The organism is Helicobacter trogontum (genome assembly GCF_000765905.2).
GTDB classification, from domain to species: Bacteria; Campylobacterota; Campylobacteria; order Campylobacterales; family Helicobacteraceae; genus Helicobacter_A; species Helicobacter_A trogontum.
The window spans coordinates 1-50,644 of the sequence record NZ_JRPL02000013.1 but is presented as its reverse complement, the minus strand read 5'-3'; the positions used below and the strand labels follow the sequence as shown (position 1 = coordinate 50,644).

The following is a 50,644-nucleotide window of genomic DNA, read 5'->3' as shown; positions in this document are numbered from 1 at the left end:
TTTTAGATTCTAAATAATTAGATTTTAGTGTGCTAGATTCTAGCTTTGTAGATTCTATGTTTATAGAAGTTTGTTTTATAGAATCTCGCTTTATAGATTCTGTGGGTTTTGTCTCATTGTTAGATTCTAGCATTGTGGGATTTATATTTTCTTGGTTGTTAGATTGTAACTTTATAGTTTCTCTATCATTGCTTATATGTTCCATTTAAGTTTCCTTATCATCTATTTCATAATTAACTACACTACCTGCCATTCTTAAATCTCACCTTTGAATTGGAATTTTCCAAATTCAGGCGAACAAATACACAGAGTTTTATACATTGAGATATCGCATTGTTTAGGTTTAGTCACTTTTATTCCTTTTTCGTAGAAAATCTATTTTATCAAAATCTATTTTTGCAGTATATCCCTTATCCATATCGTTTTTAATGTTGGGTATAAATATGGTGGCATAATCTTTTTCATCTAAAGACATTAAGTAAGATTCTGTTTGTTGCTTTAAATTTTTTTCTAAAATATTAAAATTATCTTTTACAATAGATAATTCGCAGTAATATTTCCTTTTGTTATTTATAAATAATATAATACTTAATCTTGTAATAAAAGCTAGTGTCTGAAAGCTATAATCCCCTAGCTTAAGTGTAATATAAAAGTTTCCCAGTGGCAAGGATATAGATTCTCCAAAATACTTTTCAATATAAAAATTATTTTTTGTGGCATACATACCTTTGAGATTAAGTGTAGTATATGATGTGATGACTACATACAAAATAACGCTCAATAATGCCAATAATATAACAAAGCCACTCCATTTGACAAGATGTAGATATGTAAAAATAAAATATATACAAAAAGCCATAGCACCAAGTTTAGCAATCCAAGACCAAAGCAAAAAGAACACATTTTTGCGTGTTTCCAACTCCCACACAATTTCTTCCCCATTAGAATCTAGCTTTCTATTTTCTTGAGTTATAGATTCTACTTTTTTAGATTCTGTGTTATTGTTGTTTGCTGTATTATTGCTTACTGCATTGTTATGAGATTCTGTATTTCTATGAATTTCACTCATTTCAATTTTTCCTTACTCACTTTATTCTCAATATTTATCAAGTTTATAACTTGTATAACTTTCTCCTATTGCTACTCCATAGGTCGCTGTAACTCCAGCCATTCCTAACTCTCTCCTAGTTAATAGGAATTTTTTCAAAGTGATTACAACTACACTCTAAACCTTTATAAATATTTTTATTTTTACTCATTGTTTATCCTTTAAGTAAGTGTCTATTTCTGCTTTGTAGGGACTAAAATCTATTGTAAAAATATTATGATTTCTTTCTTCATCAAAAATACATTCTATGTTTGATTGATAGAGTTTGTAGAGATTGACTTTGTCTTGAAGATTCAGAGATTCTAGAGCTTGGTTTGTGTGTTTTGTGTATAATGCTTTAAATTCTTGGTTGTTTTTAAAGCTACCAAGAGAGTCATAACCATAAGGGAAAAGAAACTCCATCTTGCTGTGATTTGTGTTATCTACGGAAACTCTTTCAAAATATTTTATTCCAATAGCCAAAGAAGAACCAGCAGTAAAATATCCATAAGGGTAGAAAACATCTCCATTAAATAGTGTTTTGAGTAATAACCCATTTTGTGTTAACAACACTGCTTTAAGGTTAAGTGCTTTATATACTTCATAAAGAGAGAAAAGCGTAAGTGGTATCGCTATTAATATATACCAAAATGATTTCTGCAATAAACCAGTCCAAAAAAAACAGGAAATGAAAATGCCAAAAATTAAATAAATAAGGTAGAATAAAGTAGTAATCAAATAAAACTTTCTTTTACCTTTCCAAATAATACTACTACTTTCAGAATCTAACACATTAAATTTATTTTGCAACATTAGCTCTTTCCTTTTCGCATTTTGTCTATTTCATCAAAATTGTGGTATGTTTTCATTAAATTTATATTGACAGATATTTAAAGAAGCATAGATGTTTTTTTCACAACTCATTAACTATCCTTTTTGATATTGTTTTGATAGTATTGCTTCATCTCGTCCATATATGGACTAAAATCAATTGTAAAAATATTATGATTTTTTTCTTCGTTAGATATGATTTCTATATGTTCATAATATTTTAAAAATAGATCAACTCGAGATTTTGTATCCATATCGTTAATAGCTATTTTGGTTTGTTGTTTGCAAATTTTGCTAAAAGTAGCAATATCCCCCAAAATACTTCCGGATAATCCATTTGAGCGTGGCATAATAAAATATTTTTTGTTTTTTTTTAGATTCTACAGCTATGATTTCTTGCGGAATCCTAAAATGATTCTCTTCATACATTATGAATTGACCATATTCATATAAAATATCTCCGCTAAAACGAGTTTGTAATATTAAACCATTTTTAGTTAGAAATATCTTTTTAAAATCTAGCGTAGAGTATATAAATACTCCTAAAAAAATATATATAAAGCTTGTTGATAAAGTAATTATTCCTAGTATGTATTCGTAAATTATATTAGATTGAAAAAGTATAAAGCCAACACCAAATATCCAATAAAATATATATAAAATAGCAAACTTAACAAGAATAAAGAAAAATACACGAATCTTAGAGGTGGAATCAAGATTTATTTTGCTTTCCCATAAAATTTGAGAATAGTCTATTTGAATTTTGTTTTTCCGTTTAAATGTAAAAATATCCTTTAAATATGGATACATTAGATAGCATGTATAAATATTAACTACAACAATAGCAAAGTGACTCATAAGCATATCTCATTTTATATTTGTATCTTGTATGGTGTTTGTTTCTGCTCTTTCATTACTTTTTCCCTCCACTTTTTTATAAAGCAAATTTAACACCCCAAAGTTAGCCATCACTAATTTTTTAGGCAGTATTTTATTTGTAGATTTCATATCATCTAAATGTTTTTCTACTTTATGAACAGTATAGGTTTCGCCTATAGTTAGAGTATTGGATATAATTGCCCCAGTAATTCCAAAATCTTTTCTATCAATATACTTTTTAGGCTCAAGAGAATAGATGCATAAATTTTTATAAATATTATTGCATTGTTTAGGTTTTGTATCATTTGGCATCATTATTCCTTTGTTTATCTATCATATTAAAATCTAAATAATTTAACCTCATAAAGCGTCTGTCTAAGTTTTTAAAATGATTATAACTTGCTTCATCTAAAGTAAGTAAAGTATTTTCTATATATGGCTTTAAAATATCAGCTATCTCACGAATATTTGTATTATGAAAATCTAAATACCAATAATAAGGCAAAATCTTTTTGTTGATAATTGGACGAAAAGTAATAATGCTTTGAAATCCTCTGATTTCAGGTTCATCATCGCAATATATTTCAGTTAGCAAAAGATTTAAGTCACTTCCTATGTATTTTTTGATGATAAGTTTATTGTTTGTAATGATGATTGTCTTGCAATTAAAATATAAATATAAAGAGCTCAAAAAATAAGTTAAAACAAGTAATATTACTAATATTGCTAACATCTTTCCCATGGAGTCTATCTCGTGTATTTTATATATTATAAATACACAAAAGGTTATCATAACAATTCTTTGAGATATTAAAAATAAAAATGTCCCAGATTTTAAAGAGTGTCGTAACCGTTTCAACTCCCAAACAATCTCATCACCATTAGAATCTAACTTTATGCTATCTTTGTTTTTAGTGTCGTTTGGTCTTTTAGATTCTAAATAATTAGATTTTAGTGTGCTAGATTCTAGCTTTGTAGATTCTATGTTTATAGAAGTTTGTTTTATAGAATCTCGCTTTATAGATTCTGTGGTTTTTGTCTCATTGTTAGATTCTAGCATTGTAGGATTTATATGTTTTTGGTTGTTAGATTGTAACTTTGTAGATTTTCTATCATTGCTTATATTTTTCATTTAAGTTTCCTTATCATCTATTTCATAATTAGCTACACTCTGCTACTCCCAAACCCAGCCTTTAAATTAGAATCTTTTCAAACTCATTACAATGACATTCTAAACCCTTCTATGAAGTTTTTTATGTTCAAAATAAGCTCATTGCTTCAAAATTTAGTTTTTAGAAGTTGCATTCATTATATTTTTAGATTCTATCTAAATGCAAAAGTGTGGATTATTCTAAAATCTTGCATATTAATTTTTAACTTTATTTTTCTAGGATTAATGTTAGACTGAAAGTTCTTAATACCTAAAATTTGGCTTGACTTCATTTTTCTTTGTATTAAATTGTAAATCTTATTCATTTTCACCTCTTAATGATTAATCTATGAGAATTTATTGCATAATGTATTATAGCACCCACTTTTTAGTGTTACATTGATATAGGTTGGAGTATAGGCTAAGTGTTTTTCATGTGGGGGAGGGGGGGGGGTTGCTCCTAAAAGTTTAACTTTTGTTTTTTGTAAAAGCCATTTTTAATGCAGCATGATATTATGCTGCAAAGTGACTATTCATTGGAATCTTGAGATTTTGCTTGTTTTTTGGGTGCTACATCCCATAGCTTTAGTTTCATGTTTATACTATTAAATGCGCGTTGGATTCTACCTTCTGCTTCATAATCAATACTAAATCCCACCTTAACATCAACTTGCCCCTCTTTATCTACCTTTAGTATATGGATTCCACTAGTGCCAATTGTTAGCATATTGACATTTGTGATAGTTGTGCCCGCAGGGATTATAAGTGGCTTTTGATTGCCTCCTATAAACTCCCCGTTAAGATATGCAATCGTGTTGCGAATAATTAATGGTTCATTGGTTAGATTTCTAATATTAAATACAACATTGCTTTGAGTAATCTTAAATGCACTTGCACTGATTGCAAGATTAGAATCTTCAATAATAATTGGCGGGATTATAATCCCTGTCATTGCAATTTGTGTTGGGGTTGTGCCTTGAAAGTTTGAGATATTCATATCCCCTTGCATATTCGCAAGTATATTAAGCATTTGTCGATCATTATTTAATGCTGCATAATGCAAAGCCGTGTTGCCATTGTTTTCATCTTGTGTATTTACTTTTGCTCCAGCTGCTATTAATAGTTGCACCATATAGTTATTTTTATTGCGTACAGCTTCATGTAAAGCGGTTACGCCATTATTTAGTGCATTTACATCTGCTCCACTCATGATGAGCAAATACGCACTTTCTAAAAAATTATTTTTTACCGCAGTATATAATGGGGTATTTCCTCGCCACCTAGCATTCACATCAGCTTTTAGATTGAGACCACTTTGCACATCGCTTAAAACATTGCTAAAAAGTAAATAATCATATTGATTTGCCTTTAAGATTCCAAGTGCAATACATAAGCAAATATAAATTTTTCTCATATTCTATTCCTTATAAATCATATAAGTGTTTTTTTGCAAGGCATGAAATTTTATCATAAATAGAATCAAAATCAACACCATACACACGACTATTTGCAATCGTTGTAATAAAGTTTGTGTCACCTTCATAACGAGGTACAAAATGCAAGTGTAAATGCTCTGGAATACCTGCTCCCGCTGCTTTTTTGATATTGATTCCCATATTTATACCACTAGCTCCGTATTCTTCTAGCATTGCAATGGATTTTTGCGATAAAATATGCAAATGTTGCCACTCCTCCTGTGATAAGAGTGTCGGAGTGTCTATGTGTTTATGTGGGATAAGCATAAAATGTCCAGGTATATATGGATACAAATTCATAACCCCAAAACATATAGAATCCCTATAAAACACACGATTTTTGACATCATCGTGTGGATTATTTGCTATCTCACAAAATACACATACATCATTAGAATCTGTTGTAAAATATCCACTTCGCCACGGAGAGTAAATATGTGAAAGCACATGAGCCCCTTTAAACTAACGCTATAATGTTGTGCATATTTGAGCAAATGCTATTCCACAAAGATATACCCCAAGCATTGTAATTTTATTATATCATGGAATAATAATTGCTTTAAGCTTTGCTGATGCTCTAAGTGTGGAGATAAATACATATAGTAAGGTTGCAACAATGAGAGTAACTTTTGGGACAAAGTATAATCAAATGCTAAACAACAATGGTAATATTACCTCAAACCTTAATGATTTGAATACAAAGATTGCAAGTGGCAAAAAGATTCAATATGGTTGGCAAGATGCAAGCGTATCTAATCAGAATCTAAAGCTAGAATACGATGAAACGACTTTGCAACAAGGCATAGAGGTAGCACGTACAGCAGAGACACAAACATTGAACACAGATAAAGCCTTGCAAGAGATTTCACTTGCGATGGTGCAATTTAAAACAAAACTTCTACATGCTGCAAATGACTTGCATACTCCAACCTCAAGAGAAGCATTAGCAAGAGACTTAGAAGCAACAAAGGCACATATTATTAGCATTGCCAATACTTCAGTAGGTGGGAAATTTATCTTTGCAGGTAGCAAAGTGGATGTGCAACCATTTGATTCTGTGGGAAACTACTATGGTAATGATGAAGAGTTAAATGCACTTGTAAGTTCTAAAAATCTAGTCCCATTTAATATTACAGGTGAGGAGCTTTTTTATGGTTTTGATAATGATAAACATCGCCTTATTACAACGAATGGACGTATGCTGAATCAAACGCGACTTCACCCAGCGATCATGGATAATTCTGAAAAGCATAGTGAGCCAACAGAAGTATATATCAAAGAAGATGATACATTGCGTGATTTAATAGGTGATAATGATAATAATCCACGCAATAATGGAAAAGAATATTTTTATCTACAAGGTGTTAATAGTCGTGGTCAAAGCTTTAAAGAAAAATTTGCATTAGATGTAGGTTACACAAATCCAAAAAATGCTACGACGGTAAGAGATTTACTTGATAGAATTGGAAAAGCATTTGGCAATACACATGCGACAAAAGTTGTTGATGTGCACTTGAATAATTGGGGGCAAATTGAGATTAAAGACTTAAGACCTGGTAGTTCTAGCATTGATTTTCATATGATTTCAAGTGAGGCTGATGTAGAGAATCTTGCAGATCTTGAAAAGCTTGGTGCTAGAGTGCAAACCTATAGTAGTCAAAATCTTACTTCAGAATTTAGTGCAAGTAATCTTAAGGGTGTAAATGATTTATATGATAATCGTCTTACACATATCCCAACGACACTTATTCGCAAAGATAATGTGATGACAGAAGTGGATACAAAGCTAGAAGACATTCTCTCTGTCCCAACACGATATATTAAAATCACAGGCACACCGCCAAATGAAAAAGATGGCACTATTAGTAAAAGGGAACTTGGTGAACCTTTGTTGTTTGATGTAAAGGGTCAGGAAGTAAGGGATCTATTTGATGCGATTAAGGAGTATTTTGGCGGAAATATTGATGTAGAGCTAGATCATGGGCAGATTAATATTTATGATAGAAATGTTCGAAATAAAAGCACAGACACGTTAAAACCGCCATTTGATGGTGAAAGGGGCTTTTCCATCCGTCTTGAAACGCTTGATGAGAATGGGGGAGAAGTCAATGGTTTTACTTCAAGTCTTGGCGTGAGTTATACAAAGACTGGGTTTCAACAATTAGGCTCAAAACTTCGAGGTAATATATCACAATCTTTGTCAGGTACTTCCGTGCTTGCAAACGATCATACAAAGCTTATTGAAGTAACGGACGGATCACTAAATGGTAAAACTTATGGTTTTAAGCTCCATGATCATAATGGAATAGAGCTTGAGGCAAGCATCACTTTTACAAAGCAAGGAAGCTTTTTAGAATTACCAGCACAACACTCAGATAAGACCATAAAGATTCCATTATTTGATCCTTATGATGAGCCACCAGCAGTAACTATTAGCGGTGGAGATTCTGTGACTTATAGGCAACTTATGGACGCAATGTCGATAGCCCTAAATTATAGTAATGAAGATGATGAGTCACTAGGTGCCACACAAGTAAGGGATGGCAAACCAACACAAGTACAAAAGGATGCTTATGAAGAGTTATTGAGTAGAGCAAAGACAAATATTACCATTGATTTTGATAGTGAAGGAAAGATTGAGATCCAAGATAACCTGCGTGCAATTACGCGTATGACCATGATGTTTTATGATAAAGCACAAGATGATTTTAGTCCAGAAGCTATCCGTTATTCAAATGCAAATGTAAGATTAAATGCAAACGGATCTCTTGTGGTCGATGATCCAAAGATTCACTTTTTTAGAGGTTTAGATGATGCTATCCAATCTGTTAGAGATGGAATCTATCGTGCTGGAGCTTTGCATGGGCAAAGATATGATGATACAATGAAAAGTCTTGGTATCCAAAATTGTATTGAGTTAATCGATCATTTAAGTGATCATATAGAAAAAGTTATATCGAAAAATGGAGCACATACTCGTACATTCCAGAATGCTGTGGCAAGAAATGAGATTATTAAAACACAAGTAAGTGGTATCAAAGGTGATACGATTGGGGCAGATTTAGCAGAGACGTATAACAAATTTACAAATCTAAGCAATAATTATCAGGCTGTGCTGTCATCAACAAATCGAATCAACAATCTTTCACTTGTGAATTATCTTAATTAATAGAGTTTAATTGTGGTTGCCAGCCATTATAAATCATAAGGATTTTTATGTATAAAGCCATATTATTAAGTATAGGGAGTCCAACTATACTTGGTATCTATTATGAAGCAATGGACAAGAAAGCCCCCAAACTTATTTTTATTCTACGTGTAGATGGTAAAACAAGTGATGTTTTGCCATTACTTTTTGTGGCACATAATAGAGATGGGGTAAATATACATGAGCAATTAGAATCTCTGCTTACGCCAGAGGTGTTATCTCAATGTCGTTTATGTGAATGTTTGATTGATATAAATTTTTTAGAAGAGAGTAAAGAATTACAATATATTCTAAAAAAGCTTGATATCAACTATTCATCAGTCTCAAAACAAGATATTATGCAATCAGATGTAGATTCTAAGATTACAGAAGTCAATCAAAAGAATCTGGGATTAAACAGATCAATAGATTCTAAAGCAGATTTATTATTACAAGAACATATGAAAACTTGCCATATGCAACATGTAAAAGAAAGTTTGTCTATACAAAATAAAATTTATATGAATGATGCAATGGATTGTATAACACAAATAAATTTTATAGAACTAGAATGCAATCTAGCTAAAGCCTTGTATCTACTCTCGCAATTTATGCCATTAGATTCAATTTATTATTCTCGTGGAGTTGGGAGTTTGAGTGCTATAAAACTCACACATATATTTTTACATACTCTTTCATTAAGCAGTAATGTTTGTATATATGCTACAAATAGTTTCTATTTTAGCCAAACAAACGAGATAAAAGCATTTGCAAACATGTCGTTTTATCTTGATACAACAAGGACAGATTCTACACATCCAATTATCACAGATTCTAATGCAAAAGATTATATTTATATTGCCCCAAGTAGTATGCATATAACAAACACTACAGATACTTTAGGATTACTTTTACCATATCGACTCATACATAATGACTTTTTAGAGTCTTGCACACCTCTTTATGTAACACCAGCAGTCTAAAATGACATAAGAGATTTAGCCATATGAGTAATAATATAAACTCACAAAAACATGATAGAATCATAACAACTTTATAGAATTATGAGGCAGAATCATGCAAAGCGCAATTACACAACAATCGCAAAATATACAGAAAATAGATACTCTTAATCTTTCTGCTAAGACAATCTTAGTCACAGGAGCGGCAGGTTTTATAGGTAGTAACCTTGTAGAATATTTTGCTCTACATCATAGAGACTGCAGGATTCTAGCTCTTGATTATTTTAGAGATTCCCTTACATTTCCTAATGGAAATCCTACAACATTAGGGCATTTCAAAAATCTTGTGCTTTATCCAAATGTCGAGGTGTTATCTCTTGATATTGCAAATGATAAAGAGATGAGGGCATTGCAAAAAAATTATGGCAAAATAGATTATATCTTACATGAAGCTGCAGTCTCAGATACCACCTGTATGGATATGCGTCATGTTATGCAGGTAAATTTTAATGCGTTTAAGGCACTTATAAAACTTGCACTCAAACATGAAGCACATATTATATATGCAAGTTCAGCAGCAGTTTATGGTAATACTGAAATTCCAAATAGTGTTGGTATAAATGAGATTCCAGAAAATATTTATGGTTTTTCAAAGCTCTGCATGGATCAGGAAAACAAGAGGCTGCAAAAAACATTACAAGAAAAAGGCATAGGACTTATAGGTTTGCGTTACTTCAATGTATATGGTAGATATGAGTTTTATAAACATAAGACTTCTTCTATGATTCTACAGCTTTCTTTACAAGCTTTACGTGATAGAGTGGTGAGGCTATTTGAGTTTGGTGAGCAACAAAGAGATTTTGTGTATGTTCATGATGTTGTGCAGGCTAATATAAGGGCTATGGAGCTCCTCATGCTAACTTATGGTTTAAGAGATAGAAGTAAGCAGACACAAGAATGGTATAGAATCCATAAGACTTTCAATGATGTAAATATGCAACAAGAGCCACAAGCAGAAGAGATCGCATTGCAAAAAATGTTTGGACATGACTTTGCAACCAAATCACAAAGCATTATGCAAACATGGCTAGAGCGTGGTGCAGTTTATAATGTTGGAAGCGGAGTGTCACGTAGCTATAATGATATTATTGCTATTTTGAAGGAGAATTTGAAAGTAAATTTTGAAGTGCAATACATTAAAAATCCATATCCATTTTTTCAAAATCACACTCTTGCAAATAAGGCTGATTTTTTACCAAATTATATACCGCAATATACACTTGAAGCAGGAGTAAAAGATTATGTTCCGCATATAGAATCTGTTTTCAAGGAGATAAAAGAAGGAAAAAAGACATGGCAGTAGAACAAATAAAAGTCCTTGTTGTTGGGGATTTAATGCTTGATAAATATATATGGGGGAGTGCAAATCGTCTCTCACCTGAGGCACCCGTGCCAGTTGTAAAAATCGAAGAGGAGAGTTTTAGCCTTGGTGGGGCATGTAATGTAGCTAATAATTTGATAGCCATGGAAGCCTTTGTATCTATTTATGGTGTTGTGGGTGATGATGCAGAGGGAGAGGTGTTGCATGATTTTCTTGTTAGTAAGGGAATAGATTCTCATTGTTATAAGTCAAATCGTCCTACCACAACAAAGATGCGTATAATGGCCGCAAAACATCAGATGTTAAGGCTTGATAAAGAAAGTAGTTTGCCTTTAGAACCTCAAATTTATGAAACAATGTTAAATGATATACAGATAAACATTGCAACATATCATTGTATGATCTTAAGTGATTATTTAAAGGGTGTGCTAAGTCCTGATTTCACACAAAAGTTAATTAAACTTGCAAATAACTTTGATATTCCTGTATTATGTGATCCTAAGGGCAGCGACTATACAAAATATAAATATGCTACACTGCTAACTCCAAATAAAAAGGAAGCAATGGAGGCAACACATATACATATTCATGATGATAAAACGTTGCTTGAAGCATTGCTAAAGATGCGTCAAACCTGCAACCTCACATATCCGTTAATTACTCTCAGCGAAGAGGGCATAGCCTATCTTGATGGTAATTCAAATTTATATAAAAAACCCACAATCGCAAAAGAGGTTTATGATGTAAGTGGTGCTGGTGATACCGTCATTGCTGCTCTTGCATTGCAACTTGCAAAAGGTGAAAGCATAGAAGAAGCTACAAAATTTGCAAATGCTGCTGCTGCTGTTGTTATTGGAAAGATAGGTTCTGCAACTGCTACTCTTCAAGAAATACGAGATTATTTGGCGCCAAAAAGAATTGTGCGAGATGCTAGAGCAAAAATTATTACAAATTTTTCAGAAATAAAAGAGAATATTGGCGATAAAAAGGTAGTCTTTACAAATGGTTGCTTTGATATTTTGCATTATGGACATGTGAGTTATTTGGAAAAGGCTAGAAAGCTTGGTGATGTGTTGATTGTTGGCTTAAATAGTGATGATTCTATAAGGCGTTTGAAGGGCAAAGATAGACCTATTAACACACAAGAGGATAGGGCATTTATCTTGGCAAGTCTTGCATGTGTGAGCTATGTGATTATTTTTGATGAAGATACGCCAAAGAATCTTATTATGCAAATTAGACCACATGTATTAGTAAAGGGTGCAGATTATAAGGATAAGGTTGTAGTTGGTGCAGAATATGCAAACTCATTGCAACTCATTGATTTTATTGATAATAAAAGCACAACAAAAATTATAGATAAGATACAACAGCAGATAAAAGATAAATAACGACTCATATAATATTTAACAATACAGCGTTTTTGTAGTAAATCTTGCTTCAAGCATACCAGCAACGTTTTGAAGTCGCTCTATCATCGGTATATTATGAGGAGATAGGGTGGGTGCATGGTTGTGTAATGTCAAAATGAATATTAATCAATGGGTTTCAAAAGGCAAGAATCTTAAGGTGAGATGTTTGTCAGAGAGTCTCATGAATGTGAAGAATTAAAAATGTAGAAGATGTCTTAAGAGTCAAATCCCAATATGGCACAAATTCTACATATATAAGGATTTTATGCCTGACTTGGACTTAAAATAAGATCACCATTCTCTCTTAAACATTTATATAATTATCTATTTTACGTAACTATCAAATTTATTTATAGTGTTTTCTAAATATTGTATAAAATCTTGCTCTTTTGGCATGTCGTTATGGGCTTTTATTGTAGATAGTTTAATACACAGTGAAGCACTTGTATCTTTTGCTTGTCTTATTTTTGTCATAAATCCATTACTTTTTTCTAAAATTTCCTTTTGAGCCTGTGGTTGTAACCCTACAAAGAGCTCCAAAAATGGCTGCACAAAGTTATTCAATGCTTGCATGCTTGTTTGCATATGTGTATTAAGCGTTTCAATAATATTAATCATCATGCTATATGAACGTTCGCCTCTAGTAAAACACTCGTGAGTGAGTCTTGTGCAATCATCTATAAGCTTTTTTATTTCAACACAAATTGCTTCTGCATCAATTAACATTTTTTCCAAGACATTTGGATGTGCTCTACTAGTTTGTAAAAAGCTTTTCTGATAAGCACTACTTGTATTAATATTTATCGTTGTACTTTCTCGCCTTTTATAGAGTTTTTTGCGTTCTTCTCTATTCATATTGCTAATACGCATGTTGCCATTATAAAATGTAATGCCATGTTGTTTCAATAGTGGCAAAGCATGGTTTGGTAATGGAATGTTGTTTAAGTGGTTATAATAAGCACTACGGATCACTTCTTTTTGATAAGCACTGATTGTAAGTGCATTAATTTTTGCGATATTTTCCTCAATTTGTTTTGTATGCTTCATAATCTCTCTTTATATTCAATCCAACATCACTCAAGTGGTTTCAGATATAATTCCAAAAGTTCATTTAGGTACTCATATAGTTTATTATACCCTGTTGTTTGCAATTGTTCTAAATCTTTTTGCAATAATTCTGCATATTCTTTTAGAGCACCTTTTGCTCCATCAAGACCCATGAGATTTACATAACTATTTTTATTTGCATCATTATTTGCAGTTTTTCCAGATATGCTTTCATCCTGTATGGAATCGATAATATCATCTCGGATTTGAAAATAAAGCCCTAAAGTCAGTCCAAAATTATAGAGAAATTTCTGCATATCAAGTGATAAATTTGCAATAATTGCTCCCATTTTTAGGCTCGTTGCAATGAGTTTTGCAGTTTTATGCGTGTGTATAAATTGTAATTTATCAAGCGCTAATGTTGTGTTTTCAAAATGACAATCAAGGGCTTGACCCAGCACCATGCCACCAATGCCACCATTTTCACTCAAACACGAAATAAGCTCTACAATAGTGCTTGGAGCAAAATGTGAATTTGCAAGTAAATAAAAGCTATAAGTATTTAATGCATCACCCACAAGGATAGCACTCGCTTCATCATATTTGCAATGCAATGTTTGGTGGTTTCGTCGCAAAGCTGCATTATCCATAGCAGGTAAATCATCATGTATGAGGGAGTAGGTATGCAAGCATTCAATACTAAGGCACACATCAAAAGCATTTCTTACTTGCTCCTTTGCTTTCGCACATACAACACTAAGCAATAAGTTAGGACGAAATCTTTTACCTCCATTTAATACCATTTCCCAAAATGCCTTTTCAAAGTATGGATGAAAGCTTGATATGATTGGTTTATTGTTATGTAAATAAGTTTCAAACTCTATGCAGGCTTGTTTAAAAAATGACATATCAACACCTTTATTTTTTTTATAATTCTAACACGAAAAATATGTTTTCAATATCTGTTCTTATGATATCTTATATCAAATAATATTTAAAAACTCTTGATTTAACTATACTTAATAGATTTTAACATAGCTCAATTCCATATAGGTAAAGATTTTGCTATGTTTTATACAACACACTGTTGTTTTTATAGTTAAAATAATTAGATTGTATTTTTTAAGGTCATCTTTAATATCTTGATTTAACCTTGTAGAGAACAAAGTGTAACACACTAGACACACTTCATCATGCAAAGATAAGTGCAGATTTTGCAGAATAAGAGTATATATGAAATTGATTAAACAAAGCGTGATTTAGAGAAATGAGAATTAAAGTGGAATTTAAGCATGGTGGCGAATATAAATAATCTTATATTATTTATTCTTTCTATCTGCATTAAGATGTCATGGATTGAATAGAGGTGTGAAGCAAAACTTAAAAAAGCCACAGCATGCTGACAATATGTTATCAATGTGATACAACATTGCTTGTTAAAAAATTTGTAACTTCATGTAAAAAATTAAATAGCATTGCCTTATCTTGCTCTTTTGTAGTGCCTAATGTTGGGTTAAATTCACTAAGCTCAAACGCAACAATTTTATGCTGAAATGTTTCTGTGATATCTTTAATGAGCGATGTGAGCTCTCTCATATAAAGCCCATTTGGTTCATTGCAACCAGTACTTTGAAATTCATTGCAATCAAGCACATCTATATCTACACTCACATAAATTTTCGTGCTTTGAGATAAACATGTCTTCATTTGCTCTAAGCAATATGCTCTGTTGTTTTGTAAAGATTCTATATCTAATACACACATATTATGGGAATCTATAACATCTTGTTCAGCCTTTTCAAGGCTACGAATACCACAATAAACAACATTTTGTGGTTTTATAGAAACCTTTGAAATGTTCATTAGTTTTTCCCAAGATTCTAATTGTGATTGTGCAATCTTGTTTTTATTTGCTGCTTTATGTCCTATAAGTGCGGCTAAAGGCATACCATGTAAATTACCACTAAAGGTGCTTAGAGGTGTATGAATATCTGCATGTGCATCAATCCATATTACCCCTATCGTATCATTTGGTAATGCATTTTGAATACCCTGTACTACTGCCAACGCACTTGAATGATCCCCGCTAATGATAAATGGAAACTTATTCTCATAAATGATTGCTTGAGCTCTCTGTGCTACATTGTCTTTAAAAAAATCATAAAGCAAAGCAATATGCTTTGCACAATCATTTTTGTCTGCCAATGGGATTTTATCACTATCTAAAAAAAGATAATTTCTATCTTGCAACACAGCAAGATTTTTTACTCTCATATACTCACACAGCAAGGCAACACCCTTTGCTGAACCAAGCTTTCCTCCTGCGATATCAGAAGCTATCCCCAGAATTTCTAAAGCCATATTTATATCCTCTCTAATACGTGTCTTTTGTATGGAGCAGCTTACGCTTCATGAAAGCCAAAGCAACCAGGGCAAAGACTAATAGTAATGAAACATAAATAGATACATTTACACTATTGCCCTCACCTCGAGCATATGCATGCATACCCGTGCCAAGATAGAAATTCACACCAAAATATGTCATTAAGATACTAGAAAAGGCAAGTACTGCAAGCACATTGTAAATATAAGGCAGATACAATGGTTTGAGTAATCTTACATGTAGAACACACGCATATACGCCAACAGACACAAGAGACCAAGTTTCTTTAGAATCCCATCCCCAGTATCTGCCCCAAGATTCATTTGCCCACACACCACCTAGGAATGTACCAACAATAAGCATTAAAATCCCAATGATCATACTCATCTCGCTAATGGCACTAAGCACAAGAATTGTGGAATCAACTTGAGGTCTTTTTTGTTGATTACGAAAAATAAAAAGTATGAGATTTGTAATACCAAGCATAAAAGAAAGTCCCAAAAATCCATAGCTCGCAACAATTACTGCAACATGGATATTAAGCCAATATGATTGAAGAACTGGATGTAAATTACCAATTTGTGGATCCATAAAGCCCCAATGTGCTACCGTTAAAGCCATACCTGCTAAAAAACTAGCTCCACACATAGCAAAATAAGATTTACGCAAAATAATAACACCTGATAATGCACTAGCCCATGCAATATAAAGCATAGATTCATAGGCATTACTCCATGGTGCGTGTCCACCGACATACCAACGCAAAATAAGTCCTAGAGTATGTGCCACAAACACACAAAAAAGTATAATATAACAGCTCTTTCCAAGCCATTTTGGAATCTGCTTATTGCTCAAAATCGCAATAAAAGCTATAAAAAATAACAACATACCAAGCACTAGATAAAAATACTGCGACACTGGAAAAATATCTGTTTTATTTAGGAATAATTCAGATTCTACAAGTGTAGGATTAAGATATAAGCTACCACCAACAAGGGCTTGATAAGAATTGTAAAAAAGCAATGCCTCATCTAATTTATCCCACTCATTTAAGGCAATACCTACACGTGCTTGCAAACAAAAATCCTCTAAAAAATAAATCAGCAAAGTGAGTTCTAACCTATCCTTAAACTCATTTTGCTCTATTTGTGCTATATTGAGTAAATTTGGATTACCAAATGGTATCCAGGAGTGATCGTGTGATGGAATCATGCGTAGATAATGCCATATTGAAAATGGTAGAAGTATATCCATCTTTTCATGCAGTCTTAAGATTTGTTTATCAAACTCATTACGTTCTGAATCTCTTTTTTTCAATGCGGTATTTACGAAATGATAAAGCTTGTATGCCTTTTGAAATTTCTCCAATCTATCTGCATCAGGAAACATGCTAGCGGCATATACATCTTCTAGTCCATTTTTATGAAACAGATCTTCAAAAGACACATAGTTTTCTCTAACACCTAAAATATCAAGTATCTCTTTATTCGTTACTTTGATTAATCTTAACTTTGTCATAGTCTCTGGCATAACCATAAGACCCAATAGAAATTGATTATGTTCTAAACCTTTAAACTCTTTTTTACCTGTAATTTTACGCATAATCTCATCACTATAGGTATCAAGCAATTTAATGCGACCATCAACACCCTGGATTTGTATTTTGGCAAAACGCTTTAATGTCTTATAGGGCATCTTTTTTAGCCCTTCCAACCTATTTCTTATAGCTTCGTCACTCATATCGGTAAAAAGCGGAGCTATCTTGTCAGCACTTTCTTTATTTGTCTCCATATGTGCCATCAACGTCTTGTTGGCTTGTATGTATTTTTCTCTTAACTGCATATCCATGTGTGTGTTTTTTTCGTTATTATCATCGAGCGATGTTTCTTGAGGTAATTCGTGAGCAAACTCTTTAGCATCAGATTCCATACCAGTATCAGCATACAGCGGTGTATTTGCATGAAACACAGCTAATCCAAAGAAAAATAGAGCAATGCTTAATATCTTTTGTGATTTGATATAATTGCTTAATTTTCTAAAGCGAGAATCACTATCAAATAAAAGCCATAATGCACCAAGCACCAAAAGTGTATACCCTATGTATGTTGGAATTTTTCCAGGATCGTTATTAACTGACAAAATAGTAGCTGCATAAAGTGGGTTTCCTCTCTCATCATGCAATTCATTACCCTCCTCATCACGCTTCACGCGATATTCACTTTGGAAGAATCTATATCCTTTATAGTCAAGCACATTGTTCATAAATATCTTAAATGGATATTCATCGCGTTCTCCATCAATCACACGCACATAAGAAGCAAAGCTTGATGGCATCTGTGAGCCTGGATAATTTAGCACTTCAAATTTATCAAGCTTTAATTCAAATGGAAGTTGTATAAACTTTGGTCCCCAAGACAATGTAATAAAGCGATTACCAAAACGTGCTATTGCCCTCTCACCGCGATTGGATACAAGCATGGTGTGTGTTATACTATCATAAGTCACTTCAAATTGTGCTACATAATGATTCTCTCGTTTCTTCACTTCAAATTCTTGAGGTTTTATTGCTCTGTTCTCATTTTGCGCTTGCTCAAAAAGGGAGTTTAAGGAGTAGTTAATAATAGAAAGTGATTTAATACTTAGAGGTTTATCAAAAGCTTCTTTTGTGTCCAAGTTAAATTTTGAGAATCTTACATATGGACTTAAGGAAATCTTATACCCCTTTTTAAAACTATCAAGTGGTAAAATATCGTTTTGTGTCCCATTTTCTCCGATATCATTACTAACAAGCACATTTAAGAAATGATCTCTAGATTCAATAAAACTGCTACTTTCACCATCTTCTAATACCATGTTCCCCTCAAAACCATAGTAACGTGTAATACCTGCCCCAATAATAATTACAATCAATGCAAAATGAAAAGTATGTACACTGACTTTAAAGCCATAATATTTTATACTTTTTAACATACAACCAAATAAACTTAAAGCAAGCCATAAATTTAATATTTCAAACCACCATGATGCATAAATTACATCATATGCAACGATAGAGCCATACTCCTTTTCTACAAAAGTAGCCCACCCAATTGAAGCAGCATAAAGAGCCATAAGAAAAATACTAAGAGGCATAGATGCAAAAAGATTATTCAAAAGTGCCTTAAACATTATAGAAAGTTTTGTCATAATATCTCCCACCCACATTTCATTGTAGAAATAACGATTAAAAGTTTAACTTACCTTGTGTATATTGCTCTATAAACATAGCCGTACGCTTTTCGCTATTTTTTTCATCGCCATAACCTTTATTTTTTACAAATAGTAACATAGCACTAAAATAGTTGCCATTATATCCATCTAATTGCATAATCTTTGTCCCATCACTCTCTAACCATACAATAAGCGGCGTTTTAACCACACCATAATATCTTGCCAAATCATCAGTTTGCAAACTCTTTTGCATATAGGCTATTTCGTGTGTTTTACTGTAACTTGTATTGATGTAATACGTTGCGAAATTATCTTTTATAAAATCATGCAATTTCTTATTTTCACGCATATCTTGCTTGAGAATCTCACAATATTTACAATTATTCACACCAAAAATAAGCATAATAGGCTTTGAATCTGATTGTATATGCACATTATTGCTAATAACATCTTCCAATCCTTTGTATTCCGCCACATCAATATTTTCTAGTTTTGCGTTTAACTCGCTTGTATTTTGTTCTCCATCACTAATTGATATATCACCATCCTTACAACCAAGTACTGCACAGCATATACACGCACTACACAATACATTTAATAGCCCTTGACATATTCTATTCATAATATTCCTTTTATTGATTCTTTTAATAATGAAGCATTTATCCTGCTTCATCGCTATTTATCTTGTTTGGTTAAATCTTCTTCGTATTCTAAGAATCCAGCTACACGGTCTTTTGGTGTCTTATAATTTTTCCAAACATCATTGTAGATAAATTCTAATAAATGGATTATCCTTTTCTCTCCTGGGAATCCAGCCACACGCATAATCTCTTTGCCATCTGTATCGACAAATACAATTAAAGGTAAGGATTCTAGCTTATATAGCCTTGCTGTATCAAGGGAACTTAAACCAGAGAGATTCAGATAAGGTATGGCATGTCTTTTTTTATCACTTAAGTTAATATAGTAAGGTAAGAAATTTAGAGCAACATAGCCTTGTATCACATCATTGCCAATCAAGCTCGCACTTAAAATACTGCAGTGATAACAATCGTCTTTGCCAAAGACAATCATTGCTGGTTTATCTCCAAGTTGAATGCTTTTGCTATCAAGAAAGATGGAATCTAAGTTGTCATCTATATTTACATTTGCGACCTTTTGCTTTACCATGGCGGTCTCGCCATTATTTGCATATAAGCTTCCAAGCACACCAAAACATAGTAAACATATATAAAAGATTGCGTACGCTCTATAGCCCATTACTTTTTCTTGCTGCATGATATCCCCTTACTCACAAGACATGGAGGGATTTTACAACTTTAAAGGAAATAAAACTTTAATAAAGTTACTTAGAATCTAAAAGTTAGACACCTTATCACTCATCTTTTTGTATGATGTTGATTTGACACTACGTTACATGCTGTTTTAGAGATTCTTGGTTGTCGCAAGTTAGCATATTCTTTGTATATTCTGCCACATGATACTTTACAATAAAAATCTATAATTTTGCTTATCTAGAATCATATATATCATAGAGTTTAGCTGAACATTATAAGACACCCTTCAAGATAATTATATGTGAATGTATAGTTGATTTGTGCTGTTCTCTACTCACTTTTTTAGCTACAAGCCTATTAGAATCTAGACTACTTCCATACTAGATGCGTTTTATAACAGAATCTCATTGAGCTATGATTTAGGTATCATCTACTTCTACTTGATGAAGGATTTGCTTTTATGTTTGATTATATATATCACTCCTTAAATAGCTTAAAGCTAAAGAACCTCTATATCAAAATACATATACAAGCTGCAACAACCAATAAACTTAACCTATAGATAATTATCATTGCAATGATATATTTCATCTGATATGAAAAAGATTGTGCAATATATTCTCAAAATATTGCGTAACCTTGCGATATCTGCATTTTTTTGCTAACATAGAGAGGTTTTAAACTTTTTGGGTTAATTAAAGTAATAAAAGAGCAAGTAAGGGTTATTTTATTGCTATTGTTTTTTAATTTATGTGTGTTTTGAACTGATAACAAGTTTGCATGATATTTTCTAGATACATGTAGTTATCAATCAAGGATTTAAATGCTTTTTTCATCATATATTTTTATTTTTGCCTTTTTGCCTGTAGTATTTTTGGTATATTTTGCATTAAATCACAAAGGGTTTTATCGAGCCTCCATTGTGTGGCTCACATTTGCTAGTTTGTTCTTTTATTCATATTGGAATGTCATTTATCTTCCATTATTACTCTTTTCGATTAGCTTTAATTATATTGTATCTGGTTTTATGCTTAAGGCTCAAAAGTTAAAAACGGGGGGGGGGGGGTAAAACCCTTTTTTAGCAGTAAAAAACTGCTGTATATCGCTCTTGTTTTTAATATCTCATTGCTTTGCTTTTTTAAATATATGGATTTTTTCATAGAAAGCATTAATCTTGTTTTTCATAGTCATATCGATTTATTACGCATTGCTTTACCTTTAGGTATTAGCTTTTTCACTATTACACAAATTGCTTTTTTGGTGGATTGCTATCATGGTATAGTAAAAGAGAGAAATCCTATCAATTACGCACTTTTTGTTACATTTTTTCCACATCTTATTGCAGGTCCTATTTTGCATCATAAGGAAATGATGCCACAATTTGCAGATACACATAATAAAATCTTAAATTATAAGAATCTTGCAACAGGGTTATTTCTCTTTGCTATTGGCTTATTCAAAAAAGTCGTTATTGCTGATAGTTTTGCTAAATGGGCAAATGCTGGATTTAGCGTCGTGGAAAACAATCAGTTTTTAAACATTTTTGAGTCATGGGTTACAAGTCTTAGCTATACCTTTCAACTTTACTTTGATTTTAGTGGATATTGTGATATGGCGGTAGGACTTGGGCTTATGTTTAATATTAAGTTACCAATTAATTTTAATTCACCATATAAATCATTAAACATTACTGATTTCTGGAGAAGATGGCATATAACGCTTGGAAGATTCTTAAAAGCATACCTATATATCCCACTTGGTGGCAATCAAAATAACGCTTATAAACAAAGTAAGATCTATGATATGTTAAATAAGATTCTCACATTAAGAAATCTTTTTATTGTAGCATTTATTAGTGGAGTGTGGCATGGTGCTGGATTTGGATTTATTATCTGGGGGACGTTGCATGGTTTGGCTATGCTTATACATAGAATTTATATGTATATTTTAGAATCTTTTGATCTCAAAGATATACAGAAAGAAAAATCTTCTCCTGAAACTTTATCCAATGCAAGATTTAAGATGTATTTTCTAGAATCTAAGTTTTATAAAATTGCATGTTGGTTTATTACCTTTAATTTTATCAACATTACTTGGGTATTCTTCCGTGCTGAGAATGTGCAAGGTGCCTTAAATTTACTAAAAGGTATGTTTGGTATTGTGTGGGTAGAGTTACCATCTAAGTGGTATATGGCCTCGTTTGTTTTGCAAAATATTCAAGGGCATGATAAAACATTACTTTTTTTGTCGTTAAGTTTTTTCATATGCTTATATTGTCGGAATAGCATGCAAGTGTTAGAGAGCTTTAAAAGGAGATTGTCTTTATTTGCTTTTTTTGCAAGCCTCATGTTTGCTTACTCAATGTTTTATCTGCTCGTCGCGGAAAGTTTGCCAGAATTCATCTATTTTAATTTTTAGGAAGCCCTATGCAATATAAAAGAGCAGTGATTATCATGATTGTTTTGCAACCAATTTATCTTGTGTGTATATATTGCCTTGTATTTTTTGGACAAATTTTTTATATGTATATCGAATACCCACAATACATTCACCAAAAACAAAAGACCAAACAAACACAAAACGCTGATATCGTTATAATTGGTAATTCCCGTGCAAAATCTGGTTTTATTCCAAATGAAATTAAAAAAATGAGTTCGATTAATCTTGGGGTCGGTGGTTCTAGCCCTATTATCGGATTTTATACTTTAAAAAGGTATCTTAAAAATAGTAGACCTCCAAAGGTCGTGGTCTTGTCGTATTCAGCAGATTACCTTATAAGTCCTGCAGATTTTTTCTGGCAGGGTGGTGTAAAGACTGGATTCCTAGAGTTTAATGAAATCTTTAGCGTCTTAGAAAAAGCTAGGGAATTAAAAGATTGTGTGCCATTTGAAAATGCAGGTGGTGGTTGTAATAAGATGGATGTTTATAAGTATTTTTTAGATTTACGAAACTTTGGCAAAGAATTAGTGACTATCAATATAACACTAAAACGTTACAGGATGAATAAACACATCTTTAAAGAGTTGGATGAATCGAACGGGCATTTCTATTATGGTCGATCAAAAGCTGCTAACGGGAATTTTAGCGAAGTGGATATTAAAGACTTTTCTGTTAGTCCTTTGGTAAACTATTATCTTCATGAAATTGCTGCTCTTGCAAGACAACATGGCGTTATTGTAGCCATGTATGTAATGCCTATCAACATACATTCATTTCAACAATTAAATCCAACATTTTTGCAAAACTACAACAAATTTTATGATACGTTAGAGGAACGATATGGAATCATATCATTAAATAAGCTTTATGCAATGCCTAGTGAAGCATTTGGGGATCATTCTCATCTTTATGCCGGAGCAAAGGAAGTAACATGGGATATTTATAATAAACTTCTTGCAAAAAATCTCCTCGAATAACCGAGTGAATATAGAAGTGTCGTCATTTTATTTCCAATACCGAACTCCTATATAAAACTCAATATAAAATTGCAATGAAAATCTTGCATAAAAACAAAAAATATGTAAAAATACTTTAATCTAAAAACAGAAAGGATAAAAAATGTGGGAAAATCCACTTGATAACATGGAAGTCTTTGAGGGCAATCCAATAGATAAATGGAAAGAGGTAATATTTAATGCAAGTCGCACTCTTGCTCATAAGGAAATAGAGCGATTGCTAGAGGAGTTGGCTCTTTATGAAATGGCATTTGAGGCTGAAGAAAAACCAGTGAATCTGCGTGAATTCTTTTATAATATTCATCATGATGCGGAATTTAAGCAGCAATTTTTAGAGAAAAAAAATAGCTTAGCTATTGAATCTATGGCAAAGATTCTAAGTGAAAATGAATAAAAATTGCAGGAGCTATGAGATATTATTGCATATGATGCTTAGTTGCAGTAAGTATAAAAAAAGTCTTATAGCTTCATTTGTGATTATATTGTGTGTATATGTGGATTGCTATGCAAAGGGTATTGCACCCACAATAGAGCTTAATTTTGATTTAAAAAAAGATGAAGTTGTATATGCAACAATCAGTGCATCAAAAGATTCTCAAAGTGTTATGGGTGTGCCAAAAAACTTCACCTTGCGTTGGACTTTATATCGTAATGAAGGGCTTGTAATCCTTATGCGCTACGATCACTACCCTTATCAATTTATACTTTACAAGGATTACAGATTAAATAGCTTTACGCTTAATCTACTTGATCCACAAGGTGTAAATAGAAGCCCAAATCAACCGCAGTTGCGTATAACATTTGTTGGTATTGATGATCCATTTAATGATGAGAAAACTATTGCTCATTTGCGAATTACTGGCTTTGGAGACATGGATTTTACGCAGCAATAATTTCTATCTTATATCACCATTTGATGATTAATTGGAAAAATTCAGTTATAGATAGAAAATCTTTTGAACATAAGCATTGTGTGTAATTTTTAAGCATGAAAATTTGATTTTTTGTTATTTTTTTTACAATAGACATTCAAACATTTTTATCTACACACACATTTGTTATAATTATTTTATTTTTGCAAGGATAATTATGAAAATCATTCAAATTGAAAATGGACAAACAGAAACATATATACTCGATAAATATGCAACACTCGCGGATAGATCTGTTATGCAAAAGGTTGGTGGCAGCGTATTATTATGTAGTATCTGCATAGATTATGAGAATCCAAGCAGTGAGGATTTTTTACCACTTAGTGTTCAGTATGTTGAAAAAATGTATGCGATTGGCAAAATACCACAAGGTTTTCTCAAAAAAGAAGGCAAACCAAGTGACAATGAGATTCTCATTTCACGTTTAATTGATAGGAGCTTGCGACCACTATTTCCAAAAGACTATCCTTACCCTGTGCAGATTACAATACTTGTAATGAGTTATGATGGTAAGATAGATATATGTAAAAATGTTGTGAATTTAGCAAGTATTTGTCTTTATTTATCAAGTATTCCTTTGACGCAAAAGCAGATTCTAAATGGCATAAGAGTTGTGCGACATGATGAAAGTTTTAGTCTTTGTAATGATTTAGATGAGTTATCAGATTCTAAGCTTGATTTATTTGTGAGTGGGCTTGGAGATCGTGTAAGCATGATAGAAATGCAAGCATTAAAAACCACTATACAAACTAGGGATTCTGCAGTGGAGAATGCTAACCTTATACCCAAAAGCGATTTATTAGATGCAATTGGCATGGCAAGGAAGCATATAGAAAATATGTCTGTAGTTTATACACAGCAATTTGAACCTTTTGTCTTGCCAAAGAGGGCATATGAAAGCAGGAATAAGTTGGATTTATCATTGAAAGATCAGTTGCAATTGCAATATGGGGATTCCATAAAACAATGTTTGTTTAGTATGTCAAAGACGGAGCGACACACACAGCTTACATCTCTTATTAAAGAAATTTCGGAAGTGCAGAATCTTGGATATGATGATGTGGCAAAACACATATTTGCTATTAAAAAAGAGATTATGCGTAATTTGATCTTAAATGAGGGAAAAAGAGCTGATGGCAGAGCATTAAATGAGATTCGAGATATTGATATAGAATCTAATCTATTGCCAAAAGTTCATGGCAGTGCATGTTTTACACGAGGGCAAACACAGGCTCTTGTTACGTGCACATTAGGGAGTCAAAATGATGCACAGATACAAGAGGGAATCTTATCACAAGGTAAAAGTAAGATTATATTCCATTACAATTTTCCACCTTTTAGTGTCGGTGAAGCCTATCCTATTGGTGCAAGTTCAAGGCGTGAGCTAGGGCATGGTAATCTTGCATTAAAAGCAATAGAATCTAGTGTGCCTAACATACCCTATACAATTCGCCTTGTATCAGAGATTTTGCAATCCAATGGTTCAAGCTCCATGGCAAGCGTATGTGGAGCAACTCTTGCTATGCTTGGTGCAGATATAAAACTACATGATATGATAGCAGGTATAGCAATGGGGCTAATTTATGAAAACGAAGAGCAGTTTGCAATATTAAGCGATATTATGGGATTAGAAGACTTTGATGGTGATATGGATTTTAAGATTGCAGGTAATGAAAAAGGTTTTAGTGCATTGCAGCTTGATATTAAGATTGATGGGCTTAGTGAATCTATTTTAAATCAAAGCCTAGATCAAGCAACAGAAGGGATTTTACATATTTTGTCTCTTATGCGTAATGTTGATATTGTTCCAAATTATGATCTATTACCACAAAAAGAGAGCTTTCATGTGCCACCTACAAACATAGGAGATATAATAGGGCAGGGTGGTCGCACGATACGCGACATTATTTCCCGTTTTCAAGTTAATATTAATATCGATAAAGATGAGAGCGTAGTGCACATTACTGCTAATAATAGAGGTTCTATACAGAATGCAAAAAACCATATAATTGAACTTTTGCGGAAAAAAGAGAAAAAGGATTTGCCTTATAAATTAGGGGAATATTTGGAAGGTATAGTGAGTAAACAAATAGATGCAGGCTTTTTGATAGATTTGCCACAAGGTGGAAATGGTATTTTACGTTCCCCTATAAATGAAGAATTGCAAATAGGGCAATGTCTATTGGTTAAGATTCTAAGTTGCAGTCATGGCAAGGTGGAGTTAGAGATTGCAGAAAATAGGGAAGAGAGTGATGCAGGATAAGGCATTATTTGTATTGAAGGTTTAATATGGGATCAGTAAATTTAGAGCAATTTGAGAATCTACTCTATGAAACTCTTTGTATAGCTATTGGAGCGGGAAAGATAATTATGAGATTCCATGGTGATACAACGCATGTAGAAAAGAAAGATAAAAGCCCACTTACACAAGCTGATTTAGAATCTAATGCCTACATTATTAGGCAATTACAAAAAATAAGTCCCTATAAGGTGTGCTCTGAAGAAGCTGTTTTGGCTTATCATGAGCGTAAAGATCTCGAATATTTATGGCTTGTTGATCCGCTTGATGGTACAAAGGATTTCTTAAGTGGTAATGGTAACTTTACAATCAATATTGCCTTATTGCATAAAAACGAGGTTATACTTGGCGTTGTGTATGCACCATGTCTTTATGAAGCCTACATTGGTTTGCAAAGCTTTGGTAGTTTTTCTTATAATGTATGTGATTTTAGGGAGTTTACCTGTGTAGAGAATTCAAAAATGGCACAGATAAAATGGCTTAAAACACATAAGATCTTATTGGCAAAAGAGTATGCAAAAAAGATTTATGGAGATAGGCTAGAGTTCCTGTTTGGTGTCGATTCTTATGTGAGGGAGGAGATTTTAAGAAATCTTGAAAGGCATATAGAGTTTAAATCTATTTCTACTCAAAAGCAACTCATTGCTTGCGATTCTATCCATCATAGCACAAAGGAAACAGAGGAATTTTTGCAAAAGTATAATGCTCTTGTATTAAAGAGAGGATCATCGTTAAAAATTTGTGCGTTAGCAAGTGGTATTGCGGATATTTATCCGCGTATGAATGGAACAAGTGAGTGGGATACCGCAGCAGGTGAAATTATTTTATTAGAATCAGGTGGCATTACGCTTGATTTGCAGACAAAAAAACCCTTGCGTTACAATAAAGAAAGTATTCGCAATAATCACTTTGTAGGCTTTGCAAAATCATGTAAAAATAGCAGTATTTATAAAGATCTCATGCAATCTTAACGCTTGCTTAATAATTAAGCATATTTTCAACCTCTAAAAAATCTTAAAGTTTGCTACAAAGAGATGATAAAGTTTCTTGTTGAAGTATGGGTAGATACAATAATAATGTAATGATAAAAAGTGTTGCAACACCAAGAAATAGTTGTGTCTTTTAGCTTATATATTGTAGTTAGTATTAAAAAATTTAAGACATATCTATAAGTTAAAACCTGATAGATATCGCTTAAGTGTTGCATATATTAAAATAAGACTTTTGCTTTAATAAAGCTAAAGAGATCTGTGTTGTAAGTATTGAATATGATTATGCTTAAAAAACAATTAATATTTTCATTGTGTTGAATTATATTCATTGTTTGATATATGGATATATTTTAGTTCTTGAGAGATGAAGCAGATATATAATAGATTATTTTAATCTTTGCATTTACATAGCTTATTGAATCTGAAAGGAGTATAAAAGGCGGTGTGCAATTAACTCTCTGCTTTTTATTTAAAGATTTAAGTGTTATTTTGCAAATAGGGTAATAAAGAAAAGGGAAAGCTATTTTATAGGTTTGCTAGGTTAATGCAATACAAATGAATTAATATGAGAACCTAGATTCTAAAGCTTACTCTATTAAGCAATATGGGGGGGGGGGGGCTTTTAACTTTTAATATATTATCACATGGATATTTAGCGATGTTGTTTATAAAAAAGTTGCTCATATTTACATAGTAATAATTAGCGAATTTTTTTTATTTTGTTGTGCCCTATTTTCAGTATCATACTGCTTTTTGCTGCAAAAATTCCTCGTTTATCAAGCACGATAATATCACTCACACTCCGTGCAAACTCCATTGAAAAATCACCTTTTGTCGGATTTGCTGATGATGAATATAGCCATGAAAAACCTTTTAAAAAGTCATTGTGGAGGACATCTTTTATCACCCTAAAACTTTTTCCATTTGGTAGTATAAATGAAGTTTTCTTTGCCCTTCGTATTATGTTTCGCATAGAAGTGGGCGTGCGGTGTGGGATAACACTTAAATTTGCTACTTCTTTTAAAAGTGGCTTTTTTAAGCTCGCACCTTTCTTTTGGTTTATGGCCGTAGAATATTTTGATAAAAGCCCTATTGTTGTGTCTGTTTGGGCTAGTATAACTTCACCATATAAAGAATCTAGTGTTATAGGCATAAGAATTATGGGGCATGTGGTTTTAGACATGAGTATGAGTTTTGTGTATCGTAGTAAAGCGTGAGAGGAGTTCTATAAAGTTTGGAAAAGAAGTGTGGATACATTCGCTATCAAGTATTGTTCCACCACACACACATGCGGCAATGGCAAAACTCATAGCAATGCGATGATCACCTTTAGAATTTACCACACCTTTTTGCAGTGAACCACCAATAATATCAAAACCATCGCTATATTCAATTGTTTGTATCCCAAAGTTTTTTAGGCCATGGAGGACAACAGAGATTCGATCGCTCTCTTTCACTCGCAATTCAGCTGCATTTCGTATTTTTGATGTTCCTTTCGCGACACTACAAGCAATGCTTAGTGCTGGTATCTCATCAATTAACCATGCTATATTTTCTTCGATAGTGATTGCTTGTAGCTCTGCACTTGAGATTGTGATATCTGCTGTCTTTTCATAATCATTTGATATATTTTCATACCATATTTTTGCTCCCATTTTTTCTAGGATTCTAAACGCTTCAATACGTGTTTTGTTTATCATTACACGCCTTAAGGTGATTGATGTGTTTGGCAGGATACTTGCAAGGACGGCAAAGAAAAATGCAGAAGAAGGATCATTTGGGATTGAGACATCAAAGGCTTTAAGTGGTGCATTTTGCATACCAAATGTAGAAAAAGGCGTGATATATAACTTATCATCTTTATTTTGCAGATATGGTTTTTTCTGTAAGGCATACAACATATTCTCTGTATGATCTCTGCTTAGTTCACACTCGCTAAAAACTGATTCTTCATTACCTTGCAATGCTGCTAGAATGAGTGCACTCTTAACTTGAGCTGATGCGATTTGTGAATGATATGTAAAGCCCTTAAGGCTCTGTGTGCTTGGGATCACACAGAGTGGAGCTACTTCTTTTGTGCTATCTTGGGATTGAATTGTTCGCGAAGCAATATTGGCTCCTATCGTACGTAGTGGTTTAAGGATCCTCCCCATTGGACGAACATGTAAATATACATCACCACATAGCACAGCATAGAGGTTTGCTCCTGCTAATAATCCTGTGAAGAGTCGCATGGATGTGCCAGAATTACCACAATACAAAATGTCACTTGGTGTTTGTAGACCCTTTTTTGGTGGTGTAAGTAATAAGTCCCCATTCTCTTCACTTACATGAAGCCCCAAGCTTTGTGCAATGGTAAGGCTCCTTTGTGTATCTTCCGCACGTAAAAAATGCTTTATTCTACACGTAGAATCTGCAAAAAGACTAAACATGCAAACACGATGCGACAAGGATTTATCACTTGCTAAAATATCTAAATCTGCATGTATGTTCTGCTGTACTGGCAAAATTTCTAGATTCATAATATTCCTTAGTTCATGTCTCTTTGGATTTATTATTTTTTAATTTGCATAATCGCTTCGATAATCGACATGAGATTCTGATTATATTTCCTTAATGTGCTGCCTTATGGACAAGATCACAATATATGTTATTAATCACATGCCTTTAATATTTAATAATATTTAAGTGCAGCTATACAAGGTGAATGAGTGTGATTACACACTCGTTTGTAACCCTAAAAATCCATATGTTATATAATAAAGATAGTTATAGAATTACCAGTTTGCATTTGTGCAAGCTTCTTTATCACCCAAGTCACATGCTTTTTTGTAATATTCCTGCGATAAAGTTGCATTCTCACTGACACCCTTTGCATTGCGATACATGTAACCCAAGCTTGAGCATGCTTTTGCCTCTTTTTCATCACATAGTTTTTTATATGATTCTAATGCTTTTGTATAGTCACCATCATTATAAGCTTTATTTGCTTCATCAATAGTTGCAGCAAACATAAAAGATCCACACAAACCTAGCATTGTCATAACACAGATAATCTTACGCATACCAATCCTTTAAAATAAAATAACTATGAATTGTAGTGTAAAATTCTGCATTTTTTGACTTTTTTGTATGTTTTGTATTGTATTTTAGCAATATTTTTACTTTGGTTTTATAAGAGAAAGTATTGACATGATATATAATAGCACTGCGACATATAAAAATAAATCTACAACGCCATGATTTTGAACTATAGGTTGAGAAAAAAATGGTGATACAAATTGCCCAAAACATGCGGTTGCACTCAAGATTCCAAGAGCTTTGCCAATATGTTCTTTTGGGACTATGGATAAGAGAAATGAAGAATTATTAACAATGATTGCACCACCGCCAATACCAACTAAAAGTAACCCTAGCACAACTGCATAAATATTATGCAAAAGATAAATAAGTAAAAATCCACTCCCCATACATGAGAACCCAACGATATAGATACCTTTAACAGATAAAAAATTACGTATGCGTGGATAAAAGAGCGATGAAGTACCATAGGCAAATGCAGATGCTGAAATGCAGAATCCAGCAAGCATTTCGCTATGTTCTAACTTCTGTGTAATGAGGTAGGGAATTTGTGTTGGAGAAGTATAGTAGGCAATCATAATAACAAAGGCAAAGAAATAGCAAGGTAGTATTGATGTAATCTTAAATTGTTTAATGGGTATTTCCATGTGTGCTATTTTTTTGAGAGGACGAGGTTCAAAAAGTGTTGTGGCAACAAAAAGTGTTAAAAAGATTCCAAGTCCATACACATAGAATGGATAATGCCAATCAAAATGTGCTAAAATCCCTCCAAGAGACATAAAAAGTGCACTACCACATGCAGTAGCAAAGCCTTGCAATCCAAGTGCCTTCTGTCGTTCCTCACCTACATAGTAGTCTGCTACTAAAGCACTTGCAGCTGTCATAACAAATGCAGTTGAGATTCCAAAAAGTGCCCTTGTAAATAAAATCCAATAGATATTATCCCAAAATGCACCAATAGTGCCGCTTATACTCCACGAAAGCATAGAACCAATAAGAAATTTCAAGCGACCAAATTTATCAATTAAGATTCCACTTAGAGGAGAAAAAAGCATAATAAACAAAGCGGGTAGGGTAAGCACAAGTTTTGCTAGTGTTGCAATATGCGGAATATGTGCAAAATGGTTTTCAATTGCTGGTATCGAGGTGGCAATAATTGTCCCACCAAGCACAGTCATAGAAGTGCTTGAAAAGAGTGCAAACATAAACATTGGACGATGTGTAATGGTGTATAGTTTTTGTTCAAGTCTATTTTGTAGAATATCTGACATATAAACTCCAAAATCTCCAATCTTTAAAATTTATTGAGATAATTGCTATAGCTATTTAATAGCAATATGAGTTATGTATTATGTGGTTTTACACTATCTGTAAATTGCTGTTCTTGCTTCAACACTAAACGCTTAATATTTTCCCAATGTGTGTTTATTATGATAACACCAATTAATACAACTGGGACATGTGTGCCAATTTGCGCGTTGATATTAATAGATTCTGGCAGGTTAAAAATACTTGGTATAACAAAAGTTAAAATAATACCACTTAAAACTCCAAGCAATGATGAAAGCGATGAGATTTTAAATACTTTACCAACAACCCCCCACACAATAAGTCCACAAATACCTTCAACAGGAATTAGCAGTAAAACACTACCAATTGCTGTGGCAACACCTTTTCCGCCATTAAACCCCAAGAATGGACTATAACAATGACCAAGTATTGCTAAGATAGCAATGGCATATTGTGTTTCAAAGCTCAACCCTATAAGTTTTGCAATAAGCACGATAAATAATCCCTTAAACGCATCAAGCAATAATGTAAGGAGGGAGAAAAACTTTGCCTTCTGTGGAGAAATGGCAGCAAAAGCACGATATACATTGGTAGCACCCGTACTTTTTGAACCAATTTCTAAAATATTTTGCTTGGCAAAAATCTTTACTAGTAATGCGCCAAAGGGAATGCTGCCAATCAAATATGCACATATATACAATAAAATATTGGGATTTATATCCATAGAATACCTTTATATAGAATCTCATCAAGGATTATAACCTATTTTTGTAGATTTCATTGCTTTGTTTGCTATGAATCAAGTTTTACAGGGATAATACCTCTAATCGAGTTTACACAATAAATAGCATCAGCTCTATATAGATCTTGCGTATATAGAGTTTTTTCGATACATATACCCTGCTTTATAAGAGTATTGCGTAGCGTACCTGCAAGCAATCCTAGGCTTCTTTTGGGTGTGTAATGCTTACCATTTTGAGTTATTACAACATTGCTTCTTGAGCCTTCAAGGATTTCATTATCTTTATTTGTGTAGATATAATCAAAACATTCATTTCTCGCAATGCTTGTTGTGGCTTTATCAAAATGTAGCCTCATTGTCGTTTTATGATAACTTAGCTGTGTTGTGGTTTTTAGCATGGCTAATTTTATTGCAGTATTAGTGATAGGTTGTAATGGCTGAATGCTATATGTAAGTGTGCCATCTTTTGCTAAAAGCAGACGACAGAGTGAGAAATCATTAGTGGAAGCTAAATTGATAGAATTGGGGTTTATTGTATTATCTGATTGGTTACTCTCTTTTGTATTGTTATGCGATGTGTTATTATATCTTGTGTTGTTTGAGGCATACTGATTATGGTTTTGAATGCTATCAATATTGCTTGTAGCAGAGTGATTGCTTGTTGTATTGATTGTGTTGTTTGTTTGTAGTAGTATTTTCAATACGTCTATACAATCCCATAAATATAAGTGGGGTTTGTCTTGTTGTGCTGACAATGATTTGAAAATTTTATTATTTTTAAACAAAGTCGCATGTAAGGAAATTTTTATATTAGAATTTGGTTTCCATTGCATATTTGTGTAGAGCTTGGAGGCTTGAGTGTGATTATTAGTATATGAAGTATTAAAGATGTTTGTATGATTAGAGTTGTGATAGCTATTTATGGAATCTTGTGGAGTTTGTATATAGTGAGAAGTTAAATTGATAATATGATTTTTTATATCTGTATGTGGCAGACTAGATTGGGCTAAAAGCTTTAAAGATTCTGATATGTCTAGGTTTTTGTGGGCATGTGACATACTCATGTTTAGGTAATTTAGGGCTGGTTCCAAAGTTTTATAGTTAAAATCAAATGTTTTTGCACTATTATAAAGTCTGTATAGATGAGAGTGCAGAAGAAATGCAGAATCCTTGTGTAATAATATTGTTTCGATTAGAAAGAAGTCCATAATGTTTTATCCTTGAGAGTGGGATTATGTAGCTTTTGGTTAGAAAAAAACTAGAGGAAAACATTCTGAAAGGAACAAAAAAGCAAGATTTCTTGGTGTTGGGACACGATTAGATGCGTGCAACCCAATGCTTTTTGCAATTTTGTGTCTCTTTAAATAACACAAGGCTAAGATTTTATAAACCTATATTTTGGCTACTAAATCTTTAAAGTCAGCAAAAAGTTTGCTTGCTTCACGTGGTCCTGGACTTGATTCTGGGTGGTGTTGAACTGAAAAGATTGGAGAGTTTTTGTAATACACTCCTTCAATCGTATTATCAAACAGATTTCTGTGTGTGATTGTTGCTACTTCTACGATAGATTCAGGTACATTATAGTTGTGATTTTGTGCAGTAATCTCAAGTGTATTTGTTTGCATATTTTTTACTGGGTGGTTGCCACCATGCTGTCCAAATTTAAGTTTATAGGTGATGTATCCATGTGCATTGCTTAAGAGTTGGTGTCCTAAGCAAATGCCAAACATTGGGATTTGTTCTGCAATAAGTTGCTTTATTTTTTCAATTTGATCTTGTAATAATACGGGATCACCTGGGCCATTGCTCAAAAAAATACCACTAATTTCTTTCTGCTTATATCTCTGTATTAAAGTATTGACATCAAAGGTGTGCGGTAAGACTTCTACAATGAGTCCAACCTTACTAAGCTCATTTAGAATATTTCGTTTAATACCAAAATCAATGGCTACAATCTTTTTCTTTCCTTTATCGTTTGTGTCAATTTTAGGGTATGAAAAGTTTGTAAAATCAAATGTGCTTTCATCATGTATATAGGGTTCTCTTGTGCTGACTTCTGCAACATAATTAATCTCTTCTATTTTTTTGGCTGCTTGTAATGCTTTTTGTAATGATTCCCTATCTTTTAGTTCACTTGATGCAATCATCATCATTGCACCATTATCGCGTAACATCTTTACAATGCTTCTTGTATCAACATTACAAATCCCCATGAGATTATTATCAATAAAAAATGATTGCAAATCCTGTGTAGCACGAAAGTTTGAGCTAATGCTACTTAGATTTCTAATAAGCACACCTTTTGCAAATGGTTTTTTACTTTCCATATCTTGTGGATTACATCCAACAATACCAATCTCTGGCATACAAAATACAATAAATTGCCCTGCATAACTAGGATCGCTAATAATCTCTTGATAACCTGTCATAGATGTGTTAAAGACTGCTTCACCAATAGCTGTGCCCTCTTTCCCAAACCCTTTTGCTTGCAATAAAAGTCCATTAGCAAAATAAAGCCATATATCATGTAATTTCATATTAACCTCGTTTATTTAGTTCTTCTTCATAGAGTTTTGCAAAAATTAATTCATATTCTTCACTACCAGGTATCAACTTTCGTTTATAATTCTTAATTTTTTCAATTGCGTTGTCATAGGCATGTTCATGAAAATCAAAATATGAATCAATCGATTCTATGATAAAGTTTTTTACTACATTTTCTGGCACATTAAAATCAATATAGCTTTCTTCAAAAAGTGCGTCTAGTATCTCATGTGCTAACTGACTATAGCGTTCTTTATATGAAAGTAAAAAGCCTCTTTCTTTAGCAATCTGCTTTTTAATCATTGCAAAAACTTGTTTTTCATTGACCTCATCTTCTTCAATTGTATCTTGATGTGCGTCTAATAGCTCACGTGCTTTAGATTCTATGGCATATTCTTGTTGCATATCTTCTTTTATAAGTGTTGTAGCAAGGCGATTTAGATTTGGTAGAGTGGCATTGATTTGGACAAGATTTGAGCGGCTTAGCTCAAGGATAATGCGTTCTGCTAAAAATTGTGCGTGTTGTGGTTTCAGTTTCATGATTTCCCCTATTAGAACCATTTGCATTATATTCGTCTATGCGATAAATAAGATAGTATTATATCATAATTTTATCAAAGAGTAATAACTAGCAATTGGCATGAGATAAGACTATGCTTTGCATATTGATTATGTGTTTTATTGGGCTATCAGAGTAGAGTATATGCTTTTATTAGTCGTTGATGACAAAGTTTAGTTTTGGATAGTTTTCTAACCGCGGCAATACAATTTCTTTTAATGCTTGTTGCAAGGGTAGGGCATGTATATTGATGGAAAGTGTATGGTTGTTAAAACTTATGGTTACTTTTCTCTCTTTAGCAAGGGCGACACTTAATGCAAAAATAAAGCTTAAAATCTGCAAGGTATCATGTTCTGGTAATAGATTTGCAAGCATTGGGCTAATAAATTTTGGTCGTTTTTTATGTGATGATTCTAAAAGAGTAGCTATCGTATAACGCTCTTTATGTCCAAAACCATAATGCAATGAATGGAGTGCAATATAGGCACTGTGTTTATGTGCTTGATAGAAGTTAAAGTTTGCTCCAATATTATAGAGTTTGCTAGCAACTTGCAGGGCTTGCAGGTGAGAATCTTCTAAGTCATAGGATTCTTGTAAAAGATGAAATAATGTTCTTGCATGTTGGCTAATTGTTTTAGAATCATCAAGACTTGTGAGAAAAATATCTTGGAGCGATCGTACGCTCGGATTGATATTATTTGGAATCTTTCCATGATGATATCGCAACATATCATTCAAAAACACACCCTCACGCACACCAACACCGCTGATAATAAGTTTTTTTGCATTGAGTTCTTCCAAGATTGCTTGTAAAATAAGTAGACCTGGTCGTATAGAATCTACACGCCCTTCTTCAAACCCATTCTCTAAAAGCCACCTATTACTTGCATGTGTAATAGTCTCCAAATGCCCCAAGATCTTTTCTACATAAAGTTCATAGCCATGCAAAAAATTAAAGGCATAAGATTCTAATCCCATTTCATATTTTGCATATGCTCGAATACTGCCACCAATCCCAAATACATTTAGATTTTGCATAGAAGATGAGGTTGCACAAAAGGCTTTAATATCTTTAAGATGCTCTCTTACATGCTTTCTTACATAGTCGTATGCCTCTTGCATTTTATTGTGGTCAAAAAAGAGTTCTTTCAGTCGAATACTGCCTAGATTTAATGACACCATCGTTTGTATTATACCATTTTCAATACAAGCAAGCTCTGTGCTACCACCACCAATATCAATAGTAACACCACTTTTTTCATGCAATAAATTAGCACATGCAAGCGCACCATAATAGGCTTCTTTTGTGCCATCTATCACTTTTATAGCTATGCCACATTCTTTTTTTACTTGCGTGATAAATTCTGCTTTGTTTGGTGCATCACGTATAGCTGAAGTTGCGACACAGATGAGTTTTCGACTTTTTAATGAGTCACTTACCTTTTTGAATTCTTTAAGTGCATTTAGGGCTCTTGACATAGCTTGTGGTTGTAAATAGGATTCATGCTCATAGCTTCCTTCAGAAATACGCACCTTTGACTTTAACTCATGTATGAGATGAAATCCGTAGCGACTTGTTTTTTGGAAAATCGCCATACGTGCTGAGTTTGAGCCAATGTCTATGATTGTTGTGATCTTTGCCATAGTTATCCTTTTTTCACGATAAAGTCATGTTTGTTCCATATCTTTTGTGGTGTAAATAATTGCATCAACTGGGCAAACTTCTATACAGCTTGGGTTTTCTGCATAACCAGCACATAAAATACATTTTTGTTGTATGATTGTATAAATAGGTTCTCCGATATGAATAGCTTGTGTTGGGCATACATCACGACATGCATCACAAGCGATACATTGATTAAGAATAGCAAGTGAAGACATATTGTTTCCTATTAAAAATTTGTATAATTATACAATAAAACTTCAATTAGCTTATATTTTGTTTATAACACTTTTCAAGGAGTGTTTGGAATGTATTTAGAGTAGGGCATCAAGAGACACTTCATAATATTTTGCTATAATCTTTTATTCACGTTATGCTCTGATACCTAAAAATCCAAATGCTGGTATAAATAAATAGCTAATGATAAAGGGGATTTATGATGCAACAAGATGATATGCAATTTGCCTATACTTATATGAATGCCAATATGCACACGCCACTTGCAGTGTATAAGGGTATTAATGCACATTTTTTATTGGAATCTGCTTCGCTTGAAAGTGGTAAGGGGCGATATTCAATAATTGTGCGTAACATTAATTTTGGTTTGCAAAAATATAGTCAAGATTCTAAAATGTTATATACATTTGAAACCTACATAAAAGATTCTCCTAAAAATCGAGCAAATAGCTTTCTCTTGTCAAATCTTGCAGAATATACTGAATTGCCACCATTTTTAATGCAGTTAAAAGATTCTATTTCATCCATACAAAATAATCACGCAAGGAAAGGCAGTGATGTTGATTTTGACTTTTTAGAGCTTGCAAAAATATTTAGAAATGCATTGCCCAAGATTCCAAAGATATTAAAATCTCTCCCCTTGCCACTTGGTGGATTAGGCTTTGTTGGGTATGAATTTTTTAGTGAATGTGAAAATATTATGTTTCAGCAAGAAAGCCTTTATGATGCACCTGAAGCTTTGCTTGTATTTCCACAAGAATGTATCGTATTTGATCATTTTTATGATTCTATGTATATTGTTGTGAATACGCTAAATAATGATGCTCAAGCTAAATTAGAAACGCTGCGAAAAGAGATTATGTCATTGCGCAATACACAGACAAATGAACTCTTGGAGGGACATGAGGTTTTAGAATCAAAGATTGTTTATGAAGATTCCAAGGAATGGTATGAAGCAAATGTAGCAAGAATTAAAGATGAAATTTATAAAGGCACTTTTTTGCAATGTGTGCTTAGTCGTGCAGTAGCAATTAAGAGCAATATGAATCCACTGCATTTTTATGAAACATTGCGACATAATAATCCAAGCCCATATATGTATTATCTAGATTTTGGTGCTTTTAGTGTTATTGGGGCTAGTCCTGAGGTGATGTTACAATGTAAAGATAATATACAAACATTGCGTCCTATTGCTGGGACAAGAAAAAGAGGGGCAAATGCACAAGAAGATAGAATCTTGGAGCAAGAACTACTCAATGATGAAAAGGAAAATGCAGAACATTTAATGCTTGTTGATTTGGGACGAAATGACATTGGGCGAAATGCTAAGATTGGAAGTGTCAAAATCAATGCATTTAAAGTCATTGAAAGATATTCAAGTGTTATACATATCGTATCTGAGGTGTGTGGCGAGATTATGGAAGGTAGGGATAATAACGATTGCTTTAAAGCGTGTTTTCCTGCTGGCACAGTAAGCGGTGCACCAAAGATTGAGGCAATTAAAAAGCTCGCACAATACGAAACACATAAAAGGTCAATTTATTCTGGTGCGATTTTATATTTTACTAGAAATGGAGATTTAGATTCTGCAATTACTCTACGCTCTGCAGTCGTGCAAAATGGAATCTATTATTTGCAAGCTGGAGCAGGTATTGTAATAGATTCTGATCCCACGAATGAATATATTGAAACATGCAATAAAATGAAAGCCCTCCATGATATTTTAATTAAGCCAAATTAAAAACTATTTTTATGCAGGGATATGGTGCGAGGCTTTCTATGAGATAAGTTTTGGGTATTTAGTTCTTGTGTGGTTAAGCAATCATTGAGTAGCTTTATCTAAGAGTTAAACAATACTATATAGCATAATAGATGTGATGCATTTTTGCAGCTCCTCTATTTTTACTTGCGGTATGGTTAATGTTTGTCTTTGAGTGAGAGTGAATAATGTATTAGGACACGATAAAATAGTTATCTTTTATACAGATAAAGCAGTTTATCTAGAAGTTTTGTATAACCAAACGAATCCTAGTCTAATATATAGCCCAACACATTCTTATAAAACTTCCATTATTAATATTAAGCAGAATAATAAATTTAATAAGAAAAACAGGCGTATTTAATAATATAAGAAGTCTATTGTATTCAACACAAAAATAGATATAACAAACTCTTTACATTCATCAAATTTAGCACCATTAAAACTCATCACGCATGGCACAGAACAAAGTATTCAAGTATAACAGACACAATGAAACCAAATAACATTGAAGTCAATAGAATTACAAGGCCATAATAAATTCACGCTCTCATCTAAGAGATAAAGAATAAATTTATTTACATACACAAAAAGACTATGGTGAGACAATAGAGTATAACTTCTCTAAAAAATATACATAACAATCATGATTTTAAACTTTAAATCCAGATTAAAATATTGTTAGGTGTTTTGGTCTTTAAGATTATGAATAATAATATATTGATATCCTCTTAAAAAACTCTACCACATAAGGCAAGAAATTTAGCACCAATACTACACTACCAAACATAAAAACCAAGTAATACACCTTGTTTTGTGCTACTCCTTTTGTTTTGCCCCACAGCCCATAAACATTTCTTGCCACAAAATAAAGCAAAAATACTCCTAAGACTAGAGATTCTTTCACTAAAAATCGCAAAAATGCCCTATGAGAGCCAAAAAGCAAAGATAGCCCATATAGCAGTGCTATACTTGCCAACACGCTAAGGATCAAAATAAAAAATCCTAAGCTAAAGCCAATGATGAAATTCTGCCCACTCTTATGCCTCTTAAATCTCTCTATACTCACAAACACGCACAATGCAAAGATTAAGCCCATTCCAGCATAATACAACACGCCAAAAATTTTTATATAAGATTGCAAGGGGTTATTTAAAAAATATAGTACCACTATACTAGCACAATACCCAAAGAACAACGGAAGTCCTACTAAGAATCTATCTTTGCGATAAAACAATACAATAAAAAAGAGAGCAAAAATATTTATATGATAGATAAAAAACATACCGATTGCTTCATTAGTGTAAGAGCCAAGCATAGTATACTATTCCTTTGATGTAATATCCAAAAATGTAGAGCTATATAAAAAGAAATCTAAGCCAAGATTGAAATGCTGTTTTGCTCGTAGAAAGTCTGAATTATATAGGAAAAACAGAAATGGTGTCGGGGAAGTGGATTTTGTGCCAAATATAGTTGTCAGCATATCTGGAAATTTATCTCGTATGCGTGATTGTCGGTATTGTATTACTGAATAAAATAAATCAAACCCCACATTCTCATAATCCCAAGCACCCACAAACTGCATAGATTGATCTCTAAAATCAAAGCTATCATCTATATAAGCTTTAATTTGTGTGGGGTATATAACTATTGTGCTTTCATTCATTCTTTCTGTTTCAAAGCTATCCAATACATAATAGATTTGGAATTTACCAGAGAGGACATACAAGGCTATGGCTTGATTAGACTTTTCCTCAAAGCTTAGTTTATACTCTAGTCCAAAGTCTATATCAGAGATACTATGACAATATATGTAATCCACCAATCCATCTCACTAAAAAACTTACAAGTCGCTGTATTATATAAAAAAATGCTAGAGATGGTATAGGTGAAAGCAAAAAGTGCAAAAAAACTTGCTATGGCTATCCATACTTTTTCATTTTTTGATAAGGATTCTTTGAGGATTTCTTGACTACTAAGGAATCTAAAAATTATAAAATATATGACAGATATAATACACGGTATGATAGAGAGCAAGTAGAATTCAAGCCATTCATAAATGCTATAAACTCCCAAGCCTTTAAAAATATCCAAAAAAGCACAACTGCTATCTAATATATCACACTATAAATGCTCCAATATTTTGTAAAATCTTTCTTATGCATTATTGTATTTACTCGTGAAATCACACTCCAAACAAGCAGTGCAATACCATATAAAACAACAACACAAAAGATAAACTCAAGAAAAGAAACACTCATTAATTTACCTTTATTTGAATAGGCATTGATAAGGGGAACACTTCTATATCCTTAAATGTAGAAGTAAGGATTCTAAAGTCTAAGCCTAGATTGAAATGAGTTTGTGTGTTTTGGTAATCAAGATTTCGCATTATAACTTCTTTTAAATCCCCTGAGATATTTTTATCTATATTTACAAGTAGTAGTTTATTTGTCATATCAACAATATTATCTTTAAAAAACCCTGCCAAATGCTATCATTTGCAATAAACTCTATTTTATCATAATTCCAAGCACCCACAAATTGCTCTGGTGTGCTTATAAAGTCAAAGCCTTCAAAGATAGGCTTTAATCTCTGTAATTTGAATATCTATTGCATTATCTACCCCCAAGACCAATTAATGAAGTGCCATAAAATAAAATAAAAAATGGACTAGCAATTACATTATCTACAAATATAATACAGAATATAAGAAATACAAAAAGAGATTCTAGAATATTCATTTTATGCTTAGAATCTGTGTTTAAAACAGGAAGTAAAGTTAGAGTAATTGTTGTTATCCCTGTGGCTGCAATATTTAGCAACAAAAGCCAATCCCACCCAAAATATAAAATCGCACAAGTTGTGCCTAATAAAATCGTAATAATCCATAGCATAAAAAATCGTTTTGCATAAAATATAGCATTGAAAAACTCTGTTTTATTCAACATACTGATAATAAAAGGCATAATGATAAAATAAAAAATCCAAGTAATGGCTAAAACTAAATTATCAAAATCAGATATTCCCTGCTTGAGCCACATATAAAGCAGCACCATTACAAAACCCCTAATTTCAAATTAACACAATTATTATGTTTTATCTCTATTACCCGAGCACTTTTGCTAAAGATTCTATAATCAAGTCCAAAGTGAAAGTTATTTTGGTAGTCTTGGTAATTTTGATTGATGATGTAGTATAGATTATGCTTTTTACTATATTCAATAGTCCTATTTATATCTTGTTCTATTCTTTGTGCGTCCATACTAGCAAATTTGGCAGTTATAAAATGTGGCAAGTCTTTGTATGTTTTATACATAAGATTATCTCGCCAATATTCCATTATTCATAATACTTTCTTTAAGCATTGCTCCAAGTATTACAAATGGAGAGCAAGCCATTATATCCACTAGCAATAATCCAATCAACAATGAAGTCATAACAAATATAATAATATTTTGTGTCAATCCAAAATGAATACCTGATGTGTTATTGCATAAATGAAATTTTAATAGCATTCCATAGATTTGCATTCCCCCACCACTTATAAATGTCAGCAAAATCAAAAAAATTGCCCTTATGCCTTCTTTGGTATATATAATGATTGCGTAATACAAACACACAGCTACTATTCCAAATATACAGCCAAATAAAAAACTCTTGAGAGCAAATATTTCGTAGAAAAAAACTTTTTGATTTATGTATTTCAACACAGGAAACATAATAAAGAAATAAAATACCCACCCTATTAACAAGATAAGGTAATGTGGATAGATATGAAAATAAACAAAACTCACAGCTCACCACCCTGAAAGATAATTGTCAAATCCTCATTTTTAGAATCTCTATCACCTTAGCACTCTTGCTAAAGATTCTATAATCTAGCCCAAATTTAAAATGGGTTTGGTAATCTTGGTAGTTTTGGTTGATGATGCTTTGCATTTATCTAGCTCCAATACCAAAAAATGGATTTAGTTCATAAAAAAGTAAGAATGGATTTAGCATAAATATATCTGCAAGTATAACACCACAAATACTCACACTTCCCACAAAAATACCTATCGTTTTACCAAGAGAATATCTTTTTTTATTTTTTTCTTTACAATATATGAGAATTAATACAAGTGGATTGTAAAATGCTCCTGCCAATAAGCTCCCTATGATACATAGTATCAATACATATACATATTTGATTGATGGCTCCAGAAGCATCACAAAGGCTAATACACAGATAATGTAAGCTACTAATAAGCCAAATATAAACGCTGTGGAAGAAAGGATATAATGTATAGACTCTATTTTATTACACCTTACAATTAATAAGGGAAGAATAAAAGCATAAAAAAGCAATAATATCCATAGAATACATAGAATAATATTTTTATTTGCTTCAGAATACAGAGAAAACATATACATTGCCATTATTAAATTCCTAGCGTTATGGTAATTAAATGGTTGTTGTTTAGAATCTCTATTGCCTTAGCACTCTTACTAAAGATTCTATAATCTAGCCCAAATTTAAAATGGGTTTGGTAATCTTGATAGTTTTGGTTGATGATGTAGTATTTATCTTGTTGTGCTGATTGTTTTATGGTGGTTTCTGTAACATAGTGCATTGATTGCTTATATCTAGGAATATCATTTAAAGTTTGTGGAGCATTTAAAAATACAGAAGTAATTGGCACCACTGGCTTATTGTAACTTAACAAATGTTCCATTGAGCGATACTGATTAAACCTTACCTCATTATAATCCCACATACCCACAGGCTGATAGGACTGGTCGCTAAAATCAAAGCTATCATCAATATAAGCCTTTATCTGTGTGGGATATATGGATATTTCTTTTTCTAAGGTTTTCATATAGATAATACCATTTCCAAAAAAATAAGGACTATCGTGGGAAACAATAGAGCAAAAAGAAAATTTAAACCTAATAAAAAATACTTTTCTTTTTTGCCTAAAAAAGCATTTTGTTTATTGTTGGAAAAAAACTTAAATAACACAAGATATATAGTAGAATAAATATTAAAAATTACTGCTCCAAGAAGCACTAAATACATAGAATCTATATCAATTTTAAAAAAAAATGCCACAAAATGAACTACAATATAAATGATATAAGAAATAAAACCACCAATAATCCAATAAACAATACTTCCATTTTTGAGCAACATTCTATGTATTTTGGGAATAAATGTTGTAAAAATAAAAGGCAACATTGCAGGAATCACGAGCCAAAACATAGCAACACTATAAAGAAATGCTGTCAAAATCCCCTTTGATAGAATTATAAATGAATCTACAACATTCATCAATTTAGCTTTATTTGGATTGGCATTGATAAGGGATAGACTTTTATGCTTTTGAATGTAGGAGTTACAATCCTAAAGTCTAAACCTAAGTTGAAATATTTTTGGGTATTTTGGTAGTCAAGATTTCGCATTATGACCTCTTTTATCGCTACATTTTTGTAAAAAACCTAGCTACTTCGCTAAATAAATTATATTCCAATGTTACCCTGCATATTGCATAAAATAACAAAGAAAATAAAAGATTCAAACCAAACATATAATATTTCTCTTTTTTACTTAAAAAAATATTTTGCTTGTTGTTTGACAAAAATTTCAATAACAAAAGATACACAGATGAATACATATTAAAAAACACCACACCCGATAACATAAAGAATACAACAGACTCTCTTATTGGCAAATAAAGCATTATATATGCTACTAAAGTAAGCATAGTATAACTTAGCAAACCACAAAGTAACCAATATCTTATACTCTTTTTCTTAAGAAAAATATTTTTAGTTTTAGGCACAAAACTTATAAGGATAAATGGCAAAAGCCCTACTACAACAAGCTGATACAATATAAGACTATAAGGAAAGAGTATAATCCCACTAGCCAAACCCTCTATAAATAACATTAATCTATTCCTATTTGAATAGGCATTGATAATGGATAGACTTGTATATTTTTAAATGTAGGAGTTACAATCCTAAAATCTAAGCCCAAATTGAAATACATTTGAGTATTTTGATAATCTTGGTTCCTCATTATAACCTCTTTTAAGTCCTTTGCGCCATTTCTTTCTAAGTTCACAAACGGCAGTTTATTTGCCATATCAACAGCATTATCCTTGAAATACCCCTGCCAAATACTGCTGTCTGCAATAAACTCCATTTTCTCATAATCCCAAGCACCCACAAATTGCCCTGATGTGCCTATGAAATCAAAGCCATCAAAGATATAGGCTTTAATCTCTGTAATTTGAATATCTATTGCATTATCTTTGCCTTGAGTGATTTTAAAGAGACTAGGGATATAGTAGATATTAAATTTACCTGTTAGAGCATAAAGGGCTACTGCCTCTTTGAAATCAAAAATACTTACAAAAGCTGTATCTCCTAAACCATAAGCACGCATACATTGTCCCCATAACTTATAGGGCTTTTTTATATCAACAAGAGATTGTTTTTTGCAGACATCATCGCTTTTCCAATCATTGCCTTTTAATGAAAATATTTTCTCATTTTTTGTAAAACCTTGATAGATATTGTCAAGCATAACAATTAATTTTGCATTTGTGTTTTTACTGCTTACAATATCTTGTAGGGCTTTTTGTATTGAATCGCTTTTAAGCCATTCTATAATCTTTTCATAAAATGCACTATCAAAAAAATTATTATGTAAAATCTTTGGTGTCCCTGTTGTTTTGCGAATATATTCAAAAGTTTCATAAGTCATTTCTTTTATAGAATCCTTAACAAATTGATTAATATCGTTTTCAAAGGCAGGAACTCTTAATATTTTATCCTCTAGCCCTTTCATCAAAGGAAACTGCATATAGAATCTATCCCAATCCAGCTCCACATAGAATCTTAGATTCTTATCTTTTATCTCTTGCATTTGTGATGTTATAGCAGGACATTTGTTATTACTATCCTTACTAAACTCTTGCAATGTGATTCTTGGCAACACCTCTTTGACTATTCTCTGCATTGTCGCATTAGGGATAGATTCTATAAAGTCTATAGAATGAGAATCTATATAGATAAGCTCACTTAATTCTTTAGCATCGCTTGGATTATCATGCCATAGTCTTTGGCATATATAACTTACTCCCCAGCCTAGTGTGGCTATATTATCTTGTCTTGTGTATGCCCTTAGGGTTTCAGCTAGGGTGCAATCAATGGTAATTTGTGGGTAGTCATTGAGGTGGATTATATAGCATACTTCATAGTTTGGCTCATAGATATAGGCAAAGATAGCTATGGCAACTTGTTGCTTACTAGTTTCAAAGCTTGTAGGAATAGTGATTGTTAAAGTTTTGCCTTTATAGAGAGATTCCAGTTCTTGTGTGTTGTTTTTGAAGTCTTTTATAGTATAGGCAGATTGGTTAGAGAAGTAGGCATTGTTGTCTTTATCTTGTAGGATTTGCTTTAACTCTGAAGGTATGTTGTTTATATCAGGATTTAGGATTATTTTATTTAAGGGATTATATGTTTTAGAATCTCTTTGTTGCAAGAGTATTATATCTGCAAGAGAGAGTATTTTATATGCCCACTTAATCTCACTTTCTTGTGCTTTATTGGATTCTATATCTGCTGTGAGTGTGAGAGTATCACCTCGTTTATAGAAATTTTTAGTAATAACCTCATTATTAGCATCTTTGAGTATAATTGTTTGTGGCTCTAGCTTGATTTGCTGCACTGCAAAATTATCAAGCTTCTCCCTAAACCTTAACTCCAAAGGCTTCTCTCGTCTTCTTATGGAATTTAGAGTGATTGGTCTATCAGCGATTGGATATTCTTGGTAATCTTTATGGATAAGTTTAGCCCTAAAGGATTTTAGGTGTTGTGTAGATTCTATCTCGAAGGAAGCTATACCATTGTCATTAGTTTTGTATTTTTGCCCTAGATTGATATTTTCTAGTTGTATTTCTGCATTGGGTATGGGTGTGGTGGCATCACTTTGCAGGGCTTTTATTTCAAACGATATTCTTTCACTCATTATATATTGCTCTTTGTAATAGTTTGGGTATTATTCATTGATTACACTTCCTTTGTATTGTATTTGCATTTGTGTTTAAACATTGTAAATGATATTATAATCAGGACTATAGTTATAATCCTTTTTTGTTCTTGTTGCTTATTTTGTATCCCTTGTTCTCATACTCTTTAATATTGTTATTACTTCATTCACTCTTAATTTTCTCTCGCCTCTTTTTTGTGTTAGATAAATTTCCAAATGAGGTATAGATAAAAGAGTAATATCCTCTATGCCTGAATTGTGATACTTTCCTTCACTCCGCTTTAATCTCTCCACCTTTAACTACAAGTCCATTAGAATCTATAATGACTTCAACTCCACCAGCTTTTATTATAACAGAGTCTCCCTTAGCAATGATTTGGGTATCGCCTACTTGGTGGAGGATTTGGTTGCCTGCATTCACTTCATAGTCTGTTGTTATTTCACTATATTTAGAATCCACACTCTCTGTGAGCTGCTTATCTGTTTGGTAGAAAAGTTGCCTCTCATTGCTTCCTCCTATCAAAATAATATTCATAAGGCATATTTTGTATTACTTCAGCTTTGGTGTTTGATTTAGATTCTTGTTTGGGGAAGTCTTGTATTGTTTTATGCCCAATATATTCTTTACCTTGTATATGGCTAGGAGCAAGGGTTATCTTAGTTATATTACCTACCATACTAGAAGTATCCATATTGAAAAATTCTTTGTGGCAGTGTAAGGCAAGGGTAAAACTTTTATTGCTTTCTTCAAATGATAGGCAAAAACACAACAATCCATATTCATCAGTTTTGCTCTCATAAATCTTATGGTGAAAATACGAATAAATATAAATGGGGGTATTTTGCAACAAACCCTGCTGATTGCTAAGAGTAAGGCTAATTGTTACTGTGCCATTTGGATTCTCTGTTTTTTGCTCTGGTGCTTGTCCTAATATACCATTTCTTTTATACCATTGATAATACATTAGCTCTAGCTCTACATCTACCTTTTTAAAATTAGCAGTTCCTGAAATCACTTGAAACCAATTATTATACGAATCTTGTTGGTCTTTATTTTTAGAATCTATTTTCCCATTTTTATATCTCCTATATAGCAAAATTTGTTGTTTGAGTTTTTCTTTTTCTTGTAAGAAATATTCACAGATTCTAAACTCCCTAGAATCAACATCTTTAGCGGTATAATATAATCCTAAGTTTTCTTTTATTGTGTTTGGATTGTGGAGCGTATAATATTTTTCAGAAGTAAAGTAAGGGAAAAAGCGTCTGCCCTTTGGTGTTTTTATCTCTAATAAATTAGAATTTTTATCATAACTATATTCATAAATTTTATTCAAACCATCTGTTTGAATGATTGCTTCTTGCTCATCACAATGTGTTTCTTTTATCTTATAAGCTGTATTCCAAAATACTGCTGGATTAAGTAGTCTATCTTTAGAATCTTGTATTTGATAATGCAAATGGATAGCAAATTTATTTCTTAGATGTCTAATAATTTCATTTTTTATTATTTGCTCTTTTTTATCTCCTAAATCCTTGCGTTCCATAAGTTTTAAAAGTGTATTAAGATGTATAGCTTGGATACCATTTTTATGCAATGTGTCTATATATGGCTTGTGTTGTTTTGTAATGCTTTCTTGCCACTTTTTATTAATGAGCTCTTGAGCTTTTTGCATTTGTATATCATCTGTTATTTTTTCCAAAAAAGCAAAATCATTTTTTAAAAAATCAATGAATGCTTGAAAATAATCCACTTCTTGAAGTTTCAGCACATTATCATAAATGATATTAACTTGCTGATTATCTATATTAGATAAAGACTTACCGATACCACCGATAATTCCTACCAAATCCCCTTGTTTGATTTTTTGCCCATTTTGGACAAATACGACATCCATATGAAGCAATCCGTGTTTATTTTTATCTTTATCAATGATATACACAGAGTTTAAAGAAGACTTTTCATTAAAAATAATTTGCCCATCTATTGGTGAAAATAATGGTGGCTTTTTATAGGTAAATTCCCCCATTGAAAAGCTTTGTGAAAAGCATATATCTATGCCAGAGTGTGGTTCTCTGTTTTTTAAATCCGACCTCCTGCCAAAGGTGCTTGTTATTCTATATTTGCTGTCCTTTTGAAATGGTTTGATTGTTGGGTTTTCTTTATTAGATTCCAATACATCAGTGTAGAGATAGCCATTCCCCAATACCCTACCTTGTGCATCTTTAGGTATTGGTATTGCTTGATTTTTGTCTTTATTTCCGAATAGCATCATTGTAATCACATTTTTAAAATCATCTGCTAGTAACATTGCATTCCTTAAGGCATATCGGGCGATTCTTGTGCCAGAATCTCAAGGGCATTTTGCGTGCGTGTCTCAAAGGCTTTGCGATAATCTTGTATCGCTTTTTGTGGGAGATTCTGCTCTTGTGCGACATAGTGTGCCAGCTCATCAAAAATCTGCATATACAGATTACAACTTGCCTCGAACTCCAAACCATCAAGGCGATGGCATACATTTTCTACATCTTGCAAGGGATAAGACACTTCAAAGCCGAGCACACTGCGTGGTAAAGATTGCAAATTTGTGGTGCTTAAAAAAGCCATGATTTTATACTGCAAGATAGAATCTAGTGAATGCATATCAGTGGCTATGCGTTTTTTAGCCATAATGTATAACCGCATTTAAAATCAAAGTCATTTTACATTTAAAATCAAAGTGTGCTTGAATCCTGCATTTTTTGACTTTGATTTTAAATGTAAATTTTGTC

General features: G+C 32.6%; 49 protein-coding genes and 1 pseudogene. 11 read left to right on the top strand and 39 right to left on the bottom strand.

The features are described 5' to 3' along the window. From LS81_RS06525 to LS81_RS06490, 8 genes are all read right to left on the bottom strand, one after another. A partial coding sequence (locus LS81_RS06525) for a hypothetical protein (protein WP_138069884.1) occupies nucleotides 1-205 on the bottom strand: 205 nt, incomplete at its 3' end. Nucleotides 206-343: 138 nt separating this feature from the next. After that, nucleotides 344-1,069 carry a hypothetical protein gene (locus LS81_RS06520; protein WP_034346622.1) on the bottom strand — a complete coding sequence of 242 codons (726 nt, stop codon included), beginning with the start codon at nucleotides 1,067-1,069 and terminating at the stop codon, nucleotides 344-346. A gap of 186 nt (nucleotides 1,070-1,255) precedes the next feature. Continuing rightward, a complete protein-coding gene (locus tag LS81_RS06515) occupies nucleotides 1,256-1,900 on the bottom strand; it encodes a hypothetical protein (RefSeq protein ID WP_034346621.1) in 645 nt (214 codons plus the stop codon). Nucleotides 1,901-2,010: 110 nt separating this feature from the next. Further along, nucleotides 2,011-2,268 (bottom strand): hypothetical protein, encoded by a 258-nt coding sequence (locus LS81_RS06510; protein ID WP_138069883.1) that lies wholly within the window; start codon nucleotides 2,266-2,268, stop codon nucleotides 2,011-2,013. A 517-nt stretch (nucleotides 2,269-2,785) separates the two neighbouring features. Beyond that, complete coding sequence (locus LS81_RS06505) at nucleotides 2,786-3,109, bottom strand: hypothetical protein (protein ID WP_034346617.1); 324 nt, start codon at nucleotides 3,107-3,109, stop codon at nucleotides 2,786-2,788. Further along, on the bottom strand, nucleotides 3,099-3,929 hold the full coding sequence (locus LS81_RS06500) for a hypothetical protein (protein WP_104696425.1): 831 nt from the start codon (nucleotides 3,927-3,929) through the stop codon (nucleotides 3,099-3,101). The genes LS81_RS06505 and LS81_RS06500 overlap by 11 nt, the downstream gene beginning before the upstream one ends. Nucleotides 3,930-4,476: 547 nt before the next feature. After that, on the bottom strand, nucleotides 4,477-5,361 hold the full coding sequence (locus tag LS81_RS06495) for an ankyrin repeat domain-containing protein (RefSeq protein WP_034346441.1): 885 nt from the start codon (nucleotides 5,359-5,361) through the stop codon (nucleotides 4,477-4,479). A 10-nt stretch (nucleotides 5,362-5,371) separates the two neighbouring features. After that, the gene (locus LS81_RS06490) at nucleotides 5,372-5,869 is read right to left on the bottom strand and encodes an HIT family protein (RefSeq protein ID WP_034346443.1); all 498 of its coding nucleotides are present in this window, start codon (nucleotides 5,867-5,869) and stop codon (nucleotides 5,372-5,374) included. Nucleotides 5,870-6,038: 169 nt separating this feature from the next. Between LS81_RS06490 and flgL the strand changes: the two genes are divergently transcribed. The 4 genes from flgL (at nucleotide 6,039) to rfaE1 (ending at nucleotide 12,343) form a co-directional block, all read left to right on the top strand. Further along, nucleotides 6,039-8,591 (top strand): flagellar hook-associated protein FlgL, encoded by a 2,553-nt coding sequence (flgL, locus tag LS81_RS06485; RefSeq protein WP_034346445.1) that lies wholly within the window; start codon nucleotides 6,039-6,041, stop codon nucleotides 8,589-8,591. Between the two features lie 47 nt (nucleotides 8,592-8,638). Next, nucleotides 8,639-9,592, top strand: a complete 954-nt coding sequence (locus LS81_RS06480; RefSeq protein ID WP_034346447.1) for a hypothetical protein — start codon at nucleotides 8,639-8,641, stop codon at nucleotides 9,590-9,592. A gap of 94 nt (nucleotides 9,593-9,686) precedes the next feature. Further along, on the top strand, nucleotides 9,687-10,934 hold the full coding sequence (locus LS81_RS06475) for an NAD-dependent epimerase/dehydratase family protein (protein WP_052096542.1): 1,248 nt from the start codon (nucleotides 9,687-9,689) through the stop codon (nucleotides 10,932-10,934). Further along, complete coding sequence (gene rfaE1, locus LS81_RS06470) at nucleotides 10,925-12,343, top strand: D-glycero-beta-D-manno-heptose-7-phosphate kinase (protein WP_034346449.1); 1,419 nt, start codon at nucleotides 10,925-10,927, stop codon at nucleotides 12,341-12,343. The genes LS81_RS06475 and rfaE1 overlap by 10 nt, the downstream gene beginning before the upstream one ends. A gap of 345 nt (nucleotides 12,344-12,688) precedes the next feature. Here rfaE1 and LS81_RS06465 read toward each other — a convergent pair whose 3' ends face one another. From LS81_RS06465 to LS81_RS06440, 6 genes are all read right to left on the bottom strand, one after another. Continuing rightward, nucleotides 12,689-13,411, bottom strand: a complete 723-nt coding sequence (locus LS81_RS06465; protein WP_034346451.1) for a hypothetical protein — start codon at nucleotides 13,409-13,411, stop codon at nucleotides 12,689-12,691. 26 nt (nucleotides 13,412-13,437) lie between these two features. Further along, a complete protein-coding gene (locus LS81_RS06460) occupies nucleotides 13,438-14,319 on the bottom strand; it encodes a polyprenyl synthetase family protein (RefSeq protein WP_034346452.1) in 882 nt (293 codons plus the stop codon). Between the two features lie 505 nt (nucleotides 14,320-14,824). Next, a complete protein-coding gene (locus LS81_RS06455) occupies nucleotides 14,825-15,772 on the bottom strand; it encodes an arginase family protein (protein WP_034346453.1) in 948 nt (315 codons plus the stop codon). A 13-nt stretch (nucleotides 15,773-15,785) separates the two neighbouring features. Next, the gene (gene ccsA / locus LS81_RS06450; RefSeq protein ID WP_104696426.1) at nucleotides 15,786-18,980 is read right to left on the bottom strand and encodes a cytochrome c biogenesis protein CcsA; all 3,195 of its coding nucleotides are present in this window, start codon (nucleotides 18,978-18,980) and stop codon (nucleotides 15,786-15,788) included. Nucleotides 18,981-19,017: 37 nt separating this feature from the next. After that, on the bottom strand, nucleotides 19,018-19,626 hold the full coding sequence (locus LS81_RS06445; RefSeq protein WP_034346455.1) for a thioredoxin fold domain-containing protein: 609 nt from the start codon (nucleotides 19,624-19,626) through the stop codon (nucleotides 19,018-19,020). Nucleotides 19,627-19,679: 53 nt separating this feature from the next. Beyond that, nucleotides 19,680-20,282, bottom strand: coding sequence for a thioredoxin fold domain-containing protein (locus LS81_RS06440; protein WP_233715838.1), 603 nt, complete (start codon nucleotides 20,280-20,282; stop codon nucleotides 19,680-19,682). A gap of 822 nt (nucleotides 20,283-21,104) precedes the next feature. On the opposite strand from LS81_RS06440, the pseudogene LS81_RS06435 reads away from it, so the two are divergent. The 6 genes and pseudogenes from LS81_RS06435 to LS81_RS06410 all read left to right on the top strand — a co-directional run bounded on the left by LS81_RS06435 (nucleotide 21,105) and on the right by LS81_RS06410 (nucleotide 27,938). Continuing rightward, a pseudogene (locus LS81_RS06435) lies at nucleotides 21,105-22,699 on the top strand (MBOAT family O-acyltransferase). Between the two features lie 8 nt (nucleotides 22,700-22,707). After that, nucleotides 22,708-23,697 carry a hypothetical protein gene (locus tag LS81_RS06430; RefSeq protein ID WP_034345394.1) on the top strand — a complete coding sequence of 330 codons (990 nt, stop codon included), beginning with the start codon at nucleotides 22,708-22,710 and terminating at the stop codon, nucleotides 23,695-23,697. A 142-nt stretch (nucleotides 23,698-23,839) separates the two neighbouring features. Continuing rightward, nucleotides 23,840-24,130 carry a DUF2018 family protein gene (locus tag LS81_RS06425; RefSeq protein WP_034345396.1) on the top strand — a complete coding sequence of 97 codons (291 nt, stop codon included), beginning with the start codon at nucleotides 23,840-23,842 and terminating at the stop codon, nucleotides 24,128-24,130. Further along, nucleotides 24,123-24,629 carry a hypothetical protein gene (locus LS81_RS06420; RefSeq protein WP_034347048.1) on the top strand — a complete coding sequence of 169 codons (507 nt, stop codon included), beginning with the start codon at nucleotides 24,123-24,125 and terminating at the stop codon, nucleotides 24,627-24,629. The genes LS81_RS06425 and LS81_RS06420 overlap by 8 nt, the downstream gene beginning before the upstream one ends. A gap of 196 nt (nucleotides 24,630-24,825) precedes the next feature. Beyond that, a complete protein-coding gene (locus LS81_RS06415) occupies nucleotides 24,826-26,931 on the top strand; it encodes a polyribonucleotide nucleotidyltransferase (RefSeq protein ID WP_034345399.1) in 2,106 nt (701 codons plus the stop codon). A 26-nt stretch (nucleotides 26,932-26,957) separates the two neighbouring features. Continuing rightward, complete coding sequence (locus LS81_RS06410; RefSeq protein ID WP_034345402.1) at nucleotides 26,958-27,938, top strand: 3'(2'),5'-bisphosphate nucleotidase CysQ family protein; 981 nt, start codon at nucleotides 26,958-26,960, stop codon at nucleotides 27,936-27,938. Between the two features lie 721 nt (nucleotides 27,939-28,659). Here LS81_RS06410 and LS81_RS06405 read toward each other — a convergent pair. The 10 genes from LS81_RS06405 to LS81_RS06360 all read right to left on the bottom strand — a co-directional run bounded on the left by LS81_RS06405 (nucleotide 28,660) and on the right by LS81_RS06360 (nucleotide 38,056). After that, nucleotides 28,660-29,142, bottom strand: coding sequence for a hypothetical protein (locus LS81_RS06405; RefSeq protein WP_233715839.1), 483 nt, complete (start codon nucleotides 29,140-29,142; stop codon nucleotides 28,660-28,662). Beyond that, on the bottom strand, nucleotides 29,135-30,481 hold the full coding sequence (aroA, locus tag LS81_RS06400) for a 3-phosphoshikimate 1-carboxyvinyltransferase (RefSeq protein ID WP_034346414.1): 1,347 nt from the start codon (nucleotides 30,479-30,481) through the stop codon (nucleotides 29,135-29,137). The genes LS81_RS06405 and aroA overlap by 8 nt, the downstream gene beginning before the upstream one ends. 255 nt (nucleotides 30,482-30,736) lie before the next feature. Then, on the bottom strand, nucleotides 30,737-31,024 hold the full coding sequence (locus LS81_RS06395; RefSeq protein WP_034346417.1) for a tetratricopeptide repeat protein: 288 nt from the start codon (nucleotides 31,022-31,024) through the stop codon (nucleotides 30,737-30,739). Nucleotides 31,025-31,120: 96 nt separating this feature from the next. Continuing rightward, nucleotides 31,121-32,311: an MFS transporter gene (locus tag LS81_RS06390; protein WP_034346419.1), complete on the bottom strand. Its 1,191-nt coding sequence runs from the start codon at nucleotides 32,309-32,311 to the stop codon at nucleotides 31,121-31,123. Nucleotides 32,312-32,382: 71 nt separating this feature from the next. Then, a complete protein-coding gene (gene plsY, locus LS81_RS06385) occupies nucleotides 32,383-33,054 on the bottom strand; it encodes a glycerol-3-phosphate 1-O-acyltransferase PlsY (RefSeq protein ID WP_034346421.1) in 672 nt (223 codons plus the stop codon). 68 nt (nucleotides 33,055-33,122) lie between these two features. Next, nucleotides 33,123-34,280 (bottom strand): aminotransferase class IV, encoded by a 1,158-nt coding sequence (locus tag LS81_RS06380; protein WP_034346423.1) that lies wholly within the window; start codon nucleotides 34,278-34,280, stop codon nucleotides 33,123-33,125. A gap of 183 nt (nucleotides 34,281-34,463) precedes the next feature. Beyond that, the gene (gene carA / locus LS81_RS06375; protein WP_034346424.1) at nucleotides 34,464-35,609 is read right to left on the bottom strand and encodes a glutamine-hydrolyzing carbamoyl-phosphate synthase small subunit; all 1,146 of its coding nucleotides are present in this window, start codon (nucleotides 35,607-35,609) and stop codon (nucleotides 34,464-34,466) included. Between the two features lies 1 nt (nucleotide 35,610). Continuing rightward, entirely contained in the window at nucleotides 35,611-36,156 is a 546-nt protein-coding gene (locus LS81_RS06370) for a DUF507 family protein (protein ID WP_034322488.1), read from the bottom strand. Nucleotides 36,157-36,328: 172 nt separating this feature from the next. Next, the gene (locus LS81_RS06365) at nucleotides 36,329-37,819 is read right to left on the bottom strand and encodes a Ppx/GppA phosphatase family protein (RefSeq protein ID WP_034346425.1); all 1,491 of its coding nucleotides are present in this window, start codon (nucleotides 37,817-37,819) and stop codon (nucleotides 36,329-36,331) included. 24 nt (nucleotides 37,820-37,843) lie between these two features. After that, nucleotides 37,844-38,056: a DUF362 domain-containing protein gene (locus LS81_RS06360; protein ID WP_034346426.1), complete on the bottom strand. Its 213-nt coding sequence runs from the start codon at nucleotides 38,054-38,056 to the stop codon at nucleotides 37,844-37,846. A 218-nt stretch (nucleotides 38,057-38,274) separates the two neighbouring features. On the opposite strand from LS81_RS06360, the gene LS81_RS06355 reads away from it, so the two are divergent. After that, nucleotides 38,275-39,816 (top strand): anthranilate synthase component I family protein, encoded by a 1,542-nt coding sequence (locus tag LS81_RS06355; RefSeq protein WP_034346428.1) that lies wholly within the window; start codon nucleotides 38,275-38,277, stop codon nucleotides 39,814-39,816. A 721-nt stretch (nucleotides 39,817-40,537) separates the two neighbouring features. On the opposite strand, the gene LS81_RS06350 is transcribed toward LS81_RS06355, so the two are convergent. From LS81_RS06350 to LS81_RS06285, 15 genes are all read right to left on the bottom strand, one after another. Continuing rightward, nucleotides 40,538-41,152: a hypothetical protein gene (locus tag LS81_RS06350; RefSeq protein WP_034346430.1), complete on the bottom strand. Its 615-nt coding sequence runs from the start codon at nucleotides 41,150-41,152 to the stop codon at nucleotides 40,538-40,540. Nucleotides 41,153-41,158: 6 nt separating this feature from the next. Then, the gene (locus LS81_RS06345) at nucleotides 41,159-41,656 is read right to left on the bottom strand and encodes a DUF6402 family protein (protein WP_052096541.1); all 498 of its coding nucleotides are present in this window, start codon (nucleotides 41,654-41,656) and stop codon (nucleotides 41,159-41,161) included. A gap of 289 nt (nucleotides 41,657-41,945) precedes the next feature. Next, on the bottom strand, nucleotides 41,946-42,095 hold the full coding sequence (locus LS81_RS11275; protein ID WP_158659392.1) for a hypothetical protein: 150 nt from the start codon (nucleotides 42,093-42,095) through the stop codon (nucleotides 41,946-41,948). Continuing rightward, nucleotides 42,095-42,325 carry a hypothetical protein gene (locus tag LS81_RS11975; protein ID WP_233715840.1) on the bottom strand — a complete coding sequence of 77 codons (231 nt, stop codon included), beginning with the start codon at nucleotides 42,323-42,325 and terminating at the stop codon, nucleotides 42,095-42,097. Before LS81_RS11975 ends, LS81_RS11275 begins: the two co-directional genes overlap by 1 nt. 127 nt (nucleotides 42,326-42,452) lie before the next feature. Continuing rightward, entirely contained in the window at nucleotides 42,453-42,893 is a 441-nt protein-coding gene (locus LS81_RS06335; protein WP_002957574.1) for a hypothetical protein, read from the bottom strand. After that, nucleotides 42,893-43,177, bottom strand: a complete 285-nt coding sequence (locus LS81_RS11970; RefSeq protein WP_034346432.1) for a hypothetical protein — start codon at nucleotides 43,175-43,177, stop codon at nucleotides 42,893-42,895. The genes LS81_RS06335 and LS81_RS11970 overlap by 1 nt, the downstream gene beginning before the upstream one ends. Continuing rightward, on the bottom strand, nucleotides 43,158-43,394 hold the full coding sequence (locus LS81_RS06325) for a hypothetical protein (RefSeq protein WP_158659393.1): 237 nt from the start codon (nucleotides 43,392-43,394) through the stop codon (nucleotides 43,158-43,160). The genes LS81_RS11970 and LS81_RS06325 overlap by 20 nt, the downstream gene beginning before the upstream one ends. Nucleotides 43,395-43,776: 382 nt before the next feature. Further along, nucleotides 43,777-43,983 carry a hypothetical protein gene (locus LS81_RS06320; RefSeq protein ID WP_138069881.1) on the bottom strand — a complete coding sequence of 69 codons (207 nt, stop codon included), beginning with the start codon at nucleotides 43,981-43,983 and terminating at the stop codon, nucleotides 43,777-43,779. A gap of 275 nt (nucleotides 43,984-44,258) precedes the next feature. Then, the gene (locus tag LS81_RS11965; RefSeq protein WP_233715841.1) at nucleotides 44,259-44,696 is read right to left on the bottom strand and encodes a DUF6402 family protein; all 438 of its coding nucleotides are present in this window, start codon (nucleotides 44,694-44,696) and stop codon (nucleotides 44,259-44,261) included. Then, the gene (locus LS81_RS06310; RefSeq protein WP_002957640.1) at nucleotides 44,693-45,148 is read right to left on the bottom strand and encodes a glycosyltransferase family protein; all 456 of its coding nucleotides are present in this window, start codon (nucleotides 45,146-45,148) and stop codon (nucleotides 44,693-44,695) included. Before LS81_RS06310 ends, LS81_RS11965 begins: the two co-directional genes overlap by 4 nt. 148 nt (nucleotides 45,149-45,296) lie before the next feature. After that, complete coding sequence (locus LS81_RS06305) at nucleotides 45,297-45,767, bottom strand: hypothetical protein (protein ID WP_034346438.1); 471 nt, start codon at nucleotides 45,765-45,767, stop codon at nucleotides 45,297-45,299. Then, nucleotides 45,767-47,854 carry a DUF6402 family protein gene (locus tag LS81_RS11960; RefSeq protein ID WP_233715842.1) on the bottom strand — a complete coding sequence of 696 codons (2,088 nt, stop codon included), beginning with the start codon at nucleotides 47,852-47,854 and terminating at the stop codon, nucleotides 45,767-45,769. Before LS81_RS11960 ends, LS81_RS06305 begins: the two co-directional genes overlap by 1 nt. Nucleotides 47,855-48,146: 292 nt before the next feature. Continuing rightward, nucleotides 48,147-48,410 (bottom strand): hypothetical protein, encoded by a 264-nt coding sequence (locus LS81_RS06295; RefSeq protein ID WP_138069880.1) that lies wholly within the window; start codon nucleotides 48,408-48,410, stop codon nucleotides 48,147-48,149. After that, nucleotides 48,379-50,184: a M23 family metallopeptidase gene (locus LS81_RS06290; protein WP_004084760.1), complete on the bottom strand. Its 1,806-nt coding sequence runs from the start codon at nucleotides 50,182-50,184 to the stop codon at nucleotides 48,379-48,381. Before LS81_RS06290 ends, LS81_RS06295 begins: the two co-directional genes overlap by 32 nt. 8 nt (nucleotides 50,185-50,192) lie before the next feature. Continuing rightward, a complete protein-coding gene (locus LS81_RS06285; RefSeq protein WP_233715844.1) occupies nucleotides 50,193-50,543 on the bottom strand; it encodes a hypothetical protein in 351 nt (116 codons plus the stop codon). Nucleotides 50,544-50,644: the final 101 nt, after the last annotated feature.

Bases quoted from the DNA above. Each gene is read 5' to 3' on its own strand.
- LS81_RS06520 (WP_034346622.1), bottom strand. From the start codon at position 1,069: ATGAGTGAAATTCATAGAAATACAGAATCTCATAACAATGCAGTAAGC.
- LS81_RS06515 (WP_034346621.1), bottom strand. From the start codon at position 1,900: ATGTTGCAAAATAAATTTAATGTGTTAGATTCTGAAAGTAGTAGTATT.
- LS81_RS06510 (WP_138069883.1), bottom strand. From the start codon at position 2,268: ATGCCACGCTCAAATGGATTATCCGGAAGTATTTTGGGGGATATTGCT.
- LS81_RS06505 (WP_034346617.1), bottom strand. From the start codon at position 3,109: ATGCCAAATGATACAAAACCTAAACAATGCAATAATATTTATAAAAAT.
- LS81_RS06500 (WP_104696425.1), bottom strand. From the start codon at position 3,929: ATGAAAAATATAAGCAATGATAGAAAATCTACAAAGTTACAATCTAAC.
- LS81_RS06495 (WP_034346441.1), bottom strand. From the start codon at position 5,361: ATGAGAAAAATTTATATTTGCTTATGTATTGCACTTGGAATCTTAAAG.
- flgL (WP_034346445.1), top strand. From the start codon at position 6,039: ATGAGAGTAACTTTTGGGACAAAGTATAATCAAATGCTAAACAACAAT.
- LS81_RS06480 (WP_034346447.1), top strand. From the start codon at position 8,639: ATGTATAAAGCCATATTATTAAGTATAGGGAGTCCAACTATACTTGGT.
- LS81_RS06475 (WP_052096542.1), top strand. From the start codon at position 9,687: ATGCAAAGCGCAATTACACAACAATCGCAAAATATACAGAAAATAGAT.
- rfaE1 (WP_034346449.1), top strand. From the start codon at position 10,925: ATGGCAGTAGAACAAATAAAAGTCCTTGTTGTTGGGGATTTAATGCTT.
- LS81_RS06465 (WP_034346451.1), bottom strand. From the start codon at position 13,411: ATGAAGCATACAAAACAAATTGAGGAAAATATCGCAAAAATTAATGCA.
- LS81_RS06460 (WP_034346452.1), bottom strand. From the start codon at position 14,319: ATGTCATTTTTTAAACAAGCCTGCATAGAGTTTGAAACTTATTTACAT.
- LS81_RS06455 (WP_034346453.1), bottom strand. From the start codon at position 15,772: ATGGCTTTAGAAATTCTGGGGATAGCTTCTGATATCGCAGGAGGAAAG.
- ccsA (WP_104696426.1), bottom strand. From the start codon at position 18,980: ATGACAAAACTTTCTATAATGTTTAAGGCACTTTTGAATAATCTTTTT.
- LS81_RS06445 (WP_034346455.1), bottom strand. From the start codon at position 19,626: ATGAATAGAATATGTCAAGGGCTATTAAATGTATTGTGTAGTGCGTGT.
- LS81_RS06440 (WP_233715838.1), bottom strand. From the start codon at position 20,282: ATGCAGCAAGAAAAAGTAATGGGCTATAGAGCGTACGCAATCTTTTAT.
- LS81_RS06430 (WP_034345394.1), top strand. From the start codon at position 22,708: ATGCAATATAAAAGAGCAGTGATTATCATGATTGTTTTGCAACCAATT.
- LS81_RS06425 (WP_034345396.1), top strand. From the start codon at position 23,840: ATGTGGGAAAATCCACTTGATAACATGGAAGTCTTTGAGGGCAATCCA.
- LS81_RS06420 (WP_034347048.1), top strand. From the start codon at position 24,123: ATGAATAAAAATTGCAGGAGCTATGAGATATTATTGCATATGATGCTT.
- LS81_RS06415 (WP_034345399.1), top strand. From the start codon at position 24,826: ATGAAAATCATTCAAATTGAAAATGGACAAACAGAAACATATATACTC.
- LS81_RS06410 (WP_034345402.1), top strand. From the start codon at position 26,958: ATGGGATCAGTAAATTTAGAGCAATTTGAGAATCTACTCTATGAAACT.
- LS81_RS06405 (WP_233715839.1), bottom strand. From the start codon at position 29,142: ATGTCTAAAACCACATGCCCCATAATTCTTATGCCTATAACACTAGAT.
- aroA (WP_034346414.1), bottom strand. From the start codon at position 30,481: ATGAATCTAGAAATTTTGCCAGTACAGCAGAACATACATGCAGATTTA.
- LS81_RS06395 (WP_034346417.1), bottom strand. From the start codon at position 31,024: ATGCGTAAGATTATCTGTGTTATGACAATGCTAGGTTTGTGTGGATCT.
- LS81_RS06390 (WP_034346419.1), bottom strand. From the start codon at position 32,311: ATGTCAGATATTCTACAAAATAGACTTGAACAAAAACTATACACCATT.
- plsY (WP_034346421.1), bottom strand. From the start codon at position 33,054: ATGGATATAAATCCCAATATTTTATTGTATATATGTGCATATTTGATT.
- LS81_RS06380 (WP_034346423.1), bottom strand. From the start codon at position 34,280: ATGGACTTCTTTCTAATCGAAACAATATTATTACACAAGGATTCTGCA.
- carA (WP_034346424.1), bottom strand. From the start codon at position 35,609: ATGAAATTACATGATATATGGCTTTATTTTGCTAATGGACTTTTATTG.
- LS81_RS06370 (WP_034322488.1), bottom strand. From the start codon at position 36,156: ATGAAACTGAAACCACAACACGCACAATTTTTAGCAGAACGCATTATC.
- LS81_RS06365 (WP_034346425.1), bottom strand. From the start codon at position 37,819: ATGGCAAAGATCACAACAATCATAGACATTGGCTCAAACTCAGCACGT.
- LS81_RS06360 (WP_034346426.1), bottom strand. From the start codon at position 38,056: ATGTCTTCACTTGCTATTCTTAATCAATGTATCGCTTGTGATGCATGT.
- LS81_RS06355 (WP_034346428.1), top strand. From the start codon at position 38,275: ATGATGCAACAAGATGATATGCAATTTGCCTATACTTATATGAATGCC.
- LS81_RS06350 (WP_034346430.1), bottom strand. From the start codon at position 41,152: ATGCTTGGCTCTTACACTAATGAAGCAATCGGTATGTTTTTTATCTAT.
- LS81_RS11275 (WP_158659392.1), bottom strand. From the start codon at position 42,095: ATGAGTGTTTCTTTTCTTGAGTTTATCTTTTGTGTTGTTGTTTTATAT.
- LS81_RS06335 (WP_002957574.1), bottom strand. From the start codon at position 42,893: ATGGTGCTGCTTTATATGTGGCTCAAGCAGGGAATATCTGATTTTGAT.
- LS81_RS11970 (WP_034346432.1), bottom strand. From the start codon at position 43,177: ATGGAATATTGGCGAGATAATCTTATGTATAAAACATACAAAGACTTG.
- LS81_RS11965 (WP_233715841.1), bottom strand. From the start codon at position 44,696: ATGAAAACCTTAGAAAAAGAAATATCCATATATCCCACACAGATAAAG.
- LS81_RS06310 (WP_002957640.1), bottom strand. From the start codon at position 45,148: ATGAATGTTGTAGATTCATTTATAATTCTATCAAAGGGGATTTTGACA.
- LS81_RS06305 (WP_034346438.1), bottom strand. From the start codon at position 45,767: ATGTTATTTATAGAGGGTTTGGCTAGTGGGATTATACTCTTTCCTTAT.
- LS81_RS11960 (WP_233715842.1), bottom strand. From the start codon at position 47,854: ATGAGTGAAAGAATATCGTTTGAAATAAAAGCCCTGCAAAGTGATGCC.
- LS81_RS06295 (WP_138069880.1), bottom strand. From the start codon at position 48,410: ATGAATATTATTTTGATAGGAGGAAGCAATGAGAGGCAACTTTTCTAC.
- LS81_RS06290 (WP_004084760.1), bottom strand. From the start codon at position 50,184: ATGTTACTAGCAGATGATTTTAAAAATGTGATTACAATGATGCTATTC.
- LS81_RS06285 (WP_233715844.1), bottom strand. From the start codon at position 50,543: ATGGCTAAAAAACGCATAGCCACTGATATGCATTCACTAGATTCTATC.